45 protein-coding genes and 2 pseudogenes (2 of these 47 cut by a window edge) are annotated in these 57,671 nt (G+C 73.7%); 21 read left to right on the top strand and 26 right to left on the bottom strand.

Annotated elements, in window-relative coordinates:
* The 6 genes and pseudogenes from deoC to TK50_RS16185 form a co-directional block, all read right to left on the bottom strand.
* A protein-coding gene (deoC, locus tag TK50_RS16210; RefSeq protein ID WP_043964721.1) for a deoxyribose-phosphate aldolase crosses the window boundary here: on the bottom strand, positions 1-308 show its 5' end (the start). It extends 400 nt beyond the left edge of the window; only the first 308 of its 708 coding nucleotides appear in the window; the start codon lies at positions 306-308; its stop codon lies off the left edge, out of view.
* A 44-nt stretch (positions 309-352) separates the two neighbouring features.
* Positions 353-808: a D-ribose pyranase gene (gene rbsD / locus TK50_RS16205; RefSeq protein WP_043963491.1), complete on the bottom strand. Its 456-nt coding sequence runs from the start codon at positions 806-808 to the stop codon at positions 353-355.
* On the bottom strand, positions 805-2,349 hold the full coding sequence (locus TK50_RS16200) for a sugar ABC transporter ATP-binding protein (RefSeq protein WP_043963489.1): 1,545 nt from the start codon (positions 2,347-2,349) through the stop codon (positions 805-807). Before TK50_RS16200 ends, rbsD begins: the two co-directional genes overlap by 4 nt.
* A gap of 3 nt (positions 2,350-2,352) precedes the next feature.
* Complete coding sequence (locus TK50_RS16195) at positions 2,353-3,375, bottom strand: substrate-binding domain-containing protein (protein WP_043963488.1); 1,023 nt, start codon at positions 3,373-3,375, stop codon at positions 2,353-2,355.
* A gap of 110 nt (positions 3,376-3,485) precedes the next feature.
* Positions 3,486-4,460, bottom strand: a pseudogene (locus TK50_RS16190) (ABC transporter permease); the annotation flags it as partial.
* 5 nt (positions 4,461-4,465) lie between these two features.
* Positions 4,466-5,380: a ribokinase gene (locus TK50_RS16185; protein ID WP_043963485.1), complete on the bottom strand. Its 915-nt coding sequence runs from the start codon at positions 5,378-5,380 to the stop codon at positions 4,466-4,468.
* A 401-nt stretch (positions 5,381-5,781) separates the two neighbouring features.
* Here TK50_RS16185 and TK50_RS16180 point away from each other — a divergent pair, with 401 nt between their 5' ends.
* A complete protein-coding gene (locus TK50_RS16180; RefSeq protein WP_043963484.1) occupies positions 5,782-7,017 on the top strand; it encodes a S8 family peptidase in 1,236 nt (411 codons plus the stop codon).
* A gap of 68 nt (positions 7,018-7,085) precedes the next feature.
* Complete coding sequence (locus TK50_RS16175) at positions 7,086-8,306, top strand: S8 family peptidase (protein ID WP_043963483.1); 1,221 nt, start codon at positions 7,086-7,088, stop codon at positions 8,304-8,306.
* Between the two features lie 62 nt (positions 8,307-8,368).
* Here TK50_RS16175 and TK50_RS16170 read toward each other — a convergent pair whose 3' ends face one another.
* Positions 8,369-9,328 carry a hypothetical protein gene (locus TK50_RS16170; RefSeq protein WP_052503805.1) on the bottom strand — a complete coding sequence of 320 codons (960 nt, stop codon included), beginning with the start codon at positions 9,326-9,328 and terminating at the stop codon, positions 8,369-8,371.
* A 165-nt stretch (positions 9,329-9,493) separates the two neighbouring features.
* Entirely contained in the window at positions 9,494-10,750 is a 1,257-nt protein-coding gene (locus tag TK50_RS16165; protein ID WP_043963482.1) for a glycoside hydrolase family 16 protein, read from the bottom strand.
* Positions 10,751-10,955: 205 nt separating this feature from the next.
* On the opposite strand from TK50_RS16165, the gene TK50_RS16160 reads away from it, so the two are divergent.
* Positions 10,956-12,041: an SRPBCC family protein gene (locus TK50_RS16160; RefSeq protein ID WP_043963481.1), complete on the top strand. Its 1,086-nt coding sequence runs from the start codon at positions 10,956-10,958 to the stop codon at positions 12,039-12,041.
* Between the two features lie 16 nt (positions 12,042-12,057).
* Here the strand turns inward: TK50_RS16160 and TK50_RS16155 are convergent, their stop codons facing one another.
* The gene (locus tag TK50_RS16155; RefSeq protein ID WP_082106343.1) at positions 12,058-14,487 is read right to left on the bottom strand and encodes a glycogen debranching N-terminal domain-containing protein; all 2,430 of its coding nucleotides are present in this window, start codon (positions 14,485-14,487) and stop codon (positions 12,058-12,060) included.
* A 156-nt stretch (positions 14,488-14,643) separates the two neighbouring features.
* Between TK50_RS16155 and TK50_RS16150 the strand changes: the two genes are divergently transcribed.
* The gene (locus TK50_RS16150) at positions 14,644-15,429 is read left to right on the top strand and encodes an alpha/beta fold hydrolase (protein ID WP_043963480.1); all 786 of its coding nucleotides are present in this window, start codon (positions 14,644-14,646) and stop codon (positions 15,427-15,429) included.
* Positions 15,430-15,459: 30 nt separating this feature from the next.
* On the opposite strand, the gene rpsD is transcribed toward TK50_RS16150, so the two are convergent.
* Positions 15,460-16,068 carry a 30S ribosomal protein S4 gene (gene rpsD / locus TK50_RS16145; RefSeq protein ID WP_052503852.1) on the bottom strand — a complete coding sequence of 203 codons (609 nt, stop codon included), beginning with the start codon at positions 16,066-16,068 and terminating at the stop codon, positions 15,460-15,462.
* Between the two features lie 46 nt (positions 16,069-16,114).
* Between rpsD and TK50_RS16140 the strand changes: the two genes are divergently transcribed.
* The gene (locus TK50_RS16140) at positions 16,115-16,849 is read left to right on the top strand and encodes a DUF2470 domain-containing protein (RefSeq protein WP_043963477.1); all 735 of its coding nucleotides are present in this window, start codon (positions 16,115-16,117) and stop codon (positions 16,847-16,849) included.
* A 47-nt stretch (positions 16,850-16,896) separates the two neighbouring features.
* Entirely contained in the window at positions 16,897-17,277 is a 381-nt protein-coding gene (locus TK50_RS16135) for a YccF domain-containing protein (protein ID WP_043963476.1), read from the top strand.
* 83 nt (positions 17,278-17,360) lie between these two features.
* Here TK50_RS16135 and TK50_RS16130 read toward each other — a convergent pair whose 3' ends face one another.
* The 6 genes from TK50_RS16130 to kdpF form a co-directional block, all read right to left on the bottom strand.
* On the bottom strand, positions 17,361-18,047 hold the full coding sequence (locus TK50_RS16130; protein ID WP_043963474.1) for a response regulator: 687 nt from the start codon (positions 18,045-18,047) through the stop codon (positions 17,361-17,363).
* On the bottom strand, positions 18,044-20,650 hold the full coding sequence (locus TK50_RS16125) for a sensor histidine kinase (RefSeq protein ID WP_043963473.1): 2,607 nt from the start codon (positions 20,648-20,650) through the stop codon (positions 18,044-18,046). The genes TK50_RS16130 and TK50_RS16125 overlap by 4 nt, the downstream gene beginning before the upstream one ends.
* A 92-nt stretch (positions 20,651-20,742) precedes the next feature.
* Positions 20,743-21,624, bottom strand: coding sequence for a potassium-transporting ATPase subunit C (locus tag TK50_RS16120; RefSeq protein ID WP_043963472.1), 882 nt, complete (start codon positions 21,622-21,624; stop codon positions 20,743-20,745).
* Positions 21,624-23,822 (bottom strand): potassium-transporting ATPase subunit KdpB, encoded by a 2,199-nt coding sequence (gene kdpB / locus TK50_RS16115; protein ID WP_043963470.1) that lies wholly within the window; start codon positions 23,820-23,822, stop codon positions 21,624-21,626. Before kdpB ends, TK50_RS16120 begins: the two co-directional genes overlap by 1 nt.
* A 20-nt stretch (positions 23,823-23,842) precedes the next feature.
* Entirely contained in the window at positions 23,843-25,498 is a 1,656-nt protein-coding gene (gene kdpA, locus TK50_RS16110; protein ID WP_043963469.1) for a potassium-transporting ATPase subunit KdpA, read from the bottom strand.
* Positions 25,498-25,587 (bottom strand): K(+)-transporting ATPase subunit F, encoded by a 90-nt coding sequence (gene kdpF, locus TK50_RS16105; protein WP_036343797.1) that lies wholly within the window; start codon positions 25,585-25,587, stop codon positions 25,498-25,500. The genes kdpA and kdpF overlap by 1 nt, the downstream gene beginning before the upstream one ends.
* Before the next feature lie 465 nt (positions 25,588-26,052).
* On the opposite strand from kdpF, the gene TK50_RS16100 reads away from it, so the two are divergent.
* Entirely contained in the window at positions 26,053-27,051 is a 999-nt protein-coding gene (locus tag TK50_RS16100) for a carbohydrate binding domain-containing protein (RefSeq protein WP_241774007.1), read from the top strand.
* Positions 27,052-27,056: 5 nt separating this feature from the next.
* Here the strand turns inward: TK50_RS16100 and TK50_RS16095 are convergent.
* Positions 27,057-28,262, bottom strand: a pseudogene (locus tag TK50_RS16095) (IS256 family transposase).
* A gap of 139 nt (positions 28,263-28,401) precedes the next feature.
* Here TK50_RS16095 and TK50_RS16090 point away from each other — a divergent pair.
* The 3 genes from TK50_RS16090 to TK50_RS16080 all read left to right on the top strand — a co-directional run bounded on the left by TK50_RS16090 (position 28,402) and on the right by TK50_RS16080 (position 31,339).
* The gene (locus tag TK50_RS16090; protein ID WP_082106342.1) at positions 28,402-29,181 is read left to right on the top strand and encodes a transposase family protein; all 780 of its coding nucleotides are present in this window, start codon (positions 28,402-28,404) and stop codon (positions 29,179-29,181) included.
* Positions 29,182-29,396: 215 nt separating this feature from the next.
* Positions 29,397-30,671, top strand: coding sequence for an RNA-guided endonuclease InsQ/TnpB family protein (locus TK50_RS16085; protein ID WP_043963468.1), 1,275 nt, complete (start codon positions 29,397-29,399; stop codon positions 30,669-30,671).
* Positions 30,659-31,339 (top strand): AbfB domain-containing protein, encoded by a 681-nt coding sequence (locus tag TK50_RS16080; protein ID WP_241774006.1) that lies wholly within the window; start codon positions 30,659-30,661, stop codon positions 31,337-31,339. Before TK50_RS16085 ends, TK50_RS16080 begins: the two co-directional genes overlap by 13 nt.
* A gap of 127 nt (positions 31,340-31,466) precedes the next feature.
* Here TK50_RS16080 and TK50_RS16075 read toward each other — a convergent pair whose 3' ends face one another.
* Genes TK50_RS16075 through TK50_RS16060 form a run of 4 tightly spaced genes read right to left on the bottom strand, consistent with a single transcriptional unit; the run spans position 31,467 to position 34,654 of the window.
* Positions 31,467-31,829 carry a hypothetical protein gene (locus TK50_RS16075; RefSeq protein WP_043963467.1) on the bottom strand — a complete coding sequence of 121 codons (363 nt, stop codon included), beginning with the start codon at positions 31,827-31,829 and terminating at the stop codon, positions 31,467-31,469.
* Positions 31,826-32,689: a DODA-type extradiol aromatic ring-opening family dioxygenase gene (locus TK50_RS16070; protein ID WP_043963466.1), complete on the bottom strand. Its 864-nt coding sequence runs from the start codon at positions 32,687-32,689 to the stop codon at positions 31,826-31,828. The genes TK50_RS16075 and TK50_RS16070 overlap by 4 nt, the downstream gene beginning before the upstream one ends.
* Positions 32,690-32,705: 16 nt before the next feature.
* Complete coding sequence (locus TK50_RS16065) at positions 32,706-33,506, bottom strand: citryl-CoA lyase (protein WP_043963465.1); 801 nt, start codon at positions 33,504-33,506, stop codon at positions 32,706-32,708.
* Positions 33,491-34,654 (bottom strand): CaiB/BaiF CoA transferase family protein, encoded by a 1,164-nt coding sequence (locus TK50_RS16060; protein ID WP_241774005.1) that lies wholly within the window; start codon positions 34,652-34,654, stop codon positions 33,491-33,493. The genes TK50_RS16065 and TK50_RS16060 overlap by 16 nt, the downstream gene beginning before the upstream one ends.
* A gap of 252 nt (positions 34,655-34,906) precedes the next feature.
* Here TK50_RS16060 and TK50_RS16055 point away from each other — a divergent pair, with 252 nt between their 5' ends.
* Entirely contained in the window at positions 34,907-36,355 is a 1,449-nt protein-coding gene (locus tag TK50_RS16055; protein WP_043964714.1) for an amidohydrolase family protein, read from the top strand.
* Between the two features lie 53 nt (positions 36,356-36,408).
* Entirely contained in the window at positions 36,409-37,212 is an 804-nt protein-coding gene (locus TK50_RS16050) for an IclR family transcriptional regulator domain-containing protein (RefSeq protein ID WP_043963464.1), read from the top strand.
* 105 nt (positions 37,213-37,317) lie between these two features.
* On the opposite strand, the gene TK50_RS16045 is transcribed toward TK50_RS16050, so the two are convergent.
* The 4 genes from TK50_RS16045 to TK50_RS16030 all read right to left on the bottom strand — a co-directional run bounded on the left by TK50_RS16045 (position 37,318) and on the right by TK50_RS16030 (position 43,609).
* Positions 37,318-39,969: a DUF6493 family protein gene (locus TK50_RS16045; RefSeq protein ID WP_241774004.1), complete on the bottom strand. Its 2,652-nt coding sequence runs from the start codon at positions 39,967-39,969 to the stop codon at positions 37,318-37,320.
* Entirely contained in the window at positions 39,966-41,300 is a 1,335-nt protein-coding gene (locus TK50_RS16040) for an SWIM zinc finger family protein (protein ID WP_043963463.1), read from the bottom strand. The genes TK50_RS16045 and TK50_RS16040 overlap by 4 nt, the downstream gene beginning before the upstream one ends.
* Before the next feature lie 63 nt (positions 41,301-41,363).
* Positions 41,364-42,572 (bottom strand): D-mannonate dehydratase ManD, encoded by a 1,209-nt coding sequence (manD, locus tag TK50_RS16035; protein ID WP_043963462.1) that lies wholly within the window; start codon positions 42,570-42,572, stop codon positions 41,364-41,366.
* Positions 42,569-43,609 (bottom strand): acetylxylan esterase, encoded by a 1,041-nt coding sequence (locus TK50_RS16030; protein WP_043963461.1) that lies wholly within the window; start codon positions 43,607-43,609, stop codon positions 42,569-42,571. Before TK50_RS16030 ends, manD begins: the two co-directional genes overlap by 4 nt.
* A 226-nt stretch (positions 43,610-43,835) precedes the next feature.
* On the opposite strand from TK50_RS16030, the gene TK50_RS16025 reads away from it, so the two are divergent.
* The 9 genes from TK50_RS16025 (at position 43,836) to TK50_RS15985 (ending at position 57,442) form a co-directional block, all read left to right on the top strand.
* On the top strand, positions 43,836-46,238 hold the full coding sequence (locus TK50_RS16025) for a beta-xylosidase/alpha-l-arabinosidase (RefSeq protein WP_043963460.1): 2,403 nt from the start codon (positions 43,836-43,838) through the stop codon (positions 46,236-46,238).
* A 29-nt stretch (positions 46,239-46,267) separates the two neighbouring features.
* Positions 46,268-47,266 (top strand): ABC transporter permease, encoded by a 999-nt coding sequence (locus TK50_RS16020; RefSeq protein ID WP_043963459.1) that lies wholly within the window; start codon positions 46,268-46,270, stop codon positions 47,264-47,266.
* Positions 47,263-48,195 carry a carbohydrate ABC transporter permease gene (locus TK50_RS16015; RefSeq protein ID WP_229406301.1) on the top strand — a complete coding sequence of 311 codons (933 nt, stop codon included), beginning with the start codon at positions 47,263-47,265 and terminating at the stop codon, positions 48,193-48,195. Before TK50_RS16020 ends, TK50_RS16015 begins: the two co-directional genes overlap by 4 nt.
* Positions 48,196-48,244: 49 nt before the next feature.
* Positions 48,245-49,879 (top strand): ABC transporter substrate-binding protein, encoded by a 1,635-nt coding sequence (locus tag TK50_RS16010; protein WP_043963458.1) that lies wholly within the window; start codon positions 48,245-48,247, stop codon positions 49,877-49,879.
* Positions 49,880-49,964: 85 nt separating this feature from the next.
* Complete coding sequence (locus TK50_RS16005) at positions 49,965-51,566, top strand: GH39 family glycosyl hydrolase (protein ID WP_082106341.1); 1,602 nt, start codon at positions 49,965-49,967, stop codon at positions 51,564-51,566.
* Positions 51,563-52,255 carry a hypothetical protein gene (locus TK50_RS16000; RefSeq protein WP_043963457.1) on the top strand — a complete coding sequence of 231 codons (693 nt, stop codon included), beginning with the start codon at positions 51,563-51,565 and terminating at the stop codon, positions 52,253-52,255. The genes TK50_RS16005 and TK50_RS16000 overlap by 4 nt, the downstream gene beginning before the upstream one ends.
* Positions 52,252-54,369, top strand: a complete 2,118-nt coding sequence (locus TK50_RS15995) for an alpha-glucuronidase (protein WP_043963456.1) — start codon at positions 52,252-52,254, stop codon at positions 54,367-54,369. Before TK50_RS16000 ends, TK50_RS15995 begins: the two co-directional genes overlap by 4 nt.
* A 173-nt stretch (positions 54,370-54,542) precedes the next feature.
* Positions 54,543-55,613 (top strand): hypothetical protein, encoded by a 1,071-nt coding sequence (locus tag TK50_RS15990; RefSeq protein ID WP_043963455.1) that lies wholly within the window; start codon positions 54,543-54,545, stop codon positions 55,611-55,613.
* Between the two features lie 254 nt (positions 55,614-55,867).
* Positions 55,868-57,442, top strand: a complete 1,575-nt coding sequence (locus tag TK50_RS15985) for a DHA2 family efflux MFS transporter permease subunit (RefSeq protein WP_043963454.1) — start codon at positions 55,868-55,870, stop codon at positions 57,440-57,442.
* A 112-nt stretch (positions 57,443-57,554) separates the two neighbouring features.
* Here TK50_RS15985 and TK50_RS15980 read toward each other — a convergent pair whose 3' ends face one another.
* A protein-coding gene (locus tag TK50_RS15980; RefSeq protein ID WP_043963453.1) for a glycoside hydrolase family 43 protein crosses the window boundary here: on the bottom strand, positions 57,555-57,671 show its final stretch. Its footprint extends 1,245 nt past the window's final position; the window shows 117 of its 1,362 coding nt (coding positions 1,246-1,362); its start codon lies off the right edge, out of view — the gene reads right to left on this strand; the stop codon is at positions 57,555-57,557.

Raw genomic sequence — 57,671 nt, 5'->3', positions numbered from 1 at the left:
TCGATCTGCGTGGCCCCGGCCCGGACCAGGCTCTCCGCCTCGGCGGCCTTGCCGGCGCTGGTGGTCACGCCGACGGTGGGAAAGTCGAGGGCCGAGGCGACGCCGGCGTCGGTGCCGCGCAGCACCTCGGCCACCTCGGCGACCCAGGAGCCGGGCACCATGGCGGCGTCGAAGCCGTACCGGAGGGTCTCCTCGGCGTGCGCGACCATCCGGTCGCGGGTGACGCCGACGTCGATCAGCGTGTGTTGGATGTAGGGCGCCAGCGCCGCCGGGGTGATCTCGGCGTCGGGCAGGATGGCTGTGCTCACGTTCTTCTCCAAGTCGGTGCGTCGTGGTGCGGGCGGATGCCGGGCTACATGCGGTCCCGGTAGTAGTCGGGGACGACGACGCCGGGCTCGTCGAACCAGCGCGGCACGTCCACGCCGCAGACCAGCCCGACGTTGCCCCACGGGTTGAACGCGCCCGTGCGGACGATCGCCTTGGCCTGGTGGGCCAGCTCGCCGAGCATCTCGGCGTGCGGGCGGGTGGTCAGCGGCGCGCCGGGGAAGCGCTGCCCCAGCCAGTCCGCGAGGGGACGGTTGTGGGTGGTCACGTCCTCGGCCACGACGACGCCCTCGACGATGATCTCGTCGGCGACGAGGTCGAGCACGGTGGTGAGGCCGGGCAGGTCCTCGGCGACGGCGAGGTCGATGCGGTGCGCCGTGCGGGGGATCGGGAACCCGGCGTCGACCACGAGCAGGAGGTCGGTGTGGCCGAGGGTGGCGAGCACCCCGGACAGCTCGGCGTGGAGCAGGCCTGTGCGTTTCATGCGTTCTCCTTCATGGTGTGCGCGCCGGTGGCCAGCGCCATGACCTTCTCCTCGGTGGCCTGCTCCGCCGGGAGCACGCCGACCAGACGCCCGGCGGCCATGACGGCGATCCGGTCGCTGACGGTCAGCAGCTCGGGCAGGTCCGAGGAGGAGACGACGATCGACACGCCGTCGGAGGTCAGGCGGCGGAACAGCCGGTAGATCTCCGCCTTGGCGCCGACGTCGACGCCGCGGGTGGGTTCGTCGAGCAGCATCAGCCGGGGCTCGATGGACAGCCAGCGGGCGAGCAGGGCCTTCTGCTGGTTGCCGCCGGAGAGCTGGGTGATGCCCTGCGCGGTGCCGGACGTCTTCACCGTCAGCTCGCGGGCCCGGGTGTCGGCGTCGCGGCGCAGCGCCCCGCGCCGCAGCAGGCCGAGGCGCTGCCGGCGGCCGAGCGTCAGGACGTTGACGTTGTCGGCGACGCTCATCGTCGGCAGGATGCCCTGCTGCCGGCGTTCCCCGGGCAGGTAGGCGACGCGGGCGCGGATCGCGTCGCGGGGCCTACGCGCGGCGAACGGCTCGCCGTCGAGCCGCAGCTCGCCACCGTGGACCGGGTCGGCGCCGAAGACGCCGCGCAGCAGCTCGACGCGGCCGCTGTCGGGCAGGCCGGCCACGCCGAGCACCTCGCCGGGCGCGACGTCGAGGTCGACGCCGGTGAACCCGGCCCCGGTCACGGCCCGCATCCGCAGCCGTGGGGTGGCCGTCGCCGCGGGAGCGACGGTGTCGTGCCGGGCGAACTCGGCGGCCAGCTCGCGGCCGACCATCGCCGAGACCACCTCGTCGGGGCTGACCCGGGCGGTGGGCCAGTCGGCGACGTGCCGGCCGTCACGCAGCACGTGGATGTGCTGGGACAGCGCGAAGACCTCCGGCATCCGGTGCGAGACGTAGAGCAGGGTGACGCCGTCGGCCTGCAGGGAACGGATCACCTCGAACAGCCGGTCCGACTCGGCCGGGGACAGGATCGACGTCGGCTCGTCGAGGATGACCACCCGCGCCTCGCGGGCCAGGGACCGGGCGACCACCACCAGTTGCTGCGCGGCGGCGTCGAGGTGGCGGACGGTGCGCCGGGGGTCGACCCGCAGGCCGAGCCGGTCCAGCAGCTCGGCCGCGCGCTCGTCCATCCGCCGCCGGTGCGGGAAGGGCCGGGATCCCGGCTCGGCGCCGAGCATGATGTTCTCGGCGACCGTGCGGTCCTGGGCCAGGGCGAGCTCCTGCGGGACCAGGGCGACGCGGTGGCGGCTGAGCAGGGTGGCCGGGTCGAAGCGGCGCACCTCCTCGCCGGCCACCCGGACCGTACCGGTGGTGGGCGTGTCCAGCCCGGCCAGGATCTTCATGAGTGTCGACTTGCCGGCGCCGTTCTCCCCCATCACGGCGGTGAGGCTGCCGGCGGGAACGCTCAGGGTGACGTCCTGCAGGGCGCGGACGACGCCGAAGTGCCTCGACAGGCCGGTCACCTCGACGGCGGCCGTCGGCGGTGCGGCGATCGTGGCCGGGCTGGTCATCGGTCAGCCCTCCACCGGCACGTCGTCGACGGTGGCGGGGGTGACGACGAGGACGCCCGTGTCGACGCCGGCGATCGGGGTGCCGTTCTTGAGGTACTCGGCCAGCAGCTTGACCGCCTGGTAGCCCTGCTCGGCCGGGGCCTGGCTGATGGTCAGGTCGACCACGCCGGCCTTGAGGTACTCGACGGTCTGCGGCTGCACGTCGAAGCCGACCGAGTGGATCTTGCCGACGTTGCCGGACTGCTGGAGCCACTTGGCGCCGGCCGTGAAGCTGCAGCAGTCGAGCGAGACCAGGGCGATGGCGTCCTTCTGCGCGGCCATCGTCGACTCGATGGTGTTGTACGCGGCGCTGGGCTCGTTGCCGGTGTTCACCGGGCCGACGATCTGCAGGCCGGAGTCCTTGACCCCCTCCTGAAAGCCGGAGAACCGGTCGTTGGACCAGCCGGCGCCGGAATCGACCGAGGCGACGACGACCTTGCCGGTCCTGCCCTTGAGCACGCCCAGCAGCTCCTTGGCCAGGGACCGGCCGGAGGCGACGAGGTCCTGGCCGACGAAGCCCATCTGCTTGGACTCGGGGTTGTTGGTGTTGAACGAGATGATCGGGATGCCGGCGTCGTACGCCTGGGCGATGACCGGCTTGAGGGCGTCGTTGCTGGCCGAGGAGACCGCGAGGCCGTGGATCTGCTTCTGGTTGATCAGGGTCTGCAGCTCGGCGACCTGGTCGGCGGGGTTGCCGCCGGACGGGCCGATCATCTGCGCGTCGACGCCGAACTCCTTGGCGCCGCGCTCCATGCCCTGCCGGATCGGGACGGCGAAGGCCAGCGACGGGTCGTGGTAGCTGAGCTTGATCTTGAGGGGTTCGCCCTTCTCGACGGCGTCTTTGATGTAGTCGGCGAGCGTGAACCCGCCGCCGTTCTCGGCGGAGGCGGTGCTGGCCGGGGTGACCGCGCCGCAGGCGGCGTTCGCCAGCAGCGCCAGGCCGAGGGTCGCGACGACCGCGACCCGGCGCCGGAGGGACAGCTTCATCGGGGTGGCTCCTTGGGGTGTGGGGGGAAAGGGGAGAAGGCGCGGGCCGGGGACGGTCACCGACGCCCGGAGCGTCTGCGCAGCCAGGTGTCGGCCGCGACGGCGAGGATGATCACCGCGCCGGTCGCCACGGTCTGCCAGAACGAGGAGATGCCGCGCAGGTTGAGGATGTTCTGCAGGACGCCGATGAACGCGACGCCGATGACGGTGCCGAGCATGGTGCCGGAGCCGCCGAACAGGGCCGCCCCGCCGATGATCACGGCGGAGATCGCGGTCAGCTCCATGCCGGTGCCGGTGACGCCCTGCACGTAGGACAGGAACGACAGGCCGAGCACGCCGGCCAGGCCGGCGAGCGTCCCGGACAGGGTGAACGCGGCGACCTTCACCCGGCCGGTGTCGATGCCGCACAGCCGGGCGGCCTCGGCGCTGCCGCCCACGGCGTAGGTGTTGAAGCCGTAGCGGGAGCGGGACAGCACGATCGTGCCGACGACGGCGACGAGCGCGAACAGCACGAGCTGCATCGGCACGACGCCGAACAGCTTGCCCTGGCCGAGCAGGTTGAACTCGGCCACGGCGGGGTCCTTGGCCGACAGCGAGATCGGCGCGCCGCCGCTGAGCAGCAGCGTCACGCCCCGGTAGACGCTCAGCGTGCCGAGCGTGACGATGAACGACGGGATGCCGAAACCGACCGTCATCAGCCCGTTGAGCAGGCCCGCGGCCGCGCCGGCGGCGATGCCGCCGAGGGCGGCCAGCGGCCAGGCGACGTCGGAGGTCATGAGCAGCCCGCAGACGACGGCGCCGAGGCCGTAGATCGAGCCCACCGAGAGGTCGATCTCGGCGTTGATGATGACGAACGTGACGCCGACGGCCATGATGCCGATCTGCGCGATCTGCTGGCCGACGGTGAGGAAGTTGCCCGTCCCCACGAAGCCCGGGGCGATCAGGGTGCCCAGGGCGAACAGCACCACGAGGGCGAGGAAGGTGCTGGCCTCCCGGGCGTGCAGGAAGCGGCGCAGCGGGGAACGGGCGGGCGGGGCGGCGGGCTTGCCCGCCGCGGGCGCCACGGGGGTGGTGGTCTGGGCCATCGGTCTCATCTCCTCAGCAGGGCCGCGACGTCGTCCGGGTAGGGCAGGGCGGGAATCACCTCGGCGACGCCGACGGTGTGCGCGCCGGCAGCGGCGGCGAAGCGCACCGCGTCGGTGAGGGCGTCGCCACAGGCCAGGGCCACGGCGAGCGCGCCGGTGAAGGCGTCGCCCGCGCCGGTGGTGTCGACGACGCGGGCGACGGTGACCGGGTCGACGCAGGTGCGCCGCCCGTCGTGGTCGACGAGGGCGCCCTCGGCGCCGAGGGTGAGCACGATCGTCCCGGCGTACCGGGTGCGCAGCAGGTCCACCAGCTCGTCGCCGGTGGCCGGGTCCCCGGGGTCGCGACCGGTGAGCACCCGGGCCTCGCTGGCGTTGGGCGTGACCACGTCGATCCAGGCCCACGCCTCGTCGGGCAGCGCGACGGCGGGGGCGGGGTTGAGCAGCGTGCGTACGCCACGCTCGTGGGCGGTGCGCAGCGCGGCGAGGGCCACCGGCAGGGGGATCTCCAGGGAGACCACGACCAGGTCCGCGTCGGCGATGCGCTCGGCGAAGCCCGCGACGTCGGCGGGGGTCAGCTCGTCGAGCGCGCCGGGGGCGATGGCGATGCGGTTCTCGCCGTCGGCGTCGACGAGGATGACGCCGACCATGGTCGCGGACGCGGTGGTGGTGCGCACGCCCGCCGCGTCGACCCCCTCCCGCGCCCAGAGCTCCCGGGCGGCGACGCCGAACTGGTCGGCGCCGACGGCGGTCAGCAGGCTGACCTGCGCGCCGAGCCGGGCGGCGGCGACGGCCTGGTTCGAGCCCTTGCCGCCGTGGCCCGAGGCGAAGCTGCCGCCGGAGAGGGTCTCCCCGGCCACCGGCACCCGGGGCACCCGCATGGTCAGCCCGGCGCCGTAGCTGCCGATCACTGCTATCTTCATCCCGACCCCATGTTCATGGACAACCATGTACAACTCAGGGGACCGTAAGGATCGCCGAAGGGCGGTGTCAAGAGCTGCGACGACATTTCGCGGCAACATTCCCGCAACCTGGAAACCCGCCGACCGGTGCCGAAAGGTGGCTTAGGCCGCCTTCGCGAGGATGATCCCCGTGGCTTTCGTACCACATGGGGCTTTTGTTTCCGTCGGCATCGCCGGGCCGGAACGCCGCGGCCGACCGCGCGGGCGAGCCCGGGATCCGACCCGCCGGCCATAGGGCCACGCTATGAACCGTTCGGTATATATCGATGTTCGCGGATTGACCTTAGGCTCCCCACAACCGCTCGGACCGGCCCTACGGGTTCACGAAGCCCGGGCCGGCCAGAACAAGGGAGGACCGGGAGATGACACTCCCCCGCACGAGCCCCCGCCGGTTGGCCGCCTTCGGCGTCCTCACCACCGCCGCGCTGGCCGCCGCCACGGTCGGTGCGCCGGCCAGCGCGGCACCCGCCACCGGCGAGATCCTGTCCGCCGGCAGCGCCACGGCGGTCAAGGACAGCTACATCGTGGTGCTGAAGGACAGCGCCGTCGGTGGCCGGGCCGGTACCCGGGCCGCCGCCGTCGCGAACTCGGCCGGCACCCTCGCCGGCCGGTACGGCGCCACCGTCGGCCACGTGTACGGCGAGGCGCTCAACGGCTTCGAGGTCCGGCTGTCGGAGCGGGCCGCGAAGCGGCTGGCCGCCGACCCGGCCGTGGCGTACGTCGAGCAGAACCAGACCGTGACGGCCACCACGACCCAGACCAACCCGCCGTGGGGCCTGGACCGGATCGACCAGGCCGCCCTCCCGCTGTCGGGCACCTACAGCTACGTCAGCACCGGCTCGGGCGTCACCGCGTACATCATCGACACCGGCATCCGGACCACCCACAGCCAGTTCGGCGGGCGGGCCGTCGACGGCTACGACGCGGTCGACAACGCCCTGCCGGCCGCAGACTGCAACGGCCACGGCACGCACGTCGCCGGCACCGTCGGCGGGTCGACCTACGGCGTGGCCAAGAGCGTCCGGCTGGTGGCGGTGCGGGTGCTCAACTGCGCCGGCAGCGGCACCACCGCGGGCGTCATCGCCGGGGTCGACTGGGTGACCTCCAACCACCAGGCCGGCCAGCCGGCGGTGGCGAACATGAGCCTCGGCGGCGGCCTCAACACCTCCCTGAACACCGCCGTGGCCAACTCGATCGCCGACGGCGTCACCTACGCGGTGGCCGCCGGCAACTCCAACGCCAACGCCTGCAACACCTCCCCGGCCGCCGTGCCCACGGCCCTCACCGTCGGCGCGACCCAGAGCGACGGCGCCCGCGCGTCGTACTCGAACTACGGTTCCTGCCTGGACATCTTCGCGCCGGGCTCGGCCGTGCTGTCCGCCTGGTACACCAGCGACACGGCCACCAACACCATCAGCGGCACCTCGATGGCCTCGCCGCACGTGGCCGGCGGCGCCGCCCGCGTGCTGCAGAACAACCCGTCGTGGACCCCGGCGCAGGTGGCGTCGTACCTGACCTCCACCGCCAGCACCGGCACGGTGGGCAGCCCCGGCAGCGGCTCGCCGAACCGCCTGCTCTACCTCGCCCCCACCAGCTGACCTGACGACCAGCCGCCGGCCCCGGGGTGACCACCCCGGGGCCGGCGCGTCGGAGGAAAGGACCGGACATGATCGTTCCTGGCACCCGACGCCGGCGGTCGCTGGCGGCCACCCTCGGCGTCGCCCTCGCCCTCGCGCTCGGCGCGGGCCCGGCCGCCGCGTCGCCGGCCGCCGCGGCCACCGGACCCATCCGGCACGCCGGCGGCGCGACCGCCGTGCCCGACAGCTACCTCGTGCTGCTGGACGACCGGGCCACCGCCGGGTCGGCCGCCGCGGTCGCCGCCACCGCCGACCGCCTCGCCGGCAGGTTCGGCGGCGTACGCGGCCACGTCTACCACGCCGCCGTACGCGGCTTCGAGATCCGCCTGCCCGAGCGGGCCGCCCGACGCCTCGCCGCCGACCCGGCCGTGGCGTACGTCGAGCAGAACCACGTGACGGCGCTGGCGGCGGGCGTCCAGCTCAACCCGCCGTCGTGGGGGCTGGACCGCATCGACCAGCGCGCGCTCCCGCTCGACGGCCGGTACGCCTACCCGAACACCGCGCCGAACGTGCACGCCTACGTCCTGGACACCGGCATCCGCGCCAGCCACGTCGACTTCGGCGGCTCCGTCGCCGGCGGGTACGACGCGGTCGACGGGGCCCTGCCGGCCGACGACTGCAACGGCCACGGCACCCACCTCGCCGGCACCGTCGGCGGCCAGTTGCACGGGGTGGCCAAGGACGCCCGGCTGGTGCCGGTGCGGGTGCTCAACTGCACCGGCAGCGGCACCTGGGCCCAGGTCATCGCCGGCATCGACTGGGTCACCCGGTACGCGGTGAAGCCCGCCGTGGCCACCATGGGCCTCGGCGGCAGCGCCAGCAGCGCCGTCGACGCCGCGCTGACGGCCTCCATCAACTCCGGCGTCACGTACGCGGTGCCCTCGGGCAGCTCGTCCAGCGACGCCTGCAACTTCTCGCCCGCGCGGGTACCCACGGCGCTCACCGTCTCCGGCACCCTGGCCACCGACGTGAAGATGGGCTCGGCCAACTACGGCACCTGCGTGGACATCTTCGCCCCCGGCGGCAGCATCACCTCGACCTGGCACACCAGCGACACCGCCACCAACACGGTCAGCGGCAGCCCGATGGCCGCCGCGCACGTCGCCGGCTGCGCCGCCCTCGTGTTGTCCGACCATCCCACCTGGACCCCGGCGCAGGTGGCGGCGCACCTCGCCGCCACCGCCACCGCCGGTGTCGTCGGCAGCCCGGGCGCCGGCTCGCCGAACCGGATGCTCTACTGCGGCCCCTGACGCCCCGGTGACCGCCCCGACCGCGGCCCGCCGGGCGGGGCGGACCGCGGCGGGAGGTCCGGTCAGCGCCGCAGCACGGTGACCGCGTCGGCCCCGCCGACCAGGTCCAGGTCGAGGCGGTCGGTGGCGGCCTCCCAGCCCGGGGTGGTGATCACCGTGCCGCCGGCAACGCCGACGCGGCGGTCGGCGTGCACGGTGACCGAGCCGGCGCCGCGGACGGCCCGCACCCGCACCGGTCGCAGGTCCGGCACGGACACCGTGAGCTGGTTGACCCCGGCGCTCAGCCGCACGGCGAGGCTGCCGTCCCCGGCGGGCAGCCGCAGCTCCGTGCGGTCGGTGCCCCCGGCCAGGTCCACGCCGATCAGCCGGCCGGCGCGCAGGTCGAGCAGCTGGGTGCTCGCGCCGCCGCCCATCACCAGCCGCCAGGCGACCCGCGAGGTGAGCCGGATCTGCACCGCCCCGGGTCCGGCGCGGCCGGTGGGCGTCAGGTGCAGCGCGACGCCCTCGGCGGTACGCACCGGCCGCGGGGCGCTGTCGCCGTCCGCCGGGGTGCTGATCCGGTAGAGGTCCGCGCCGAGGTCGACGAGGCGCAGGTCGACGGCGGTGGTGCCGGTGACCAGCTCGAACGCCGCGCGGGCCCGGCCGCTCAGGGGCGCGGTGACCGTGTGCGGGAGGCCGCCGCCGGCTGCGGGGCCGCCGCCGACCGCCGGTGCCGGCCCGGCCCCGGCCGCGCGCAGGCCGGGCGGCCCCGAGGCGAGGGCCAGCGCGGCGGCGGCGAGCAGGGCCAGGATCACCCCGACCCCGACCAGGCCGACGACGGGCCGCCGGCGGGGCGGCGCGCGGCGCGCGGGTTCGACGTCGATCACCGGGCCGGCGAAGAAACCCGACCCGGCGTACGCCTCGGCCGGGTGCGCGGCGCCGACGCCGACGTGGGGATCGGGCTCCACGACGACCCCGGTGACGACGCGCGGCCGGCGACCGTCGACGTCGGACGGTGCGGGACGCGCCTCGGGTGCGGACATGCGCTGACCTCTCTGTCCGGTGAACGGCACCGGGGAGTACGGATCCGGGGCCGGGATCGATCGACGCTGGGCGCGGCGTTTCCGATCTTCACCGGTCGCCCGGCGCCCGGCGCCGGACGGCCCCGCCGCCGCCGGCGCACCGGCGGCGGCGGGGCGCGGGTCGGGTCAGTAGCGCGCCCACTTCTGGTTGGCCGCGCCCGTGCAGTCCCAGAGCTGGAGCTTGCCGCCGTTGGCCGGGTTCTGGTCGCGGACGTCGACGCAGCGGTTGGCGCTGAGGTTCACCAGGTCGCCGTTGCCGTTGAGGGTGAACCGTTGGACCGGGTTGCCGTTGCAGGTGACGAGGTTGACCTCGGTGCCGTTGGCGGTGCCGGCCCAGGCCGGGTCCATGCACTTGCCCATCGCCCGCACGGTGCCGTCGGAGGCGAACGTCCAGGCCTGGGCGGCGGTGGTGTTGCAGTCCCAGATCTGCAGCTTGGCCCCGTCGACCGGGTCGGCGTTGGGGATGTCGACGCACCGCCCGCTCTGCGCGCCGCGCAGCCGGGTGGTGCCGGCCGGCGGGTTGCCGCCGGAGGTGTACCCGGACACCCGGACGTAGTCGACGAGCATCTGCTGCGGGAACTGCGTGGTGGCGTCGGGGTAGCCCGGCCAGTTGCCGCCGACGGCCACGTTGAGGATCATGAAGAACGGGTGGTCGAACACCCAGCGGTTGCCGCCGAGCCGGCTCGGGTCGACGCGGTGGTACTCGACGCCGTCGAGGTACCACACGATCGAGTTGGGCTCCCAGTCGACCCGGTAGGTGTGGAAGGCGTCGGCCAGCGGGGCGCCGATGGTGCGGCTGTTGGTAATGCCGCCGCCACCGGAGTAGCCCGGGCCGTGGATGGTGCCGTGCACGGTGTTCGGCTCGCGGCCGATGTTCTCCATTATGTCGATCTCGCCCGCGTTCGGCCAGCCGACGCTTCCCATGTCGTTGCCGAGCATCCAGAACGCCGGCCAGATGCCCTGGCCCCGGGGGATCTTGATCCGGGCCTCGAACCGGCCGTACGCCTGGGTGAACGTCGCGGCGGTCAGCAGTCGGGCGGAGGTGTACTCGCACCGGCCGTAGTGGCACTGGTAGTTGGCGGGGTTCTCCTTGCGCGCGGTGATGACCAGGTTGCCCTGGCCGTCGTGCACCGCGTTGCTCGTGCTGTTGGTGTAGTACTGCCGCTCGTTGTTGCCCCAGCCGCTGCCGCCGATGTCGAACCGCCACCGGTTCTGGTCGACGGGCGTGCCGGCCGGCGCGTTGAACTCGTCCTGCCAGGTGATCGAGCCGATGGCCGCCGCGGCGGGCTCGGCGTGGCCGGGCAGGACGAGGGCCACGCTGGAGGCGACGAGCGCGGCGGCGGCGAGGGCGAGCGCCCGGGGGACGGATCGACGTCTGGTCACATTGTCTCCTCGGTGGACGGTCCGGACGGCGACGCGGGGTGCGGCGAGCCGACCGGCGGCGGTGCGCAGAGAGCGCTCTCTCTAGCGAAGTCTGTCGATGCGGCTCCTGTCCGTCAAGACTGTTGCCAGTTCCGTAGGGTCACCGGGGCAACCCGGGGCGTCGCCCCGGCGGACCGGCGACCGCCGGGACCCGTAGAGTCTCGCCGTGATCGAGATCGGCGCCCGGATCGACCTGCCCCATCCCACCGGCCGGGTCTGGCGCGCGTTGACGGACCCGACGCTGCTGGCCCGCTGGTACACCGAGGTCGAGCCCGCCGCCGGCCGGCCGGGCCGGCTGCTGCTCTACACGGCGGGGCTGCCCGGCTTCGACGCCGCCGTCGACGCGGAGGTGACCGAGCGGCGGGAGCCGGACGCGATCGCCCTGCGCTGCCAGGAGGCCGGCCGGCGCACGCTGCTGAGCTGCGCCGTCACCCCCACCGCCGAGGGTTGCCGGCTGACGGTCCACGAAACCCTCGAACACGGTTCCTGGCCCGTCGAGCAACGCGTGCGCCGCGAGCAGTTCTACCAGCAGGCGCTCACCGGCCGGCTGCCCGCCATCCTCGACTGGCTGGCCTTCCAGCAGGTCGACCTGCTCCGCGACCAGGGGCCGCCGACGGCCGAGATGCCGATCGTCGAGACGCCCGGCGACGCGGCCCCGCTGCGGCGTCGCCGCCGCACCGCGCTGGTCGCGGCGCTCGGCGGCGGCGTGCTGGTCACCGGGCTGGCGACGTGGGTGCTGCTGCCGTCGGACCCGGACCGCGCCGCCGCCCCGGAGCCGGCGACCGTCCCGCCCGTCGCGACCACCGCCGCCACCAGCGGTCCGCCCCGGGCCACGCCGACCGCGCGGCCCACCCCCGGCGCCAGCCGGAGCAGCGCCCGCCCGAGCCGCTCCGCCTCGCCGACGCCGTCGCGGACGGCCACCCCGTCCCCGACGCCGCAGGCGCCCCTGGCCGCCAGGTACGAGCTTGTGGCGACCCGCATCTTCGGCTACACCGGCGAGGTGGTGGTCGACAACGCGGCCGGCGCGGCGGCCCGCGACTGGACCGTGGTGCTCACCCTGCCCTCGGGCAGCACGATCGGCGACGTCGAGGGCGGCGAATGGCAGCAGGACGGCCGGTCCGTCACGATCACCGGGCCGGCGGTGCCGGCCGGCGGATCGCAGACCGTCCGGTTCGACGTCCGCGACGCCGACCCGTTCGTCAAGGCGCCCGAGGCGTGCGCGGTGGCCGACACCCCGTGCGCCGGCCTGTGAGGGCCGCCGGGGCGGATCAGCGGAAGGGCCGGCCCCGGCCCAGGGCGTCGGCGTACCCCCAGCGGCCCCGGATGTCGAGCAGCTCGATCTGACCCATCTCCTCCGGCACCCCGGCGTCGATCGCCAGGTGGTCGTCGTGCGGTTCGAGGCCGAGCAGGGCGCGCAGCAGCAGCAGCGGCGCCCCGGCGGAGGGGGCGTACGGGCTGTCGGTGAAGTGGTGCGGCACGGGGACGCGGGTGACGGCCCGGTCGTAGCCGGCGAAGTACGGGGGCAGCGCGCCCTGGAAGTGCTGTCCCGCCTCCAGCAGCGCCAGCGCGATCCGGGCGGCCTCCTGCCGGAAGCCGTAGCGGCGCAGCCCCCAGACGATGAGGGAGTTGTCCGCCGGCCAGATCGCGCCGGTGTGGTGACCCAGCGGGTTGAACTGCTCCTCGGTGCTGGCCAGGGTCCGCACCCCCCAGCCGGAGAACAGCGCCGGCCCGAGCAGATGGTCCACCAGGCGCTCGGCGCGTTCGGGCGGGACGATCCCGCTCCACAGCAGGTGCCCGACGTTGGACGCCAGCGCGTCGGCCCGCTGGCCGTCGGCCTGCAACGCCAGCGCGTAGCAGCCCCGCTCGGGCAGCCAGAAGTCCCGGTCGAACCGCTCCCGCAACGCGGCGGCGTCCCGTTCGAGCCGGTCGGCGTAGGCCGGGTCGTTCCAGAACAGCCGGGCCATCCGGGCCGCCCTCAGCCGGGCATCGTAGGCGTACCCCTGGATCTCGCAGATCGCCTGCGGGAAGGTGGCGAGCCGGCCGTCGCGGAAGCAGACGGCCTGCACCGAGTTGCGCCAGCTCTCGTTGACCGGCCCGGCCCGGCGCTGCCGGCGGGTGGACCAGACGTAGCCGTCGCCGGCCACGTCGGCGTAGTCGTCGAGCCAGGCGATGGCGGCGCGGACCTCGAACTCGTAGCGGCGGACCAGCTCGGCGTCGCCGGTCCAGCGTTCGTACTCGTCGAGCAGGATGACGAACAGCGGAGTGGTGTCGGCGGCGGAGAAGTCGGTCGCGTCGGGGGTGTCGGCGAAGGCGGCCGACTCGCCGTACCGGCTCTCCTGGACGATCCGGCCCGGCTGCTCGCCGCGGAACGGGTCGATCCGGGCACCCTGGCTCAGCGCCAGGATCCGCAGCGTGCTGACGGCCCGGTGCGGCAGGAACGGCAGCACCTGGAGGCTGCTGACCAGGCTCTCCCGGCCGAGCAGGGTCATCGACCAGGGCAGCCCGGTGGCGGGCAGCCGGTCGCGGTAGTTGAGGCCCTGGTAGTACAGGGCGGCGAGGTCGAGCACGCTGCGCCGGTACGCCTCGGCCAGCGGCCCGTGGTCGGCGCGCAGCTCGGGCACCTCGGCGACGATGTCGTCGATCTCCCGGCCGGCCTCGGCGCGGGACCGGTGGGTGGAGCTGCGCAGCCGTTCCCGCAGGTCGCGCCGGTGCAGGTCCCGCACGAGGGTCAGCACGCGCAGCCGGACCGTCCAGGTGTCGTGCGGGTCGACGGAGACGGTGAAGGTGAATCCGCGCTCGTCGACGTGGGCGGGTGCGCTGGCGCAGACGACCGTCTCCCGGTGCAGGGTGTGTCTGCGGTAGTGCAGCCGCAGCGAGCTGTCGTCGACCGTGGTGGTCACCTCGCGCTCCCGCCGCAGGCCGTCGCGGATGTCCTGCACCTCCGCGAAGTCCGCCCCGACGTCTAGGCGGACGGTGTACCGCACGGGCTCCGCCCCGTAGTTGAACAGGGTGACCTCCTCCTCGAAGGTCTCCCCCAGCGAGCGGTGCCGCAGGATCGACGTGGTGGCGTTGACGTAGTGCGTGGGCTGGCCGGGCACCAGGGCGAACTTCGACTCGAAGGAGCGCACGTCGTCGATCGACAGTTCGGTGAGTTGTTCGCCGTCGAGGCTCAGCCGCCAGGTCGACAGGAAGCGGGTGTCGAAGAAGAAGAGGCCGAGCGGGGTGACCGGTTCGGTCGCGACGTCGCCGTTGCGAGAGCTGATCATGAACATGTTGCCGTAGAAGATGCTGGTCGTGTCGTGCGACCCGACGCCGTCGTGCTCGACGCCGGGCCGGACGTCGGCGATCGGTTCGGTGGCGCCGCTGTCGGCGTGGATCGGCAGCAGCCGGCGGAACACCAGGAACAACGGCAGGTCGCCCTCGACGGACACCACGCCGCGAAAGAGCATCGCCACGCTGTGGTCGGCGCCGGCGACCAGCCGTTCGAACGTCTCCGGCCGCATCTCCACCAGGCAGTCCGGGTCGTGGCCGCGGCGGTCCACCCGCGCCCGCCCGCCGTCGAGGGTGACGAACCAGGTGCTGGCCGGCCCGTCGTCGGTGACGAAGCGGAAGGCGATGAGCCCGGCGGGCGTGGTGGGCAGTCGGCCCCGAGATGCCTCCGGGAGGCCGGCGAAGAACCGGTCGATCTCCGCGCTCACAGGGTGCTCCTGTCGCCACGCACCCGCACACCCCTTTCGCTATAGCCGACGAAACGGATGTAATGACACGAAGGCCACAGTACGCTATGGCGGCCCGCGACGGCCGCGCTTCAGTGGAACGAGAACCCTCCACCCACCCACCGCCCGGGAGGGCCGATGACAGACCGACACACCGCCGCCGGCATGCGCTACTGGACGTACGGGCGCGGCCGGCGCGACACGTTCCTGCTGGTGCACGGCTGGTGCTGCGACCACCGGTTCATGGAGCCGATCGCCCGACACCTGGCCGGCCGACCCGCCCGGGTGATCGCGGTCGACATGCCGGGGCACGGGCAGAGCCCGCCACCGCCCGAGGGCTACGGCGTGGAGCAGCTCGCCGCCCGGCTCCGGGCCCTGGTCGCCGAGCTCGACCTGCGGCGGGTCGTCGTGATCGGGCACAGCCTGGGCGGGGTCTGGTCGCTCGCCGCCGCCGCCGGTGACCGGGACCGCTTCGCCGGCCTGGTCATGCTCGACTCCGCGGTGGCCGGGCCGCCGGGCGCCGCCGCCGCGATCGAGGAGGTCGCCCGGTCGCTGCGCGACGACACCTCCGGCGCGGCCCGGGAGTCGATCGTCCGGTCGTACTTCCTGCCGCAGTCCGACCCCCGGCTGGTGGAGTGGGTGGTCTCGGCCATGGCGCGCCCCTCCACCGAGGTCGCGTACGCGCCGATCGCCGCCCTGGCCGCGTACGTCGGCTCCGGCGGCGACGAGGCGGCCCTGACCCGGTGGGACCGCCCGCTGCTCCTGGTCGGCAGCAACGCGCCGTTCGCCGACTACGCCCGGCTCGCCCGGCTGGCCCCGCAGGCGAACATCGGCCAGGCCGCCGGCTCGGGCCACTTCGTGCAGCTCGAGGTGCCGGACCAGGTCAACGCGATGATCGACCGGCACCTGGAGCTCACCGGCTGACCAACCCACCGGCGGGCCGGCACGCCCCGGTCAGCGGGAGTAGTGCTCGACGACGAGCTGCTCGTCGCAGATCACCGGCACCTCGGCCCGCCGGGGCAGCCGGGTGAGCCGGGCGGCGAGCCCCGCCAGGTCGACGTCGAGGTACGGCACGGGCCGGTGCGGGGCGTGCGCTCCTGCGGCGGCGAGCAGGAACGGCGTCTTGCCCCGGCTTCGTGCGGCCACCGCGATCTCGTCGCCGGGGCGCAACCGCGCCGACGGGCGGTCCGCCCGCCGGCCGTTGACGGTCAGGTGCTGGTGGGTGACGAGCTGCCGCGCCTGGTAGATGGTGCGGGCGAACCCCGCGCGCAGCACGAGGGCGTCGAGCCGGGTCTCCAGGTCGACCACGAGCTCCTCACCGGTCTTGCCCGGCCGGCGCGCCGCCCGGTCGAACGCGCGCCGCAGCTGCCCCTCCCGCAGGTCGTACTGCGCCTTGAGACGCTGCTTCTCCAGCAGCCGGACCTTGTAGTCGCTGTCCTTGGTCCGGGCCCGGCCGTGGTCTCCGGGCGGGAACGGGCGGCGCTCGACGTACCGCACGCACTTGGGGGTCAGGGCGATGCCGAGTCGACGCGACCGCTTGGCCTTGGGGCGGGACTGATTCATCATCTGCCTCTCAGGTAAGGTAAGGCTAACCTAATAGGAGGTGCAGATGTCGGGCAACATCCCCCCGGTCGCCGTCGCGGTGGCCGCCGGCACACCGGCAGAGCGGCTGCGTACCCTGCTCATGGCCGCCGACTCGGTGACGCTGCTGACCCCGACGCACCGGGCCGAGCTCACCGGCCGGCACCGCGTCGGCCCCGACGGCCGGCTCCGCGTCGAGGTGCCGGCCGACTCCGGCGCGGCCCACGAGCTGGCGCGGGAGGGGGACGTGCCCGTCGTCGTCCACGTGACGGACCTCGCCCCGATCCCGATGCCCGACCGGGTACGCGGCCGGGCGACCCTCACCGGCTGGCTGACCGTCGAGGGGCTGCGCGGCCGACGGCCCGACCTCGTCGCGGTGCTGCACCTCGCCACAGCCGGGATCACCGACACCGGCGGGACCGCCCCCGTCGACCCGGACGCGTTCGCCACGGCCCGGCCCGACCCGCTCGCCCCGGCCGAGGCGGAGCTGCTGCGCCGCCTCGACGCCGACACCCCCACCGTGGAACAGCTCACCGGGCTCGTCCCCGCGCGGCTGCGGCGGGAGGACGCCCGCGTGCGCCTGCTGCGGCTGGACCGCGCCGGCATCGTCCTGCGGGTGCAGTCCCCCGCCGGGTCCGCCGCGCGTCCGCACGACGTACGGCTGCCCTTCGCCCGGCCGCTGCGCGACCCGGACCAGCTCGGCGCGCGCCTCGACGCGCTGCTCGGCCGGCCCCCGCGCCGCGTGTCCCGCGCCGGGCGCTGAGGGCGACGCCCGACCGGCCGGTGGCGGGCGTCGGTCATGCTCGAAGGGTGATTCGCTTTCTGCTGAACGTGTTGTGGCTCGTCTTCGGTGGCGGGATCGTGCTGGCCGTCGGATACGGGATCGCGGCGCTGATCTGCTTCGTGCTGGTCGTCACGATCCCGTTCGGCGTCGCGTCGCTGCGCCTGGCCAGCTACTCGCTGTGGCCCTTCGGCCGGACGGTGGTGCCCAAGCCGGGCGCGGGCGTCGGCTCCGGGCTGGCCAACGTGCTGTGGGTGGTGCTGGCCGGCTGGTGGCTGGCCCTGTCCCACATCGTCGCCGGCGTCGCCCTCTGCGTCACGATCATCGGCATCCCGTTCGGGATCGCCAACTTCAAGCTCGTCCCCGCCGCGTTCTGGCCCCTGGGGCGGGAGGTCGTCGACGCGCCGTAGCCGCCGGTCGCCGGCCTGCCCCGGGGGAACGCGACGCCGCCATGCCGCGGTTCGGGGATGACCTGTGGCGGCGGGGCCGCGGATCAGGGGCGGTAGCGGTAGCCCATGCCCGGCTCGGTGATCAGGTGCCGGGGGCGGGCCGGGTCGTCCTCCAGCTTGCGCCGCAGTTGGGCCATGTACTGGCGCAGGTAGTTGGTCTCGTTCTGGTATTCCGGGCCCCACACGTCGTGCAGCAGCTGGCGCTGGCTGACCAGCTTGCCGGGGTGGCGCAGCAGCTTGTCGAGCACGGCCCACTGGGTGGGGGTGAGCCGCACCGGCGCGCCGTCGTCGCGGGTGACGGTGCGGTCGACCAGGTCCACCGTGTGCCGCCCCACCCGGGGGGCCGGGGTCGCGCCGTCCGCCGACGGCGCGGCGAGACGGCGGGTGACGGCGCGGATGCGGGCGAGCAGTTCGTCGACGCCGAAGGGTTTGGTGACGTAGTCGTCGGCGCCCGCGTCGAGGGCGGCGACCTTGTCCTCGCTGCCGGCCCGGCCCGACAGCACGATGATCGGCACGCTCGTCCACCCGCGCAGGCCCCGGATCACCTCCACGCCGTCGAGGTCGGGCAGCCCGAGGTCGAGCACCACCAGGTCCGGCGGGTGGGCGGCGGCGGCCTTCAACGCGGCCGTGCCGGTCTCGGCGACCCGCACGTCGTAGCCGCGGGCGCGCAGGTTGATGCGCAGGGCGCGCAGGATCTGGGGTTCGTCGTCGACGACGAGGATGCGGCTCATTCCTGCGGCCCCTCCGGCTCCCGCTGCGCTTGCGGCCCGTGCCGATCCTCCGCCTCCGGCGGACCGGGGTGGCCCGGTGGACCGGCGGCGGGCAGGCGCAGCACCATGGTCAGCCCTCCGCCGGGGGTGGTCTCGGGGGTGATGGTGCCACCCATGGCCTCGACGAGGCCGCGGGACAGGGCGAGACCGAGGCCCACCCCGGTCTGGTTGTCCCGGTCGCCGAGGCGCTGGAACGGCAGGAAGACGTGCTCCCACTGGTCGGCCGGGATGCCGGGGCCGGTGTCGACCACCCGCAGCTCGACCTGGCCGGCGTGGGCGCTGGCGGCGACGGTGGGCGGCCGACCGGGCGGGCTGTGCCGCAGGGCGTTGGCGACGACGTTGACCAGCACGCGTTCCAGCAGCCCGGGGTCGGCCAGCGCGGCGGGCAGGTCCGCGGGGAGGTCGGTGCCGACGTCGGCGGCGGCCGGGCCGAGCTCGTCCAGCGCCCGGGGCACCACGTCCTCCAGCCCGATCGCGGTGGCGGTGACGCCGAGCGCTCCGGCCTGCAACCGGCTCATGTCCAGCAGGTTCGCCACCAGCCGACCCAGCTGGTCGAGGGACTCGTCGGCGGTGGCGAGCAGCTCCTCGCGGTCGTCGGCGTCGAATTCGACGTCGGGGCTGCGCAGGCTGCTCACCGCCGCCTTCGCCGACGCCAGGGGCGTACGCAGGTCGTGGCTGACGGCGGCGAGCAGCGCGGTGCGCATCCGGTCGGCCGCCGCGAGGGGCCCGGCGGCGGCGGCCTGAACGGCGAGGCGTTCCTGCCGCAGCGCGACGGCGGCCTGGGCGGCGAACGCCTCGACGACGCGCCGGTCGGCGGCCTCCAGCCGCCGGCCGGACAGCACGACGGTGAGCGTGTCGTCGACGGGCACGGCCGTCTCCCCGGCGTCGGGGCTGCCGGCCGGGGCGTCCCCGACGCTGGCCACCACCCGCCAGGCGGCCCGGTCGCGGGCCCGGTCGGGGCGGCCCCGCGCCTCGTCGACCAGCTCCAGGACGCTGACCGCGCGCAGCGCGAACGTCTCCCGCAGCCGGTCCAGCAGGGCCGGCAGCGGGCGCTCGCCGCGCAGCACGCCGCCGGCCACGGTGGCGAGGGTCTGCGCGTCGGCGGAGGCCCGGGCGGCCTCCCGGGTACGCCGGGCGGCGACGTCGACGACCCAGCTCACGGCGACGGCGACGCCGACGAAGACGCCCAGCGCCAGCAGGTTGTCGGCCTCGGCGATGGTCAGCGTGCGGTACGGCGGGGTGAAGAACCAGTTGAGCAGCAGCGATCCGCCGAGGGCGGCGACCAGCGCCGGCCAGAGGCCCCCGACGAGGGCCACCCCCACGACCCCGGCGAGGAACAACAGGATGTCGTTGGTGAGGGTGAGGTCCGGCAGGGTGCGCAGCGCCAGGGTGAGCGCCGGCATGCCGAGCGCCGCGAGGGCGAAGCCGAGCAGCCTGCGCCGCCGCGACAGGGCGGCCGGTGTGGTGGCGGCCCGCCGGCCGCGCCCGGCCTCGGGGTGGGTGACCAGGTGCACGTCGATCGGCCCGGACAGGGCGGTGGTGGTGACGCCGACCCCCCGGGAGAACAGCTGGGCGAAGCGGCCCCGCCGGCTCGCGCCGAGCACGAGCTGGGTGGCGTTGACACCCCGGGCGAAGTCGAGCAGCGCGGCCGGGACGTCCGCGCCGAGCACCTGGTGGTAGGTACCACCGAGGCCTTCGACGAGGACCCGCTGGCGGGCCAGCCGGGCGGGGTCGGCGCCGGCCAGGCCGTCGCTGCGGGCGACGTGCACGGCCAGCAGGTCCGCGCCCCGGCCCCGGGCGGCGATCCGGGCGGCGCGGCGGATCAGCGTGTCCCCCTCCGGCCCGCCGGTCAGCGCGACGACGACGCGTTCGCGGGCCTCCCAGGTGTCGGAGATGCCCTGCTGGGCGCGGTACGCGCCGAGCTGGTCGTCGACGGTGTCGGCGAGCCAGAGCAGGGCCAGCTCGCGCAGCGCGGTCAGGTTGCCGACCCGGAAGTAGTTGCCGAGGGCGGCGTCGATCCGGTCGGGACCGTAGATGTTGCCGTGGGCCATCCTCCGGCGCAGCGCCTCCGGGGTCATGTCGACGAGTTCGACCTGCTCGGCGGCGCGGACCACGGCGTCGGGGACGGTCTCGCGCTGGGTGGCGCCGGTGATCCGGGCGACGACGTCGTTGAGCGACTCGAGGTGCTGGACGTTGACGGTGGTCAGCACGGTGATGCCGGCGTCGAGCAGTTCCCGCACGTCCTGCCAGCGCTTGTCGTGGCGGGAGCCGGGCACGTTGGTGTGGGCCAGCTCGTCGACGACGACGACCTCGGGGCGGCGGGCCAGCACGCCGTCGAGGTCCAGCTCGGTGAGCTGCACGCCCCGGTGGGTGAGGACGCGCCGGGGCACCTGTTCGAGGTCGCCGACCATGGCGGCGGTGTGCGGGCGGCCGTGCGTCTCGACCAGCCCGATCACCACGTCGGTGCCGCGCGCGGCCCGCCGCTGGGCCTCTTCGAGCATCGCGTACGTCTTGCCGACGCCGGGCGCAGCCCCGAGGTAGACGCGCAGCTCTCCGGTGGGCACGGTGGTTCCTCCTTTCGTGGGTCGACGTCGTCCGGGCGGGCATCGGCGGGCCGGGCCGGGGCGGGCCAGCGGTGGTCCGCCCCGGCGAGGGTTCAACGAGCGGGGAACCGCCGGTCGAGGGCGAGGTTCAGCTCCAGCACGTTAACGCCGGACTCGCCCAGGAAGCCCAGCGCCCGCCCGGTGGTGTGCGCGGCGACCAGCCGCCGCACCGCCGCCGGGTCCGCGCCGCGCTCGCGGGCCACGCGGGCGACCTGGAGTTCGGCGTACGCGGGGCTGATGTGCGGGTCGAGGCCGCTGCCGCTGGCGGTCACCGCGTCGGCGGGCACAGCCGGGTCGGCCGGGGCGTCGCCGCGCACCGGGACGATCACCGCCCCGGCCGCGACGTAGTCCTCGCCGGGCCGCGCCAGCTCCACCGCGACGCCCTGCCAGGTAGCCACGAACGGGGTGGCGGGGGCGGTCTGGTTGACGCTGACGACGCGGGTGACCGGGCCGGTGAACCCGTCGCGGTGGAACACGCCGAGGACGGCGCCGACCCCGTCGGCGGTGCAGTACGGCCGCCGCCCGTCCACCCCGTTGAGCGCGCCGACGGCCCGGCTGCGGGCGCAGACCTGGGTGAGCAGGCTCGGCGCCGATCCGGCGGGGTCGGCGGTGCGGGCGTCGACGACGCTCTCCGGGCCGAGGTTGCTCGCCGCCGTGGCGGTGGGATCGTAGCCGTCGCCGGCCGCCGAGGGGCGGGACTGGAAGTAGCGCGGGACGGGGTTGCCGTCGGCGTCGGTGAACGCCTGGCCGATGAACGCGCTGCCGACGGTCCGGCCGCCGGCGGTGACGAGCGATCCGTCGGCGCGGGCGTCGAGGCCGGGCAGCCGGCCGGCGGCGACCAGGGCGAGCGGGTACGCGAGGCCGAGCAGGGCGGTGAGCACGAGCAGGGCGCGCAGGGCGGCCAGGTGTTGGGCGAGCCAGGTGGGTGGGCGCATCACGAGATCCCCGGGACGAACTGGACGAGCAGGTCGATGAGCTTGATGCCGACGAACGGCACGACGATGCCGCCGAGGCCGTAGACCAGCAGGTTGCGGCGCAGCAGCGTCGCCGCCGCCGCCGGCCGGTACCGCACGCCCCGCAGGGCCAGCGGGATGAGCGCGACGATGACGATCGCGTTGAAGACGACGGCCGCGAGGATCGCGGACTCCGGGCTGGCCAGCCGCATGACGTTCAGCGTGTCCAGGCCCGGGTAGATGCCGGCGAACATGGCCGGGATGATCGCGAAGTACTTCGCGACGTCGTTGGCGATGGAGAAGGTCGTCAGGGCGCCCCGGGTGATGAGGAGCTGCTTGCCGATCTCGACGATCTCGATGAGCTTGGTCGGGTCGGAGTCGAGGTCGACCATGTTGCCGGCCTCCTTCGCCGCCGACGTGCCGGTGTTCATGGCCACCCCGACGTCGGCCTGGGCCAGCGCCGGGGCGTCGTTGGTGCCGTCACCGGTCATCGCGACCAGCCGGCCGCCCTCCTGCTCGCGCTTGATCAGGTCGAGCTTGTCCTCCGGCGTGGCCTCGGCGAGGAAGTCGTCCACCCCGGCCTCCTCGGCGATCGCCCGCGCGGTGCGCGGATTGTCGCCCGTGATCATGACGGTACGGATGCCCATCCGGCGCATCTCGTCGAAGCGCGCCCGCATGCCCGACTTGACCACGTCCTTGAGGTGGATCACGCCGAGCGCCCGCGCCGGTTCGCCCCGGACGTGCTCGGCCACCACGAGCGGGGTGCCACCGAGCCCGCTGATCTCGTCGACCACCTGGCCGACCTGCTCGGTGGGGTGGCCGCCGTGCTCACGGACCCACTTCGTCACGGCTGCCGCCGCGCCCTTGCGGACCCGCCGGGTGGGGCCGGTGGCGTCGCCGTCCGGGGTGAGGTCGACGCCGCTCATCCGGGTCTGGGCGGTGAACGGCACGAACGTGGCGTGCGGCACGAGGCCCGGTTCCCGCTCCCGCAGCCCGAAGTCGTTCTTGGCGAGGACGACCACGGATCGGCCCTCGGGGGTCTCGTCGGCGAGGCTGGACAGTTGGGCCGCGTCGGCCAGCTCGGCGGCGGTGACCCCGTCGACGGGCCGGAACTCGGCCGCCTGCCGGTTGCCGAGGGTGATGGTGCCGGTCTTGTCCAGCAGCAGGGTGTTCACGTCACCGGCGGCCTCGACGGCCCGGCCGCTCATGGCCAGCACGTTGCGCTGCACCAGGCGGTCCATTCCGGCGATGCCGATCGCCGAGAGCAACGCGCCGATGGTGGTGGGAATGAGGCAGACCAGCAGCGACACCAGAACCACGCCGCTGACGCCGGCGTCGGTGATCGCGCCGGTGTCCGGCGCCGCGCCCTGGTAGCCCTTCGAGAAGATGGCGAGGGGCTGGAGCGTGACCACGGCCAGCAGGAAGATGACGGTGAGCGCGGCGAGCAGGATGTTGAGCGCGATCTCGTTCGGCGTCTTCTGCCGGTTCGCGCCCTCGACCAGGGCGATCATCCGGTCGACGAAGCTCTCCCCCGGCCGCTGGGTGATCCGCACGACGATCCGGTCGGAGAGCACCCTCGTGCCGCCGGTGACGGCGCTGCGGTCGCCGCCCGACTCCCGGATGACGGGGGCGGACTCGCCGGTGATGGCCGACTCGTCGACGCTGGCGATGCCCTCGACGACGTCGCCGTCACCGGGGATGATGCCGCCGGCGCAGACGAGCACGACGTCGCCCTGCCGCAGCTCGGCGGCGGGCACCGCCTCGTCCCGGTAGGCGTTGGCGGGCGCGCCCGCAGACCAGCCGACCAGCCGGGTGGCGATGGTCTCCTGCTTGGCCCGGCGCAGGGTGGCGGCCTGGGCCTTGCCGCGCCCCTCGGCGACGGCCTCGGCGAGGTTGGCGAAGACGACGGTGAGCCAGAGCCAGCCGGTGATGGCCCAGGCGAAGACCGAGGGGTCGGTCACGGCGAGAACGGTGGTGAAGGCCGCGCCGATCTCCACGATCAGCATCACCGGGTTGCGCCACAGGGTGCGCGGGTCGAGCTTGCGCAGCGCGTCCGGCAGGGCGGCCAGGAGCTGCCCCGGGTCGAGCAGGCCGCCGCCGGCCGGGTTGCCCCGGATGGCGGGCGTGCCGGCGGCCGACGCGTCGGCGGTGCCGTGCGGTGCCGGCGTGGACGTGGTCATGTCCTTCTCTCTCATGGTGGTCACAGCCCCTCTGCGAGGGGGCCGAGCGCGAGCGCGGGCAGGAAGGTCAGCGCCACCAGGAGCACCGTGACGCCGACGACCATCCCGACGAACAGCGGCCGGTGGGTCGGCAGGGTGCCCCCGGTGGCGGGGGTGGGCGCCTGGCGGGCCAGGGAGCCGGCCAGGGCGAGCACGAAGATGACCGGCAGGAACCGGCCCAGCAGCATGCACAGGCCCAGGGCGGTGTTCCACCACGGGGTGCCGACCGTGATGCCGGCGAACGCGGAGCCGTTGTTGTTGCTCGCCGAGGTGAACGCGTACAGCACCTCGGACAGGCCGTGCGGGCCGGTGTTCATGGCCGTCGAGTCGTTGCCGGTGGCGAAGGCCGCCGCCGTCCCGGCCAGCACCAGCGCCGGGGTGACCAGGAAGTACAGCGACGCGAGCTTGATCTCCCGGGCGCCGATCTTCTTGCCCACGTACTCCGGGGTCCGGCCGACCATCAGGCCGGCCACGAAGACGGTGATCACCGCGAGGACCAGCATGCCGTAGAGGCCGGCGCCGACCCCGCCGGGCGCCACCTCGCCGAGCATCATGTTGACCAGCGGCATCATCCCGCCCAGGGCCGTGTACGAGTCGTGGAACGAGTTCACCGCGCCGGTGGAGGTGAGCGTCGTCGCCGCGGCGAAGGTCGCCGAGCCCGAGACCCCGAAGCGCACCTCCTTGCCCTCCAGCGCCGCCCCGACCGCCTGCGGCACCGTGCCGTGGCCGGCGAGTTCGAAGACGTTGGTCAGGGCGACGCTCGCCACCGCCAGGATCGCCATGACCGCGGCGATGGCGTACCCCTGCCGGTTCTGGCCGACCATCCGGCCGAACACCCGGGGCAGGCTGAACGGGATCACCAGGATGAGGAAGATCTCCAGCCAGTTCGTCCAGGCCGTCGGGTTCTCGAACGGATGGGCGCTGTTGGCGTTGTAGAAGCCGCCGCCGTTGGTGCCCAACTCCTTGATCACTTCCTGGCTGGCCACGGGCCCGCCGGTGATCGTCTGGGTCCCGCCGGTGAGCGTGGTGACGTCGGTGCCGGCGGACAGGTTCTGCACCACGCCGCCGAGCATCAGCACGAGCGCCCCGAGCACCGCCACGGGCAGCAGGACCCGCAGCACGATCCGGGTCAGGTCGACCCAGAAGTTGCCCAGCTCACCCGTGCGGCCCCGGGCGAACCCGCGGACCAGGGCGACCGCGACGGCGATGCCGACGGCGGCGGAGACGAAGTTCTGCACCGCCAGCCCGGCCATCTGCACCAGGTGGCCCATGGTCGACTCGCCCGAGTACCACTGCCAGTTCGTGTTGGTCACGAACGACACGGCGGTGTTCCACGCCCCGTGCGGCACCACCGGGGCGAAGCCCAGGGACAGCCACAGGTGGTTCTGCACGCGCTGGAACGCGTACAGGAACAGGATCGACACCGCGGAGAAGGCCAGCACCGCGCGGGCGTACACGCCCCAGGTCTGCCCGGCGGCCGGGTCGACCCCGACCAGGCGGTACACGACCCGCTCGACGCGGGCGTGCCGGGTGCCCGCCACCACGCGGTACAGGTGGTCGCCGAACGGTTTGTAGGCGGCGGCCAGGGCCGCCACGAGCGAGAGCGCGAACAGCACGCCTGCTGTCGTCGTGGTCATCAGAACCGCTCCGGGAACAGCAGGGCGACCACCAGGAACACGCCTAGGCCGATCGCCAGCACCAGGCCGACGGCGTTGACGGCGCTCACAGCTTCTCCACGCCCCTCACCACGAGGGCGAGCGCCGCGAACAGCGCCACCGTCACCAGCACGTACCCCAGGTCGGACACGGTCGTTTCCTCCTACCGGACACGGTTGTCGCGACCGCCTTCCGGTCGCGCCGGGCAAACACAACCCCCCTCGGCGGCGCCCGGCCAGGGGTCATAACGCGACCATGACGGCGAGGGGCCGTTTCTTGACGCCGCTTTCACGCGGCGCACCACTTTCGTGATCGCGGTCACCGGAGGCGCCGCGGGAGGACACCACCGGGGGCGGCCCGCTCCGGGCGACCGGACGCCGCGGGCGATTCCTCGTAACCCGGCTATTGACCGGTTTTCATCCGCCGGCAATACTCGCCCGTGTTAGCGCTCACATGCAGGGCGGTCCGACCGGGGCGCGGCGCGTCGGGCCCCGACCACGGCACGCCGGGGCGGTGCCGATGTCCAGGAGGCACACATGTTCCGACCACACCCACTGCTCGGCCTCGCGGCGGCCGCGCTGGTGGCCACCACCGTCGCCACCGCCGCGCCCGGCCTGGCCAGGACGCCGGCCCCCGAGCCCGAATACACCATCACCGTCGACCCGGCCGCCGCCGGCACCCCGATCAGCGACTCCATGTACGGGGTGTTCTTCGAGGACATCAACTTCGCCGCCGACGGCGGGCTCTACGCCGAACTGGTCCGCAACCGTTCCTTCGAGTTCGGCCCGGCCGACAACCGGTCCTACACGCCGCTGACCGGCTGGACGCCCACCGCCGACGCCGGCGGCGCGGGCACCGCGTCCACGGCGGACGACGCCGCCCGGCTGCACGAGCGCAACCGCACCTACCTGCGCCTCGACCTCGCCAGCACCGGCGACGGCCGGTACGGCGTGACGAACGCCGGCTTCAACAACGGGATCGCGTTGCGCGCCGGCGGTGCGTACGACTTCTCGGTCTGGGCCCGCACCGACGCCGCCGCCGGGACCCCCCTGACCGTCACCCTGCACGACGCCGCAGGCCAGCCGCTCGCCGCGCCCCTGAGGCGTGCCGTGCGCGGCGACGGCTGGACGAAGTACACCGGGACGCTGAAGGCGACCCGCACCACCGACGCGGGCCGGCTGTCCGTGCGCGCGGGCGGCACCGGCGTCCTGCGGCTGGACATGGTCTCGCTGTTCCCCCGCGACACCTTCCGCACGCGCCCGAACGGCCTGCGCCGCGACCTCGCCGAGAAGATCGCGGCGCTGAAGCCCGGCTTCGTCCGCTTCCCCGGCGGCTGCCTGGTCAACACCGGCAGCATGTCCGGCTACGACGCCGCCTCGAACTGGCCCCGGGCCCGCTCCTACCAGTGGAAGGACACCGTCGGCCCGGTCGAGACCCGCGCCACCAACGCCAACTTCTGGGGCTACAACCAGTCCTACGGCCTGGGCTACCGTGTGCGGGGGTCTGTCAAGTTAACGGCTGATCTTGGTTGTTGAGGTGGTCAGTTGTTGGCCGGGGTGAGCCGGCCCTCGAAGGCGATCTGGAAGGCGTTCAAGGGTGCCTTCCAGCGCATGGTCCACCGCCGGCGTCCGGTGCCGGTGGGGTCGAGGCTCATCAACGCCATGTAGACGCACTTGAGTGCTGCGGCCTCGTTCGGGAAGTGACCGCGGGCGCGGACGGCCTTGCGGATGCGAGCGTTCACGCTCTCGATCGCGTTGGTGGAGCAGATGACCTTGCGGATCTCCACGTCGAAGGCGAGGAAGGGCACGAACTCGGCCCAGGCGTTCTCCCACAGCTTCACGATCGCCGGGTACTTGCGTCCCCAGGTCTCGGCGAACTCGAGGAACCGTTCGGTCGCGGCGTCCTCGGTCGCCGCGGTGTAGACCGGCTTGAGCGCTTTCGCGATCTTGTCCCAGTCCTGGCGAGCCGCGTAACGGAACGAGTTGCGCAACAGATGCACCACACACGTCTGCACGATCGTGCGCGGCCACACCGTCGCGACAGCGTCCGGCAGGCCCTTGAGCCCGTCACAGACCAGCATCAACACGTCGGCGACGCCGCGGTTCTTCAGCTCGGTGAGCACATGCAGCCAGTGCTTCGCGCCCTCACCGCCGTCACCAGCCCAGATCCCGAGGATGTCGCGATGCCCGTCGACCGTGACCGCCATAACGACGTAGATCGGCCGGTTAGCGACCTGACCATCGCGGATCTTCACGTTGATGGCGTCGATGAACACGACCGGATACACCCTGTCGAGGGGCCGGTTCTGCCACTCCGCCATCCCGTCCATGACCTTGTCGGTGATGGTGGAGATCGTCTACTTCGACACCTCGGCGCCGTACACCTCGGCCAGGTGCGCGGCGATCTCCCCATGAGTGAGGCCCTTGGCCGACAGCGACAGCACCATGTCGTCGACCCCGGTCAGGCGCCGCTGGCGCTTGCGCACGATCTGCGGCTCGAACGTCCCGGCCGCATCGCGTGGAACCCGGACCTCGACCGGGCCGACGTCGGTGAGCACCGTCTTGGTCCGGCTGCCGTTGCGGGTGTTCCCGCTGCCCCGACCGGCCGGGTCGTGCTTGTCGTAGCCGACATGGTCGGTGATCTCTCCCTCGAGGGCGGACTCGAGGACCCGCTTGGTCAACTGCTGCAACAGCCCGCCCTCACCGGTCAGCTTCAACCCGTCACCACGAGCCCGATCGACCAGCATCGCGATCAACTGCTCATCCGTGACCGCACCCACCGGCCCGGCGGCCGGCTCTCCCACGGTGGTCTCGGTCGTCATCTGGCGTCTCTCCCTTAGGGATGTCTCGTAACTCGGCGGTGGGTCCATGGTGGATCATGTTCTGGTGCAGGTGATCACGGCGGCTCGCCCGGAGTGGATCTTCCCGTTCACCGGGCTGCAGCCCGCCCAGTTCCGCAGGCTGGTCAGGCTGGTCGCCGAACGTGGCGGGGACGCCATCGCCGACGGGCGGCCGGGCCGGCAGTGGTCCCTCGACCTCGCCGACCGGGTGCTGCTGGTCGCCGCCTACTGGCGCACGAACCTGACCATGCGGCAGATCGGCCCGCTGTTCGGGGTGTCGCACTCCGCCGCCCACCGGGTCATCGACACCCTCGGCCCCCTGCTCGCCCTGGCCCCGGTCCGCCGACGCCGGATCGAACAGATCGCCATCGTCGACGGCACCCTGGTCCCGACCCGGGACCACCGGCTGGCCGCCCCGAGCAAGAACTACCGCTACTCGACGAACCTGCAGGTCGCCATCGACGCCCACACCCGCCTGGTCGTCGCGTTGGGTGACCCGCAGCCGGGCAACCGTAACGACACCATCGCCTACCGCACCTCCGGCATCGACCAGAAACTGGCCGGACGGCCCGTCATGGCCGACGGCGCCTACCGCGGCAACCCCGAGGTGATCATCCCGTACCGCAAACCCACCGACGGCACCGAACTACCCGACTGGAAGAAGGACCTGAACAAGCACCACCGCACGATCCGGGCGCAGGTCGAACACGCCCTGGCCCGCATGAAGACCTTCAAGATCCTCCGGGACTACCGACGCGCCGCCAGCACATTGACCGACACCGCTTCCGGCATCGCCCACCTCCACAACATCATCCTGCTCGGATGACACCGACACCGTTGACCGGCAACGCCATCACCGAGTTACGAGACATCCCTTTGATCGGTCGATCAGCCGCTATTTGTACAGTCCCACAGGTGCGGTCGCCGAACACCTTGTGCCGGAACCTCGTTACGAAGACCAAGTGGATGTGCATGACGAAAGCGCAGTGCCTGCCAGTGCGGATGCCTTCGGGATCGGCCATAAGCCAATAAGATACATTCGTGGTCGTGCAGCTCCGGTACAACTTCCGCGTTTACCCGACGGCCGGCCAGCAGACGGAGCTGTCGAAGGCGTTCGGGTGTGCGCGGGTGGTGTTCAACGACGGGCTGCGCCTGCGCCAGCAGGCACGGGAGGCGGGGCTTGCGTACGTGCCTGACGGGGAGTTGTCGCGCCGTGTGATCACCGAGGCGAAGCTGACGCCGCAGCGGGCCTGGCTGGGCGAGGTGTCGGCGGTGGTGTTGCAACAAGCGTTGGCGGACCTGAACACCGCATACCGCAACTTCTTCAACTCGTTGTCGGGCAGGCGTAAGGGCCGCATGGTCGCCCCGCCGAGGTTCCGGTCGCGCAAGGACAACCGGCAGGCGATCCGGTTCACAAGGAACGCCAGGTTCAAGGTCCTCGACAACGGCCGTCTGCGCCTGCCGAAGATCGGGGACGTGGAGGTGCGCTGGTCCCGGACGCTGCCGCCGGAGGCGTCCAGCGTGACCGTCATCAAGGACGCCGCCGGCCGGTACTTCGCCTCGTTCGTCGTGACCACGGCCGAGGACGAGACGTTGCCGCCGGTCGAGTCCAAGGTGGGTATCGACCTCGGGCTGACCCACTTCGCTGTCCTGTCGGACGGCACGAAGGTGGCCGCGCCGAAGTTCCTGCGCCGCGCGGCGCGCAAGCTCAAGCGGCGGCAGCAGGCGCTGTCGCGCAAGCAGAAGGGCTCGGCCAACCGCGAGAAGGCCGTCGTGAAGGTCGCTCGCGCTCACGCGCGGGTGGCCGACACCCGGCGGGACTGGCAACACAAGCTGTCCACGGCGATCATCCGCGACAACCAAGCGGTGTACGTCGAGGACCTGTGCGTTGCCGGTCTCGGCCGGACCCGGCTCGCCAAGTCCGTCCACGACGCCGGATGGGCCGCCTTCACCGGCATGCTGGAGTACAAGGCCGCCCGGTACGGACGAACGTTCGCCCGGGTCGACCGGTTCTTCCCCTCCACCCGCATGTGCTCGCAGTGCGGCCGGACCACCGAGAAGATGACGCTGAACGTCCGGTCGTGGGACTGCCCCTGCGGAGCAACCCACGACCGGGACGTCAACGCCGCCATCAACGTGTTGGCCGCCGGACAGGCGGACAACTCAAACGACCGTGGAGCGCGGGTAAGACCAGGGCTCGTCCCGGCACCGCGCGGCGAAGCGGTAACCCACCCAGACGCCGCGCGTTCCACACGCAGCGTGGAGGGAACCTCCGTCCTTCAGGACGGAGAGGATGTCAATGCATGGGCCTGCTGACCGCCGACGCGGGCGCGAACCTGCTGGACAACCGGTCGTGGGTGAAGACCCCCGACCCGGTCTTCGCCACCTGGGAGCAGACCCGGCGGTACGGCCCGGGGCACAACTCGTTCACCGTCGCCGAGGACGGGGTGACCGACGTGCTCGTCTACCATGCCCGCGACTACCGCGACATCACCGGCGACCCGCTCTACGACCCCAACCGGCACACCCGGGTGCAGCGGCTGTACTGGCACGGCGACGGCTCGCCGCTGTTCGGGGTGCCCGTGGGCGAGGGCGGCCCGATCGTGCGCCTGTCCCCCGCCGACGCCCGCACCGCGTACGTGCGGCACTGGGAGTACGTGCTGCGGGTCGACAAGGCCGTGCGCGAGCTGGCCGACACCCAGTTCCGGTTCGTGCCGGGGCTGGCCGGCGCGGGCACCGAGTCGCTGCGGTCGGTCAACTTCCCCGACCGGTACGTCCGGGTCGTCGACGGGACCGTCCAGATCGTCCCGGTGGCGGCCGGCAGCCCCGAGGCGACCTCGGCGAGCTTCCGCCGGGTCCCCCGCGACGGTGGCGGGATCTCCCTCCAGCTCGCTGGCGACGCCACCGCGTACCTGCGGCACGACCGGGGCCGGCTGATCGTCGGGCCGGCGGCCGGGGACCGGACGACGTTCCTGCTGAGCTGAGCCGGCGTCGTGGCGGTGGCCCGGCCGGGCCACCGCCACGACGCGCCACTGATCGACGTACACAGATTGGCGAAGCCGGCCGGTGTGAGCGCGCACATGGTGCTTTCCCGCCGCCGCGCCCGCCCGGTCAGGTCGCGATGTCCGGGTACGGCAGGTCGAAGTGGGCCAACCGGGCGGCGTACGCCTTCTGGTACTCCAGCGGCTCGGTGTTGTCCCGCTCGAACATGGCGATGAACAGCGTCAGGGTGAGGAACGGGTGGGCGCCCAGCTGGAACAGCGCGACGTGGTCGTGGGCGATCAGGGCGGCCCGCTCGGCCGGGGTGAACCGCAGCCAGGTGCTGGCCTCGGCGGTGTGGCAGTTGAGCACGGTGTTGGCCCGCTCGGCCTCCCACCACCGCACCAGCCCCTGCGGGTCGGCCCGGTAGCGCTCCACCAGCTCCGGGTCCCGGTCGACGGTGTAGAGGAACTTGTCCAGCAGGTATTTGCTCATGCCGGCGCTCCGTTCGGGTACCAGGTGAAGTAGGCCTCCATGGTGTGGAACAGGTCGAGGGTGTCGACGTGGTCGGCCTTCGCGCCCGCGCCCGCGACGCCCATCATGAGCATGAAGTCCATGAAGCCGTGGGTGGCGTTGCCGGGGGCGTGCAGGCTGTCCAGGGTCACCTCCGACAGGCAGCCGTCGAGGTCGCCGTTGGCGATCCACTCCACGGCCCGGCGGTCGAACTCGGGGTCGGGGCCGTGCGGGCCGAACTGGCGGGGCCCGCCGAGCTCCAGCGACAGGTGGCCGGTGCCGATGATCGCCACCCGCAGGTGCGACGGCCACGACTCGACGATCTCGCGGATGGCCTGGCCGAGCTGGACGAAGCGCTTCGGCTGCGGCAGCGGCGGGGCGAAGATGTTGGTGTAGATCGGCACGATCGGCAGGTCGGCCTCGGGGCGCAGCGTGACGATCGGGCAGGTGATGCTGTGGTCGATGCGCAGCTCGTTGCTGAACGCCAGGTCGAAGCCGGCGTCCAGGCCGGCGCGCAGGATGTGCCCGGACAGGTCCTCCTGGCCGGTGAGCAGCATCCGCGGCAGCCCGAACTCGCGTTCCTCGTTGTACCAGTTCGCGTCGTAGAACGGCGCCTTGCCGACGAGGAACTGCGGCATGTTGTCGAGCCAGAGCTGGTGGAAGTGGTCGGAGCCGACCATCACCAGCACGTCCGGCTTCGCCCTGGTCAGGGTCTCCCGGAAGGCGAGGATCTTGCTGACCCACTCGTCGGCGAAGGGGGGACGGTCCGCGCCGGTGGCGGTGCTGGCCCGGTAGTAGAACGGGTGGTGGGTGGAGGCGATCACCGCGACGACGGTGGCCATGGCGGCTCCTTGACGGTCAGCTCTCGGGTGGTTGGTAGACGGCGTTGCGGTCGACGGCGAGGTAGACGTCCATGCCGATCGGGTTGCGGCGCTCCTCGGCGAGGTGGCCGAGCAGCCCGGCGGCGCGGGCGAGCAGGGCGAAGCCGCGCAGCAGCTCGACGGGCAGGCCCAGGTCGGCCAACGCCGCGCCGCACACGCCGGCCCCGTTGAGCGGCAGGGTACGCCCCAGCACCTGGGGGTGGACCCTGCCGATGGCCTCGAACAGGCGCAGGTGCGGCCCGCGCAGGCCCTCCTCGTCGGCGATGCGGATCAGCACCGGCGTACGCGGGTCCCGCTCCTTGTGCACCGGGTGGCCGAGCCCGGGGACGAGGCGCCTGTCGGCGCGGGCGCGGCGCACCGCGTCGAGGGCGATGGCGTCCCAGTCGCCGGTCTCGGCGGCGGTGGCCGCGGCGTCCCCGGCGGCGGCGATGGTGTCGGCGAGGAACCGCCCGCAGTCCTCGGTGACGCCGAGGAAGCGGGAGCCGCCGCCGAGCAGGCCGGCGGCGAGCGCGCCCTGGAGGGACTCGGGGGCGCTGAGGTACGTCAGCCGGGCGGCGATCGCGGTCGGGGTGAAGCCGTGGTCGGCGAGCGCCACCAGCACGGCCTCGAAGACGCGCACCTCGCCCGGGGTGGGGCGGCGGCCGGCGACCAGCCAGTAGGCCAGCTCGCCGAAGCCGACCGAGCCCATCAGGTCGGCGGCGAGGTCGTGGCCGAGCAGCCGGATCGTGGTCGGGTCGGAGGTGCCGAGGGAGGTGGGGAAGCTCAGCTCGTCAGCCATGCGCGGATCTCCTCGCCGTGCTCGTCGAGACCCGGCGGCGGCAGCTCGTACCGGGCCGGGGTGTCGGAGAAGGTGATCGGGTTGCGGACGCCGGGCACGTCGCCGACGGTGACCACGGGGTCGAGGCCGAGCTCCTCGGCCAGGGCGACCCCGCCGTCGATGGTGTTGATCGGGGCGCAGGGCACCCCGGCGGCGAGCAGGTCGCGGAACCACTCGTCCTTGGTGCGCCGGGCCAGCCGCTCGACGAGGATCGGGCGCAGGGCCTCGCGGTGGGCGGTGCGGTCCTGGTTGCGGCCGAAGCGGGGGTCGTCGGGCAGGTCGGGCAGGTCGAGCACCTGGCACAGCTTGCGGAACTGCCCGTCGTTGCCGGCGATGACGATGAGCTCGCCGTCGGCGGTGGGCAGCGGCTCGTAGGGGAACAGGCTGGGGTGGGCGTTGCCCATCCGGAACGGCACGGTGCCGCCGGCGACGTACCCGCTGCTGTGGTTGACCAGGCCGGACAGGGCCGAGGAGAGCAGGTTGACCTCGACGTGCTGGCCGGTGCCGGTGCGGTCGCGGTGGTGCAGGGCGGCGAGGATGCCGATGCTGGCGTGCAGGCCGGCCATCACGTCGAACACGGAGATCCCGGCCCGGTAGGGCGGGCCGTCGGGGTCGCCGGTGAGGCTCATCAGGCCGGAGATCGCCTGGACCATCAGGTCGTAGCCGGGATAGTTGGCGCCCGCGCCGGTGCCGAAGCCGCTGATGGAGGCGTAGACGACGCGGGAGTTGCCGGCGGCGACGGTGGCGTAGTCCAGGCCGAAGCGGGTCAGGCCGCCGGGCCGGAAGTTCTCGATCATGACGTCGGCGCGGGCGGCGAGCCGCCGGGCGACGTCGAGGTCGGCGGGGTCCTTCAGGTCCAGGGCGATCGAGCGCTTGTTGCGGTTGATGCCCAGGTAGTAGGTCGAGACCTCGTCGCGCACCGGCGGCATCCAGGTGCGGGTGTCGTCGCCGGCCGGGCCCTCCACCTTGATCACCTGTGCGCCGAGATCGGCCAGGAGCATCGTCGCGTACGGCCCAGCGAGGATCCGCGAGAAGTCCGCGACGAGGAGCCCGTCCAGTGGCCCCGAGCGTTGCTCCCCCATGACCCGACCACCCTCCTCGACCGCCATGCGGACAACCGTCCGCCGTGCCGCCAGTCTTGCCGGCGGCCGGGCCGCTGTCAACGGTCGCACGCTGGCAACACCCTGGAGGCGAGGTCTGACCGAGATACACGTTAAGAACTATTATGACCGGTACCGAAACACGTTCTTGACATGCCCGGTGGCCCGGAACACACTTGCGCCAATCGGCCCGCCGACCGCTGGACGGACATCCGTCCGCAAGCCCGGCGGGCCCCGACCCGGGAAGGGGTGGTGGCCGCGATGAGCGCAGGCGACCCGGTGGCGGACGGCCGGCCGGTGGTGTTCCGCAACGGGCTGGTGCTGACCATGGACGACCGGCACACGGTGCTGCCGGACGCCGACGTCCTCGTCGTCGGCGACCGCATCGCGGCCGTCGGCGTCGGCCTCGACGCGCCCGCCGACGCGGTCGAGATCGACGCCACCGGCGGGATCCTCATGCCCGGCATGATCGACACGCACCGGCACATGTGGCAGACGGCCATGCGCGGCTACGGCGCCGACTGGACCCTCACCCAGTACTTCGTCTGGTACTACCTCGACCACGGCCGGCTGTTCCGCCCCGAGGACGTGCACGCCGGCAACGTGCTCGCCGCCCTGGAGGCGATCGACGCCGGGGTGACCACCACCGTCGACTGGTCGCACGGCCTGCGCACCGTCGAGCACGCCGACGCGGCGGCCGACGCCCTCGAATCCGTGCCCGGCCGGTTCGTCCTCGCCTACGGCAACATCCAGCAGGGCCCCTGGGAGTGGGCCACCAGCCCCGAGTTCCGCGACTTCCACCGCCGCCGCATCGACGGGGGCCGCCTCGGCTTCCAGCTCGCCTTCGACGTCACCGGCGACCCGTCGTTCCCCGAGAAGGCCGCCTTCGAGGTCGCCCGGGAACTGGACGTGCCGGTGACCACCCACGCCGGGGTCTGGGGCGCCACCAACGACGACGGCATCCGGCTCATGCACGAGCACGGCTTCATGACCCCGTCCACGGTCTACGTGCACGCCGCCACGCTCAACCCCGACTCGTACCACCGCATCGCCGCCACCGGCGGCTCCGTGTCGGTGTCCACCGAGAGCGAGCAGAGCGCCGGCCAGGGCTACCCGCCCACCTGGGCGCTGCGCCGGCACGACATCGGCGTCTCGCTGTCGATGGACACCAGCGTCTGGTGGAGCGGCGACCTCTTCTCGGCCATGCGCGCCACCCTCGGCGCGGACCGCGCCCGGGAGCACCTCGACGCGCACGCCCGCCAGGAGACCGTCACCCACGCCCACCTGCGCGCCGAGCACGTCGTCGACTGGGCCACCCGGGGCGGCAGCCGCGCCCTCGGCATGGACTCGCAGGTGGGCAGCCTCCAGGCCGGCCGCAAGGCCGACGTGGTGCTGCTCAGGAACGACGCCTCGCCGGTGATGTTCCCGCTGCTCAACCCGTACGGGCACGTGGCCTTCCAGGCGCAGCGCGGCGACGTGCACACCGTGCTGGTCGACGGCCGGGTGGTCAAGCACGAGCACCGGCTGGTCGGGGTGGACCTGGCCGCCGCGCGGCGCGGGGTCGAGGCGACGGTGTCGTACCTGATGGACGCCATGGGCGAGGAGGCCTGGCGCAGGGGCATGAACCCCGACATCCCGGCCACGGCGGTGCTCGACAACCCGTACACGTACACCGAGTGGGACGCCGGCTCGGCCCAGTGGAAGCATTAGCCTGCCGCCCGGGCGCTCCGGGCGGCCGGTCGAGCACGGACGGAGGGAGCCCGATGGCACGCGAGGCGGGACCGGACTTCATCGAGGCCCTGGCCCGCGGGCTCGACGTGCTGCGCTGCTTCCGGCCGGGCCAGGCGGTGATGACGCTCAGCGAGGTCGCGGGCGTCACCGGCCTGGCCCGGCCCACCGTCCGCCGCATCCTGCTCACCCTGGAGGAGCTCGGCTACGTCCGGGTCGCCGACCGGGGGTACGCGCTCACCCCCCGGGTGCTGGAGCTCGGCATGTCCTACATCAACTCGCTGACCATGTGGGACGTCGCCCGGCCGCACATGCAGCGGCTCGTCGGGCAGACCGGCGAGTCCACCTCGATGGCCCAGCTCGACGGCGGCGACATCGTCTACGTCGCGCGGGTCGCCGTACCGAAGATCGTCACCCTGGCGGTGACCATCGGCACCCGCTTCCCCGCCCCCGCCACGTCGATGGGCAAGGTCCTGCTCGCCGCGCTCGACCCCGCCGGCCTCGACCGGGCGCTGGCCGAGCCGAGCCGCTCCGGGGTCGTCTCCCGGTGGCAGCCGGACCGCGCCGAGCTGGACCGGGCGCTGCGCGACGTGCGGGCCAAGGGCTGGGCGCTCGCCGACCAGGACCTCGCCCCCGGCATCCGCTCCGTGGCCACCGGCGTGCGCAACGGCGACGGTCGCATCGTCGCCGCGCTGAACGTGACCGTGCACGCGGCCGACACCAGCGTGGAGACCCTGGTCGACGACCACCTGCCGCGCCTGCTGCGCACCGCCGCCGACATCAGCCGCGACTGGGCGCTGCGCGACAGCGTCCCGCTGGCCGCGCCCGCCACCGGCTGACCGCCCCGGGGCCCGGCCCGGCACGGCCGCCGGGGCGAACCGCCCCCGCCGCGCCCGGCGACCGGCCGCGCCGGGCCGGCGCGGCAGCCGGCCCGGGGCCGCCGGTCAGCCGGCGGTGAGCGCCCGGTGCAGGCGGCGCGCCTCGGTCACCACCCGGCTCGTCCCGCCCCGGCCGGCCACCTCGGCCAGCCCCGGCACCTCGACGCGCGCCCCGGTGGCCGTGGCCGTCTCGGCGGCCAGGGTCAGCAGGTCGGGCAGGCCCCGGGGCGGGGTCGCCGCGGCGAGCAGCGGGGGCAGCGCCGCGGCCGTCAGCCGCCACACGCTCAGTGGCGCGCCCGCCCCGGCCGCGTCGCGCAGCGGCTCGACGGCGCGGGTCAGCTTCACCAGGTTGCCCGCGACCAGGTCGCCGAGCCGCGCGCCCACCCCGGCGGCGTCGAGCCGGCCGGTGGCGGCCAGGCCGAGCAGGGCGTCGAGCGCGGCGACCCGGTCGGCGCCGTGGCGCGCGCCGAGCCCGTAGGCCAGGGCCACGTCGACGGCGGGCCCGCCGGCACCGCCGCACTCGGCGAGCAGGGGCAGCACCAGCGCGCCGTCGCGCCGGTCCAGGTCCGCGGCGGCGGTCACCTGCGGCAGCACGTACGCGGCGACGACGCCGAGGTGGTGCGGCAGCACCGACGGCCACATCCGCGCCCAGGTGGCGTGGTCCGTCTCCATCGGCGGCGGGTCGACGGTCAGCAGCCCGTACGGGTCGGGGTAGCCGGCCGGCGGGCGCAGCTCGACCGCGATCCGCCGGGGCGGGAGCTGGTCGTGCTGCCAGTCGTAGCCGACCTTGCGGGGGCGGCGGGCGAGCGGGACGACCCGGGCGACCGGGTCGGGCAGCCCGCCGGCGCGCAGCCAGGCGGCGAGCCGGTCGCCGGCCGGGGTGCGCAGCGCCTCCGCCTTGCCGGCGAGGGTGTCGTCGACGCCGGGGGGCAGCCGCAGCAGCGCCTGGGTGAGGTCCCACCGCCAGGGCTGGCGCTCGCCGAGCGCCGTGAGCCGCTCCAGCAGGGCCAGCGGGTCGAGCGCGCCGTTGGCCGAGGTGGGGGCGGCGAGCAGGCCGGCGTGGCCGGGCTCGCCGAGGTGGTGGCCGACCTCGGCGAGACGGGCGCGCAGCAGCGCGTGCGGCGCGGGCACCCGGGGATCGGTGACGACCAGCTCGCGCGGCGGCCCCTGCGGGCCGGTGCGTCGCACGGCGGCGAGCAGCGCGGCCCACCGACCGCGCTGCGGGACGGCCGGGCGGGGCTCGCCGGCGGTCTCCAGCAGGTCGCTGACGAGGCCGCACAGGCAGCACGGGTCCCATTGGTGCTCGGCGGCCCAGGCCCAGTGCCGGCGGGCGAGGACCGGGTCGAGCGCGGCGCGCAGCCGCGGGCCGTCGGTCGGGGCGAGACGGACCAGCCCGTCGAGGATCCGGTCGAAGGGCTCGCCGCGGTGTTCGGTGCCGACGAGCGCGGCGACCTCCTCGGTGAGTTCGTCGAGGTCGGTGATCGGGGCCGGGGCGGGCGCGGGCGGGCCGGGGTGGGGCAGGTCGTCGCCGCGCGCGACGGCGACCGCCGGCGCGGTGTCGCCGCCGGCCGGGACGGGACCGGCGACCGCCGGGGCGGGGCCGTGCCGGGCCGTCAGGGCCGCCGCCCGGTCGCGCACGTCGACGGCGGGGTGTCCGGCGGCGACCGCGATCACCTCGGCGATCTGGGCCACCCGGTCCGGGTGCCGGCGGGCGAGCCGGTCGAGCCAGGCGAGCTGGCCGCGCACCAGCGCCTTGTCGGGGCGCAGCAGGACCTCGCGGGAGGCCGCGAGCACGGCCTCCGGCTCCGGGTCGGGCAGGGCGCGCAGGGCCTTCTGCGCCATGACGGCGACCGGGGCCGGGGCGTCGGCGAGCAGGCGCAGGTAGCCGGTGGCGCGGGCCGCGACCTCCTGCGCGCTGGGCGCAAGCTCGTGCAGCAGGACGGTGAACGCGCGCAGCGCGGCCGGGCGGTCGCCGCGCAGCAGCCGGCCGACAGCACCGTCGAGCAGGGCCGCCCGGTCGACGACCCCGTCGGCGGCGAGCCGCGCGAGCGCGGTGGGCAGGACGTGGCGGTGCCGGCTCTCCCAGTCGGTGTGGACCTCGTCGAACATCATGGGCGCGCCGATGCCGTCGATCTCGAACAGCCGGGGCAGCAGCGCGGCCAGCAGCGGGTCGTTCCGTAGCCGGTCGAGCAACGGCACGGGCGCGCCGCGGCGGCGGTCGGGGCTGGCCAACGACTGCACCCACAGCTCGACGAAGCGCTCCCCCGTCGGCGGCGCGGCGTCGGCGGGCAGCAGCGCGGCGACGAACCGCCAGTGCCCGATCCAGGCGTCGCGGGCCAGCTTGTCGGCCAGCCGGCGGGCCAGCTCGGGCAGCCAGTCGATGCCCCGCTCGGCGGCGACGACGCGGACGAGCCGGGCCGCCCGGTCGCCGTCGACGGTGACGGTGCGGCGGGTGAGGATCGCGGCGGCCTGGGCGGCGGTGGGCAGGCAGCCGACCACGGCGACGGCCAGGGCGGTGCCCCTGCCGCTGCCCCAGAAGGTGGACCGGCGCGTCTTGAACCACTCGGTGAGCTCGCCGCCGACGGCGCGGCGGCGCTGCTCGGGCAGCCCGGTCAGGGCGGCGGCGACGAGGTCGGCCGACCCGGCGTCGACGAGGTCGAACAGGTCGCTGCTGCCGCCGGCCGCCAGCTCCCACCGACGCCGGACCGTGGACTTCACACCGCCTCCCGCGCGACGGAGCCGGCCATCCGGGTGGCCAGCGCGTGCTTGCACGGCCCGCGCTGGCCGCGGTGCTTGGCCCACCAGGGGCAGGTGCAGGTGTACGCGTCGTCGGCGAGCCGCCGCACCCGGTAGACCTGGTCTGCGCTGCGGACGGTGGCCCCGGCGTCGTCGGGGTCGACGGCGCCGGACTCGACCAGCGCCCGCGCGCCCACCAGGCGGGGGTTGTCGCGCTCGGCCCGGCCCGCGTCGTAGGGCATGACGCGGTGGAAGTACGCCGCCTCGGCGACGTCGTAGCCGACCCGTCCGGCGGTGCCGAGCTGGGCGAGGGCGCCCCGCACCCGGGCGGCGTCGAGGCCGGCGGAGGTCGCCAGGGCGTCCACGTCGATCGTCGGGTCCCAGGCCAACAGCGCCGAGACCAGCTCGGCGTCGTCGGCGACGTCGTCGCCGGCCAGGGCGGCCAGCGCGGCGCCCTCGCCGGAGAAGCCCCGGTAGGGCTCCGGCGACAGGGTCAGCGACAGCCGCAGCGCCCCGGTGTCCAGCTCCCAGGTGCTGGGCAGCGCCCCGGCGCCAGGCGCGACGGTCGGACCGTAGACGGTCAGGGTGCGCGCGTGGCGCAGCAGGCCGCGCAGGGCGGCGAGCCGGCCCGCGCCGGCCAGGCAGACCGCGCCGGCCACGGGCCGGGAGGTCAGCCGCAGGCTCCGCCCGGCGGGCACGGCCCAGAGCACCGACCGGTCCCCGGCGGTCGGCAGCCGGCGCAGGAACGTCGCCGCCTCGGCCGCCGGGAGCTGCGCGCGCGGCTCGAACCCGGCGGCGAGCACCTGCACCTCGGCGAAGCCGCGCAGCCACCGCTGCGGCAGGGGCACCTTCTTCTCCACGACCGCGCCGTCCATCGTCTCCACGGTGAGGTCGTCGGGGCCGACGGACAGGCGCAGCGGGTCGAGGCCGCCGACGCGCGACAGCGCCTCGCGCAGCGGGTTGTTGACGTCCACGTTGGTGGTGCCGTGCTCCAGCACGTCGCCGTCGAGCCCTTCGGGCAGGGCGTCCAGGCGGGCGTAGACGCCGCAGCAGCCGGAGAACGATTCGAAGCGCAGCCGGTCGCGGCTGCCGGTGACCACCGGGTCGAGGCTGGCCGGGCTCACCGGCCGGAAGTAGCGGGTGCGGGCGACCTCGGCGACCGCGAGCAGCCCGACGGCGGCGGCCTGCGGCGTGGTGAGGAAGCCGCTGAAGAAGCGGGGGTTCGGGGCGGGCCCGCCGCTGGTGGACAGGGCGAGGCCGGACCGGCTCAGGGCGGAGGATCCGAGGTACCTGTACGTCTGTTGGGCGCTCACGGGCCCGGACGGTACAAGATCCCCCCGACACCGCGCCCCGGCCGGGCCTCGCGCGCCCTTGGGTCACCAGGGGTGCAGGGTGCCGTCCTCCAGCCGGTTGACCGGCAGGTACGCCGGCGAGTAGGGGTAGCGGGCGGCGGCCTCCTCGTCGATGTCCACCCCGAGCCCCGGCGTCTCGGCGGGGTGCAGGTAGCCGTCGGCGAAGTGGTAGCCGTGCGGGAACACCGCATCGGTCTCCTCGGTGTGCCGCATGTACTCCTGCAGGCCGAAGTTCGGGATCGCGAGGTCCAGGTGCAGCGCGGCGGCCAGGCAGACCGGCGACAGGTCGGTGGCGCCGTGGGAGCCGCTGCGCACGTGGTGCAGCGCGGCGTAGTCGAAGATGCGCCGCAGGTGGGTGATGCCGCCGGCCCGGACCACGGTCGTGCGGACGTAGTCGATGAGCTGCTCGCGGATGAGCGTGGTGGCGTCCCAGACGGAGTTGAACACCTCGCCGGTGGCGATCGGCGTGGTGGTGTGCTGCCGGATGAGCCGGAAGCCCTCCTGGAACTCGGCGGGGACCGGGTCCTCCAGCCAGGTCAGCGCGTACGGCTCCAGGCTGCGGCCGAGCCGGGCCGCCTCGATGGGGGTGAGCCGGTGGTGCACGTCGTGCAGCAGCCGCAGCGTCGGGCCGAACTCCTCGCGGACCCGGGCGAACACGCCAGGGGTGTGGGCCAGGTAGCGGGCCGTCGACCAGACCGTCTCGGTGGGCAGCGCCGCGTCGGCCGGCTCGTAGAACATCTTGTCGGCGCTCACGCCGTACGTCTTGGCCAGGCCCGGCACGCCGCACTGCACCCGCACCGCCCGGTAGCCGAGGTCGACGAAGCGGGCCACCTCGGCCAGCACCTCGTCCACGGTCTCGCCGTTGGCGTGGCCGTAGACGGTGACGCCCTCGCGGGACCGGCCGCCGAGCAGCTGGTAGACCGGCAGGCCGGCGACCTTGCCCAAGATGTCCCACAGCGCGGTGTCCACCGCCGCGACGGCGCTCATGGTGACCGGGCCGCGCCGCCAGTACGCCCCCTGGTAGAGGTACTGCCAGGTGTCCTCGATCCGGGCCGGGTCGCGCCCGATCAGCAGCGGCACGACGTGCTCGCGCAGGTACGCCTCGACGGCCAGCTCGCGGCCGTTGAGGGTGGCGTCGCCGACCCCGGTGACGCCCTCGTCGGTGATGATCTTCAGGGTGACGAAGTTGCGGCCCGGGCAGGTGACGATGACCCGGGCGTCGACGATCCTCACGCGCTCTCCTCCGTCGTGTCGGTGGCGGGGCCGGCGACGTCGCCCGGCGCGGCGAGCACCCCGGCGAGCCACGCGAGCTGCCGGCGGACCTGCACCGCCTCCCCTCCCTCGTGGCCGTTGAACGGGTAGACGTGCATCGCCCGCCGCGGCGGCTCCGGCCGGCCGTTGGCGGCGCCGTACTGGTTGTGGGCGGCGAACACGGTGCTCGGCGGGCACACGGTGTCGCGCAGGCCGACGCCGAAGTGCGCGGGCGCGACCGCCCGGCGGGCGAAGGTGACGCCGTCGACGTAGGACAGGGTGCGCCGCACCGCGTCCTCGGCCGTCCGGTCGGCGGCGAGGTAGCGGGCGATCTCGCCGTACGGCTCGGCGTCGGTGATCTCGATGGCCCGCTGGACGTGGCACAGGAAGGGCGCGGTGGTGATCAGGGCCGCCAGGTCGTCGACGAGGCCCGCCACCGCGAGGGCGATCCCCCCGCCCTGGCTGTTGCCGGCGGCCACGACCCGGCCGGGGTCGACGCCCGGCAGCGCACGGGCCGCCTGCACGGCCCGCACGGCGTCGGTGATCAGCCGCCGGTAGTAGTAGTCCTCGGGCGCGAGGATGCCCCAGGTCACCGGCCAGGGGCCGCCCGGGGCGCCGGCGCGGGGGTCGGGGGTGTCGCCGGCCGCGTGGTGGCCGGACTGGCCCCGGGCGTCCATCAGCAGGTGCGCGTAGCCGGCCACCGGCCAGGTGAGGCGCTCGTGCGGGAGGCCCCGGCCGCGCCCGTAGCCGACGTACTCCACGACGACGGGCAGCGGCCCGTCCGCCCCGGCCGGACGGGTGTACCAGGCCCGCACCGGGTCACCGCCGTAGCCGGCGAACGTGACGTCCCAGGTATCGACGAGTCGCAGGTGGGTCGGCTCGGGCCGGACGTCGACGAGCACGGGGTGCTCGGCCGCCGCCGCGAGGGTGGCCCGCCAGAACGCGTCGAAGTCGGCGGGCTCGGCCACGGTGGGGGCGTACTGCCGGAGCTGGTCGAGGGGCAGGTCGAAGTGGGGCATGGAACCTCTCCGAAATTTTCGAGGACTGTAACACGCGCGATGCCCGGGTACGATGACCACCGTCGATCCGCTTCGGGCGGGACGAGCCTTGACATGCCCATTTAAGGCCCTTAAGTTGCCCGAAATAGGTCACGCGGGGATTTCCGAAAATTTCGGGCCGGGCTCGCCGTCGCCAGTCGTCGCGGGCCGCCGGGGAGCCTCCCGGGCCCGGCTGAAGGGGTGTGGCATGAACAGTCAGCTGCCCGTCCACGACGCGGAGGCGTCCCCGGACGCCGCGCGGTGGCGCGACCCGCGGCTGAGTCCGACCGAGCGCGCCGACGCCCTGCTGCCGCTGATGTCGCTTCAGGAGAAGGTCGCCCAGCTCGTCGGGGTGTGGGTCGGCGCCGACGCCTCCGGCGAGGGGGTCGCGCCGCACCAGGCCGACATGGTCGACGGCGAGCTGCGGTGGAGCGACGTCATCCGGCACGGGCTGGGGCAGCTGACCCGGCCGTTCGGCACCGCGCCGGTCGACCCCGTGGCCGGCGCGCGCTCGCTGGCCGCGTCCCAGGCCGAGATCGCGGCGGCGAGCCGGTTCGGCATCCCGGCGCAGGTGCACGAGGAGTGCCTCACCGGCTTCGCCGCCTGGCGCGCGACGGTCTACCCGACGCCGCTGAGCTGGGGCGCGTCCTTCGACCCCGAGCTGGTCGAGCAGATGGCCGGCCAGATCGGCCGGTCCATGCGGGCGGCCGGGGTCCACCAGGGCCTGGCACCGGTGCTCGACGTGACCCGCGACTACCGGTGGGGCCGCACCGAGGAGACCATCGGCGAGGACCCGTACCTCGTCGGGACGACCGGCGCGGCGTACGTGCGGGGCCTGGAGGCCGCCGGCATCGTCGCCACCCTCAAGCACTTCGCGGGCTACTCGGCCTCGCGCGGCGGACGCAACCTGGCCCCGGTGTCGATGGGCCGCCGGGAGCTGGCCGACGTCATCCTGCCGCCGTTCGAGATGGCGCTGCGCCTCGGCGGCGCCCGGTCGGTGATGCACTCCTACGCCGAGATCGACGGCCTGCCCGTGGCCGCCGACGAGGGACTGCTGACCCGGCTGCTGCGCGACGAGTGGGGCTTCACCGGCACCGTGGTCGCCGACTACTTCGCGGTGCGCTTCCTCCAGACGCTGCACGCGGTCGCCGCCGACGGCGTCGAGGCGGCCCGGCTCGCCCTGCGCGCCGGGATCGACGTGGAGCTGCCCACCGTCGACGCGTTCGGTCCCCCGCTGGTCGAGGCGGTCCGCGCCGGCGAGGTCGACGAGGCGCTGATCGACCGCGCGCTGCGCCGGGTGCTGGCGCAGAAGGCCGAGCTGGGCCTGCTCGACCAGGGCTGGCAGCCGCTGCCCGACGGCGTCGACGGGCTGCGCCTCGACGACCCCGCCGCGCAGGAGGTGGCCCTGCGCCTGGCCCGCGAGTCCGTGGTCCTGCTGCGCAACGACGGCGGGCTGCTGCCCCTGGACGCCGGCCGCCGCGTCGCCCTCGTCGGCCCGGTCGCCGACGACCCGATGGCGATGCTCGGCTGCTACACGTTCCCCTCCCACGTGGGGGTGCGCCACCCCGAGCACGGGCTCGGCGTGGAGCTGTCCTCCCTGCGCGAGGCCCTCGGCCGCCTGCTGCCGGGGCTCACCCACGCCCCCGGGTGCGCGGTCACCGGCGACGACACCTCCGGCTTCGCCGCGGCCGTCGCGGCGGCCGCCGAGGCCGACGTGTGCGTGCTCGCCGTCGGCGACCGTTCCGGCATGTTCGGCCGCGGCACGTCCGGCGAGGGCTGCGACGCCACCGACCTGCGGCTGCCCGGGGTCCAGCCCGACCTGGTCCGGGCGGTGCTCGCCACCGGCACGCCCGTGGTGCTGGTGCTGCTGGCCGGGCGGCCGTACGCGCTCGGGCCCGAGGTCGACTCCGCCGCGGCCGTGGTGCAGGCGTTCTTCCCCGGCCAGCGCGGCGGGCAGGCCCTCGCCGAGGTGCTCACCGGCGCGGTGAACCCGTCCGGGCGGCTGCCCGTCGGCGTTCCCCGGGACGCCGGCGCCCTGCCGTCGACCTACCTCAACCCGGCGCTGGGCCGCCGGTCGGAGGTGTCGTCGGTCGACCCCACCCCGGCGTTCCCGTTCGGCCACGGGCTGAGCTACACGACGTTCGAGTGGGACGACGCGGGCGTACGCGGGGTCGACGAGGCCCCCGCCGTCGCCACCGGCGGCGACCGCCTCGACTGGGCGGTCGACGGCGAGGTCGAGGTCGACGTGACGATCCGCAACACCGGCGACCGGGCCGGCACCGAGGTCGTCCAGCTCTACCTGCACGACCCGGTCGCGCAGACCACCCGGCCGGTGGTCCGCCTGGTCGGCTACGCCCGCGTCCCGCTCGCGCCGGGCGAGAGCGCGCGGGTGACGTTCGGAGTGCCCGCCGACGTCACGTCCTTCACCGGCGTGCACGGCCGGCGCGTCGTCGAGCCGGGCGACGTGGAGCTGCGGCTCGGCCGGTCCAGCGGCGAGTTCGCCGCCACCCTCCCGCTGCGCCTCGTCGGCGCCGAACGCACCGTCGGCCACCAGCGTCGGCTGGTGTCGACCGCACGGGTCGCCCCCGCCGCCGTCCCGCAGTCCGCCTAGGCACCTCCGCCCCGTCCTGGAGGCCGTCGATGACCACCCCCGACACCCTCACCCCGCCGCCGGTGCCCCCGGCGCGGGACGCCGCCCGGCCGGCGGGCCGCCCCGCACGGCGCCGCCGGGGGCGGCGCCGCACCTGGCGGCAGGCGCTGCGCAAGGACTGGCAGCTCTATTCGCTCGCCGTGGCACCGCTGGTGTTCTTCCTGGTCTTCCGCTACCTGCCGATGGCCGGCAACGTGATCGCCTTCCGGCGGTTCTCCCCCGGTGGCAGCCTGTTCGGCGAGACCTGGGTGGGCCTGCGCTACATACGACTGTTCCTGGCCGACCCGACGTTCTGGGAGGTGTTCACCAACACCCTCGTGCTCGGGACGCTGACCCTGCTGTTCTGCTTCCCCCTGCCGATCGTACTGGCGCTGCTGCTCAACGAGGTCCGCGCCCGCCGGCTCAAGCGGTTCGTGCAGTCGGTGTCCTACCTGCCGCACTTCCTGTCCATCGTGATCGTGGCCGCCATGGTCATGCAGTTGACGTCGATGGACGGGACGGTCAACCAGATCGTGCGCGGCCTCGGCGGCGAGGCCGTGCCGTTCCTGCAACGGCCGGAGTGGTTCCGCACGATCTACGTCTCCTCCGAGGTCTGGCAGACCGTCGGCTGGGGCACGATCCTCTACCTCGCCGCGCTGACCACCATCGACGAGAACCTCTACGAGGCGGCCCGCATCGACGGGGCGAACCGGTGGCGGCAGACCTGGCACGTGACGCTGCCCGGCATCCGGCCCACGATGGTGACGCTGCTGATCCTCAACATCGGCACGTTCATGGCGGTCGGGTTCGAGAAGATCCTGCTGCTGTACAACCCGCTGACCTATCCGACCGCCGACGTGATCTCCACATACCTCTACCGGATGGGCTTCGAGTCCAGCAACTTCAGCTACGCCGCCGCGATCGGCCTGTTCGAGGCCGTGATCGGGCTGACCCTGGTCCTGACGGCGAACGCCATCTCCAAGCGCACGGTGGGGACGAGCCTGTGGTGACCGTGGAAGCCGCCGAGACCGGCGAGACCCGGCGGGTGGCCCGCCGGCCGAAGGGGATCCGCCCGACCCGGGGCTACCGGGTCTTCCAGGCGGTCAACGCCGTCATCCTCACCGGCGTCGTGATCGTCACGCTGTACCCGTTCGTCAACATCGTGGCCCGCTCGCTCAGCGACGAGGCGTACATCATCGCCGGGCGGGTCAACCTCGTCCCGCGCGGGTTCAACCTGACGACGTACAAGCTGGTGATGTCCGACGCGCTGTTCTGGACCAACTACCGCAACACGGTGGTGTACACGGTGGTCGCCACGGTCATCTCCATCGTGCTGACCACCTGCTACGCGTACGTGCTGTCGAAGCCGCGGCTCAAGGGGCGCGGGGCGCTGGTCGGCATCGCCGTGTTCACCATGTTCTTCTCCGGCGGGCTGATCCCCAACTACGTGCTGATCACCAGCCTGGGCATGAAGAACACCATCTGGGCGGTCGTCGTGCCCAACGCCATCAACGTGTTCAACCTGCTGGTGATGAAGGCGTTCTTCGAGAGCCTGCCGGAGGAGCTGGAGGAGGCCGCCGCCGTCGACGGGCTGAACACGTACGGGACGCTGCTGCGGATCGTGCTGCCGCTGTCCAAGGCCATCATCGCCACGATGGTGCTGTTCTACGCCGTGTCGTTCTGGAACTCGTGGTTCACCGCGTTCCTCTACCTGGACCAGCAGGAGATGTTCCCGGTGACCGTCTACCTGCGCAACCTCATCGCGGGGGCCACCGGCGCCCAGTCGGCCGGCGGGGTCGCCGAGTCCGACGCAGTCCAGGCCGCCGCGACCCTGCAGGCGGTGACCATCGTGCTCACCACCCTGCCCATCCTGGCGGTCTACCCCTTCATCCAGCGCTACTTCGTGTCGGGCGTGATGCTCGGCGCGGTCAAGGGGTAGCCCGGCAAGGTTCCCCCACCACCCCACCACCGTTCGGAAAGGACGAGCCGTGCTCCACAGAACGTGGCGGCGCGCGGCCATAGCCGCGGCCAGCCTGCTCACCCTCACCCTCGTCGCCTGCTCCGAGGAGGCCGGCGACGCCAAGGACCTGTCCGGCAACCGGGCCGGCGCCATGGCGGACTACGCCGTCGGCACCCAGTTCACGGCGACGGAGCCGCTCTCCTTCTCCATCCTCTACAACAACCACCCGAACTATCCGCTGAAGAACGAGTGGCTGTTCTGGTCGGAGCTGACCAAGCGGACCAACGTCAAGCTCGAACCGGTCGCCGTGCCGCTGAGCGACTACGAGCAGAAGCGCAGCCTGCTCGTCGGCGCCGGCGACGCCCCGCTGATCATCCCGAAGACCTACCACCCGGCGGAGAACCAGTTCGTCTCTTCCGGGGCGATCCTGCCGGTGAGCGACTACCTGGACCTCATGCCGAACTTCAAAGAGAAGATCGACAAGTGGGGGCTGAAGCCGGAGATCGACACCCTGCGCCAGTCCGACGGCAAGTTCTACCTGCTGCCGGGCCTGCACGAGAAGCCCTGGCAGGAATACACGGTGGCGGTCCGCACCGACATCCTCGACGAGCTCAAGCAGCCCGTCCCGAAGACGTGGGACGAGTTCTACACGGTGCTCAAGGCGATGAAGGCGAAGTACCCGGACTCATACCCGTACTCGGACCGGTGGAGCAAGCCCACCCCCGGCGGCGCGCTGCTGCGGATCGCCGGCAGCTCCTTCGGCACCCAGGCCGGCTGGTCCTTCCAGCACAGCACCTGGGACCCGGCCGCCGGCAAGTTCGTCTACACCGGGGCCACCGAGCAGTACAAGCAGATGATCCAGTACCTCAACAAGCTGGTCACCGAGGGGCTGCTCGACCCGGAGAGCTTCACCCAGAGCGACGAGGCCGCCCGCCAGAAGCTCGCCAACGGCAAGTCGTTCGTCATCACCAGCAACGCCCAGACCCTGGTCAACGACTACCGGCCGGACCTGGCCAAGACCATCCCCGGCGCGAAGCTGGTCAACATCCCGTTGCCGGTCGGCCCGGCCGGCGAGATCAACCCCGCCTCCCGGCTGGAGAACGGCGTCATGATCTCCAAGAAGGCCCGGGACAGCAAGAACTTCGTGGCGATGATGCAGTTCATCGACTGGCTCTACTACTCCGACGCCGGCCAGGAGTTCGCGAAGTGGGGCATCGAGGGCACCACGTTCGTCAAGGACGCCGCCGGCAAGCGGATGCCCGCCCCCGACGTCGACATGATCGGGCTCAACCCCAAGGGCACCAAGCACCTGCAGAAGGACTTCGGCTTCGCCAACGGGGTCTTCGCCTACGGCGGCAAGCTGGACCTGATGCAGTCCTTCTTCTCCCCGGAGGAGCTGGAGTTCCAGAAGGTGATGAACACGCGCAAGCCGATCGAGGTGCCGCCGCCGGCCCCGCTCACCGACGCCGAGCGCGAGCAGGTGTCGCTGTGGGAGACGCCGCTGAAGGACTACGTCACCCAGAACACGCTCAAGTTCATCCTGGGCCAGCGCCCGCTGACCGAGTGGGACGCCTACGTCGGCGAGCTGAAGGCCAAGAACGCCGACCAGTACATCGAGGTGGTCAACAAGGCGTACGAGCGGTTCAAGAAGGACAACGGCTGACCGTCCGGTCCCGGCCGGCCCCCACCACCGGGGTCGGCCGGGACCGGCGGGCCCGGCCGGCACGACGAGCAGGACAAGGACGACGATGCGGATCCACGTTCCAGACCGGCCCACGGGCCGGCTGACCGACGCCTGGCGGGCCTGCGTCGGCACCGGCCGGTTCGAGCTGGCGCTGCGGCGCGACTACCAGGACTCGCTGGCGCTCGTCCAGCGGGACATCGGCTTCCGGCACATCCGGGGGCACGGCCTGCTCAGCGACGGCGTCGGCGTGCACCGCCCCTACGAGTACGCGGGGTCGCGGCGCGTGCGGCACTCGTTCACGTACGTCGACCAGGTCGTCGATGCATATCTGGAGCTGGGGATCCGGCCCTTCGTGGAGCTGGGCTTCATGCCCTCGGGCCTGGCCTCCGGCGACCAGACGGTGTTCTGGTGGCAGGGCAACGTCACCCCGCCGCGGTCCTGGACCGAGTGGGCGGACCTGGTCCGGGCCACGGTCGCGCACCTGGTCGACCGGTACGGTCTCGACGAGGTGCGCGGCTGGCCCATCGAGGTGTGGAACGAGCCGAACCTGACGGCCTTCTGGCAGGACGCGGACCGCGACGCCTACCACCGGCTGTACGAGGTGTCGGCGCACGCCGTGAAGGAGGTCGACGCGTCCCTGCAGGTCGGCGGCCCGGCCATCTCCCCCGGCTCCGACGAGTGGCTGGTGCCCTTCGCCGAGTTCGTCGCCGCGCGGGACGTGCCGTGCGACTTCGTCAGCCGGCACGCCTACACCTCCGGCCCGGCGCAGCACGTGCCGTTCGGCACCCACCAGACCCTGGCCCCGGCGGAACACCTGCTGGAGCAGTTCGCCGCGCCGCGCCGGCTGCTGGCCGGCACCGCCCTGGCGGAGCTGCCCGTGCACATCACCGAGTTCAACTCCTCCTACCGGCCCGACAACCCGATCCACGACACCGCGTTCCACGCCGCGTACCTCGCCCCCGTGGTGGCCGCCGGCGGCGACCTGGTCGACTCCTTCTCGTACTGGACGTTCAGCGACATGTTCGAGGAGGTGGGGATACCGACGGCGCTGTTGCACGGCGGCTTCGGCCTGCTCACCCACCGGCAGCTCAAGAAGCCCACCTACCACCTGTACGCGTTCCTGGCCCGGATGGGCGACCAGGTCCTCGCCCGCGGCGCGGACCACCTGGTCACCCGCGACGCCGACGGCCGGGTCACCGTGCTGGCGTGGGCACCGGTGGACGTCACCGGCCGCGAGCCGGTGCCGGAGCGGCACACCCTGGCGCTGTCGGTGCCACTGGACGCGCCCGGGGCGACGTCGGCGTACCTGGCGCGCTCGTCGGTGAGCGAGGAGGCCGGCAACGTCTACGCGGCCTGGGCGGAGATGGGCCGGCCCCGGTCCCCGCTGCCGCGCCAGCTCGACGCGCTGCGGGAGGCCGCCGAGCCGGCCCGCGCCCACCGCAGCCTGCCGGTGACGGGCGGCCGGGTGGAGGTCGACCTCACCCTCGCCCGGCACGAGGTGACCCTGGTGGAGATCGACGCGGTGCGCGACGAGACCCCGCCGTGGTGGGACGCCGACCGGCTGCTCGGCCTGCCCGGCCGCGACGGGACCGGCCACGGCGGCGACGGGCGAGCCGACGGGGGGCGACGCGACGGCGACCCGGCCGGCGGGGGCGAGCGCCCGTGAGCGGCGACGCCGCGCGCGCCTCCCGGCAGTTCGGCGAGGGCCCGCTGTCGCGGTCCGCCGCGCGGGTCTACACCCTGCTCGTCGTCGAACTGCTCCTGCTGCTGGCCTGCCTGCCCGGCCTGGTGCCGCTGGTCCTGCTCGAATCCGACGCGAGCAACATCCCGCTCTACGCCGCCTGCGCGCTGCCGCTGGGCCCGGCGCTGTCGGCCGCGCTGTACGCGCTGCACCACCAGCGCCCCGACCTGACCGACCTGCGGCCCGCCGCCGCGTTCCGGCGCGGCTACCGGGCCAACCTGGCGGGGGTCCTGTGGATCTGGGTGCCGCTGCTGGCGTTGCTCACCGTCGTCGCGGTGAACCTCGCCCACCTGGACGTCGCGGGCGTGCCCCGGTGGTGGGCGGTGCCGCTGGTCGGCGTCGCCGCGCTGGCGGCCCTCGTCGGGGCGAACGCGCTGGTGATCACCTCCCTGTTCGCGTTCCGGGCCCGCGACGTGGCCCGCCTCGCCCTGCACTTCGCGGTCCGCGCCCCCGGGGTGGGCATCGGCACGGCTCTGGTGCTGGTGGCGGGTGCCGCCGTCACGGCGGTCACCTCGGAGGCGGTGCTCGCGCTGGCGGGCTCGGTGTGCGCCCTCTCGCTGCTGCGCGTCGCCGCCCCGATGGTCGACACGATCCGCAAGGAGTTCACCGCATGAGCCTGCCCCCCGCCACGACCGGCCCCGCCACCGCCGGCCACGACACGACGGGCCACGGCGGGGGCGTGCACGCCGCCTGGCTGCCGCCGGAGGCGTTCGCCCCGCTCGGCTCGCGTCGCGTCCTCGTGCGCGGCGACGGGATGCTCGTCGACACCGTCTTCGACGAGGTCGAGCGGGCCTGCGCCGGGCACGGCGGGCGGGCGGACCGGACCGCCGGGGACCGGGAGGTGGACCTGGTGCTCGCGCTGCGCGACGCCGGGCCCCTGCCCGCGCCGGCGGCGGCGCTGGCCCGGGCGGCCGGCGCCGGCGGGCCGCTCGGCGCGGAGGGGTTCGCGCTGGCCCGCGCCGAGGGCGTCACGGTGGTGCTGGCCGACGCGCCGGCCGGCCTGCTCTACGGGCTGTTCCACGTGGTGCGCCTCGGCGCGGCGGCGTTCGAGGGGGACCATCCGGCGCGGCGGCACGCGCCGGCGATGGCGCGGCGCATGCTCGACCACTGGGACAACGTCGACGTGCACCCGGTGATGGGGCAGGTCGAGCGGGGCTACGCGGGCGGGTCGATCTTCTGGCGGGCCGGGGCGGCGCGCCGCGACCTCGACCGGGTCCGCGCGTACGGGCGGCTGCTGGCCGCCTGCGGCGTCAACGCGATCTCGGTGAACAACGTCAACGTCCACGCGACCGAGGCGCGGCTGCTCACCGGCCGCCTCGGCGACGTCGCCGAGCTGGCCGACGCGCTGCGCCCCTACGGCGTGCGGGTGCACCTGTCGGTCACCTTCGCCGCGCCCGTCGTCCTCGGCGGCCTGCCGACCGCAGACCCGCTCGACCCGGCGGTGCGCGCGTGGTGGGCCGCCGCGACCCGCCAGGTGTACGAGCGCATCCCCGACTTCGGCGGCTACGTGGTGAAGGCCGACTCGGAGGGGCAGCCGGGCCCGTTCACGTACGGACGCGACCACGCCGACGGCGCGAACCTGCTCGCGGAGGCCCTCGCGCCGTTCGGGGGCGTGGTGCACTGGCGGGCGTTCGTCTACAACCACCGGCAGGACTGGCGGGACCGCTCGACCGACCGGGCGCGGGCCGCGTACGACCACTTCGCCCCGCTCGACGGCCGGTTCCGCGACAACGTGGTGGTGCAGGCGAAGTTCGGCCCGATCGACTTCCAGCCCCGGGAGCCGGTGTCGCCGGTGCTGGCCGCGATGCCGGCGACCCGGCTGGCGGTGGAGTTCCAGGTCACCCAGGAGTACACGGGCCAGCAGCAGCACGTGTGCTATCTCGCGCCCTGCTGGAGCGAGGTGCTGACGTTTGCGCCGTGGGGGCCCGGCGGGCCGACGGTCGCCGACGTGGCCGCCGGCTCGGGGCCGGGTCCGGCGACCGGCGGCGGCCTGGCCGCCGTGGCCAACGTCGGCGACGACCCGTTCTGGACCGGGCACCCCCTCGCCCAGGCCAACCTGTACGCCTACGGCCGGCTCGCCTGGGACCCCGGCCTCGACCCGATCGCGGTCCTCGACGAGTGGATCGACCTCACCTTCCCCGCGTCGACGGTCGGCGACCCGGCGCTGGTGCGCGAGACGCTGCACGCCGTCATGGACGACTCGTGGCGCACCTACGAGCGGTACACCGCTCCGCTGGGCGTCGGCTTCATGGTCAGCCCGGCCCGCCACCACTACGGCCCCGACGTCGACGGGTACGAGTACTCGCGGTGGGGCACCTACCACTTCGCCGACCGCGACGGGGTGGGCGTGGACCGCACCCGCGCCACGGGCACCGGCTTCACGGGCCAGTATCCGCAGCCGTGGTCGCAGGTGTACGAGTCGCTGTCCGACTGCCCCGACGAGCTGCTGCTGTTCTTCCACCACGTCCCGTACGGGCACGTGCTGCGCAGCGGGTCGACCGTCATCCAGCACATCTACGACACCCACTTCGCCGGGGTGCAGCAGGTGGCGCAGATGCGGCAGCGGTGGCGACGCCTCGCCGGGGTGATCGACCCGGCGGTGCACGCCCGGGTGGCCGAACGCCTCGACGAGCAGCTGCGCTGCGCCATCGAGTGGCGCGACCAGGTCAACACGTACTTCTTCCGCAAGTCCGGGGTGCCGGACGTGCGCGGGCGGGCGATCCACTGAGTGCAGGCGGCGGGCGGGCTGTCAATCATGTGACAGCTTTCCGGCCACCGCCCCGCGCCAGCCCGGGTTCCCGCAGGTCGGAAGGCGGAGCGTCGGCGGCGGGCCCGGGGCGGCGCTGGCGGGCGGCCCGGACGGCGTTCCCACGACGCGGCCCGCCTGCCTAGGCTCGCACGGTGATCGAACCCGCTGGTCCGGACCCGCTGCCGGCCGCGCCGGAGGACGACGGCCGGGGCGCGGGCGACCGGTCGCGCGTCCTGCTCGTCGTGCTCGTCGCAGCCCTCGTCTTCCTGGTGCCGGTGACCATCGTCTTCCTCGCGACCGAGGGGATCGACAGGGCGGACAAGTACGCGAGCGTGTTCGGGCTGTTCGCGGGGATCTCCAGCGTGCTCGTCGGCCTCGTGTCGCTGCTTCCGCGCCGGCGGGACCGGCAGGCGGGTCCCGGCGGCAACGGGAACCCGGAGAACGGCGGCCCGGGAGGCGGTGGTCGCGAGTCCAGCGGCCCCCGCTCGCAGCAGCGCAGCCGAACGTTCGGGTTCACCGCCGGCGTGGTGGGGACCACGATCCTCTCGTGCACCGTGGCGACGACCACGCAGTCGAGCCTGAACGCGCCGCCCCCCGTCGACGAGCCGCCGCCGTTCGCGGTCGTCGCCGCCGTCGACTGGCCGTGGTGCGACGGCGCGGTGCTCGCCGCGGCGGCGCCCGCCCGACTCCCGGCCCTGCCGCAGCGGTACACGCCCGGGGGCTGGGCCGACTGGTTCACCCGGCTCGGGGGCACCCGGACCGGCGCCGCCTGGGTGACGCTGACCATGCGGTCCCGCTCGGATGCCACCGTCACCGTCACGGACATCCGTGCCACGGTGGCCCGGCGGAGTGAGCCGCCCGAGGTCTCGACCACCGTCGGCCTCGTCTGCGGGGGGCCCGGCGACGACGAGCCCGTGGGCGACGCGCTCCGGTTCGACCTCGACGTCGAACCCGCCCGCTCGACCGGGGGCGTCCGGTTCCCGCTCGCCGTCACCCGGTCCGCGTCGGTGCTGCCCGTGCGGGCGCAGTCCGGCCAGCGACAGGTCCTCTCCTGGCGGCTGGAGATCGACTGGGCGTCGCAGGGCCGGCGGGGGACCCTCACCGTGGACGAACTGGACGGGCTTCCGCTGCTCACCGGCGGCGAGGGGCGTTCACGCTGCTTTTACGCGCAAACCGGCACGATCATCGAGGGCCTCTCCGGCGAGGAATGCCCGACCCGCTGACCGCCCCGGCTGCCGTGATCGTAACCACAGTTCACGCGGCCGAATTGGGCGCGTGAAACCGTGGACCGCCTTGTTACCGTTTCGCGGTGCGTTCGCGTGGCCGCGCGTCCACCAGGAGGGCGGTTGCAGCCAACCGGGCGCACGGGGCCGCCGTGTGTGACAGCCCCGCCCGACAGGTAACCCACAACGCGCTGCCGCCCGAGGTGCGGCACGCGGCCGATCGGCGGCACCCGCCGGCTTCATCAGGAGATTCTGTGAGCAGTCAACCCGCGGCGCCGGCCAAGCTCGACGCCGCCGTACTGAAGATCGCCGGGGTCGTGGTCCTCGGTGCGATCATGTCGATCCTCGACGTGACCGTGGTCAGCGTGGCGCTGCCCACGTTCCAGACCGAGTTCGACGCCTCCTACGCCCGGGTCGCCTGGACGATGACCGGCTACACGCTCGCGCTGGCCACGGTGATCCCGCTGACCGGCTGGGCCGCCGACCGGTTCGGCACGAAGCGGCTCTACATGGCGGCGCTCGTGCTGTTCACGCTCGGCTCGGGCCTGTGCGCCACCGCCGACTCCATCGGCCAACTCATCGGCTTCCGGGTGTTGCAGGGCCTCGGCGGCGGCATGCTGATGCCGCTCGGCATGACGATCATGACGCGGGCGGCCGGGCCGGAGCGGATCGGCCGGCTGATGGCGGTGCTGGGCATCCCGATGCTGCTCGGCCCGATCGGCGGCCCGATCCTGGGCGGCTGGCTGATCGACGTGGCGAGCTGGCACTGGATCTTCCTGATCAACCTGCCGATCGGCGTCGTCGCGCTGGCCTACGCGCAGTGGGCGCTGCCGAAGGACGCCCCGGAGCCGTCGGAGTCGTTCGACTTCGTCGGCATGCTGATGCTCTCGCCGGGCCTGGCCCTCTTCCTCTACGGGGTGTCGTCGCTGCCCGAGACCGGCACGTTCGCCGACCGCAAGGTGTGGCTGCCGATGCTCGTCGGCGGGCTGCTGGTCGTCGCGTTCGTCGTCTACTCGTTCAAGCCGAAGCACCCGCTGCTCGACCTGCGGCTGCTGCGCGACCGCAACCTCACCGTCGCGTCCGTCACGATGGCCGTGTTCATGGTCGCGTTCATGGGCGCCGGGCTGCTGTTCCCGAGCTACTTCCTGCAGGTGCGCGGCGAGTCGACGCTCGACGCCGGCCTGCTGATGGCGCCGCAGGGCATCGGGGCGATGGTCACCATGCCGATCGCCGGCATGCTGGCCGACAAGATCCCGGTGGGCCGGACGGTGCCGTTCGCGCTGGTGCTGATCGCGGCGGGCTTCTTCGCGTTCACCCAGGTCGACACCGACACGTCCTACCTGCTGCTGTGCGGCTCGCTGTTCGTCATGGGCCTGGGCATGGGCGGCACGATGATGCCGATCATGACCTCGGCGCTGAAGACGCTGACCAACCACGAGGTGGCCCGGGGTTCCACGCTGCTGAACATCCTCCAGCAGATCGCCGGGTCGGTGGGTTCGGCGATCATGTCGGTGATCCTGACCAGCAAGCTGAACGACGCGCCGGTCATCCCGGGGGTGGTCGACCCGAACACGGGCGCGCCGGTCACCGAGGCCGGGCTGGCCATCGCCGTCAAGCAGAACCCGGACCTGGCCCAGCAGTTCCCGGTCGACCCGGGGCTGCTCCAGCGCGGCCTGGAGTTCGTCGCCGACTCGTTCGCCACGACGTTCTGGGTGGGCTTCGCCCTGGTGCTGGTGACGTTCGTGCCGGCGTTCTTCCTGCCGCGCCGGCGGCAGGTGTCCCACCTGCTCGACGACGAGCAGGCGCCGGCCCCGGTGCTGATCCACTGATCCACTGATCCACTGAACCGCTGATCCGCCGATCCACCCGTCGCGGCGTGGGGCGTCCTGCCCCACGCCGCGACGGCGTCCCGGCCTCGCCCACCCCGGTGGGGCCGGGCGCTCAGGCCAGCGGGGCCACCGGACGGAAGGAGCTGTCCGCCCGGAAGACGGCGGTGTCCTGGTACAGGTCGATCCGCAGCGCGTAGTCGTAGTGACGCAGGTACCGGCCGGGGTAGTT

The organism is Micromonospora haikouensis (assembly GCF_000876225.1).
Lineage (GTDB): Bacteria > Actinomycetota > Actinomycetes > Mycobacteriales > Micromonosporaceae > Micromonospora > Micromonospora haikouensis.
This window is presented reverse-complemented; position numbering and strand designations above follow the sequence as displayed.

What these genes read in the sequence shown, in the direction of transcription:
- rbsD (WP_043963491.1), bottom strand. Translation starts at nt 808, where the DNA reads ATGAAACGCACAGGCCTGCTCCACGCCGAGCTGTCCGGGGTGCTCGCC.
- TK50_RS16200 (WP_043963489.1), bottom strand. Translation starts at nt 2,349, where the DNA reads ATGACCAGCCCGGCCACGATCGCCGCACCGCCGACGGCCGCCGTCGAG.
- TK50_RS16195 (WP_043963488.1), bottom strand. Translation starts at nt 3,375, where the DNA reads ATGAAGCTGTCCCTCCGGCGCCGGGTCGCGGTCGTCGCGACCCTCGGC.
- TK50_RS16185 (WP_043963485.1), bottom strand. Translation starts at nt 5,380, where the DNA reads ATGAAGATAGCAGTGATCGGCAGCTACGGCGCCGGGCTGACCATGCGG.
- TK50_RS16180 (WP_043963484.1), top strand. Translation starts at nt 5,782, where the DNA reads ATGACACTCCCCCGCACGAGCCCCCGCCGGTTGGCCGCCTTCGGCGTC.
- TK50_RS16175 (WP_043963483.1), top strand. Translation starts at nt 7,086, where the DNA reads ATGATCGTTCCTGGCACCCGACGCCGGCGGTCGCTGGCGGCCACCCTC.
- TK50_RS16170 (WP_052503805.1), bottom strand. Translation starts at nt 9,328, where the DNA reads ATGTCCGCACCCGAGGCGCGTCCCGCACCGTCCGACGTCGACGGTCGC.
- TK50_RS16150 (WP_043963480.1), top strand. Translation starts at nt 14,644, where the DNA reads ATGACAGACCGACACACCGCCGCCGGCATGCGCTACTGGACGTACGGG.
- rpsD (WP_052503852.1), bottom strand. Translation starts at nt 16,068, where the DNA reads ATGAATCAGTCCCGCCCCAAGGCCAAGCGGTCGCGTCGACTCGGCATC.
- TK50_RS16140 (WP_043963477.1), top strand. Translation starts at nt 16,115, where the DNA reads ATGTCGGGCAACATCCCCCCGGTCGCCGTCGCGGTGGCCGCCGGCACA.
- TK50_RS16130 (WP_043963474.1), bottom strand. Translation starts at nt 18,047, where the DNA reads ATGAGCCGCATCCTCGTCGTCGACGACGAACCCCAGATCCTGCGCGCC.
- TK50_RS16120 (WP_043963472.1), bottom strand. Translation starts at nt 21,624, where the DNA reads ATGCGCCCACCCACCTGGCTCGCCCAACACCTGGCCGCCCTGCGCGCC.
- kdpB (WP_043963470.1), bottom strand. Translation starts at nt 23,822, where the DNA reads ATGACCACGTCCACGCCGGCACCGCACGGCACCGCCGACGCGTCGGCC.
- kdpA (WP_043963469.1), bottom strand. Translation starts at nt 25,498, where the DNA reads ATGACCACGACGACAGCAGGCGTGCTGTTCGCGCTCTCGCTCGTGGCG.
- TK50_RS16100 (WP_241774007.1), top strand. Translation starts at nt 26,053, where the DNA reads ATGTTCCGACCACACCCACTGCTCGGCCTCGCGGCGGCCGCGCTGGTG.
- TK50_RS16080 (WP_241774006.1), top strand. Translation starts at nt 30,659, where the DNA reads ATGGGCCTGCTGACCGCCGACGCGGGCGCGAACCTGCTGGACAACCGG.
- TK50_RS16075 (WP_043963467.1), bottom strand. Translation starts at nt 31,829, where the DNA reads ATGAGCAAATACCTGCTGGACAAGTTCCTCTACACCGTCGACCGGGAC.
- TK50_RS16070 (WP_043963466.1), bottom strand. Translation starts at nt 32,689, where the DNA reads ATGGCCACCGTCGTCGCGGTGATCGCCTCCACCCACCACCCGTTCTAC.
- TK50_RS16065 (WP_043963465.1), bottom strand. Translation starts at nt 33,506, where the DNA reads ATGGCTGACGAGCTGAGCTTCCCCACCTCCCTCGGCACCTCCGACCCG.
- TK50_RS16060 (WP_241774005.1), bottom strand. Translation starts at nt 34,654, where the DNA reads ATGGCGGTCGAGGAGGGTGGTCGGGTCATGGGGGAGCAACGCTCGGGG.
- TK50_RS16055 (WP_043964714.1), top strand. Translation starts at nt 34,907, where the DNA reads ATGAGCGCAGGCGACCCGGTGGCGGACGGCCGGCCGGTGGTGTTCCGC.
- TK50_RS16050 (WP_043963464.1), top strand. Translation starts at nt 36,409, where the DNA reads ATGGCACGCGAGGCGGGACCGGACTTCATCGAGGCCCTGGCCCGCGGG.
- TK50_RS16030 (WP_043963461.1), bottom strand. Translation starts at nt 43,609, where the DNA reads ATGCCCCACTTCGACCTGCCCCTCGACCAGCTCCGGCAGTACGCCCCC.
- TK50_RS16025 (WP_043963460.1), top strand. Translation starts at nt 43,836, where the DNA reads ATGAACAGTCAGCTGCCCGTCCACGACGCGGAGGCGTCCCCGGACGCC.
- TK50_RS16020 (WP_043963459.1), top strand. Translation starts at nt 46,268, where the DNA reads ATGACCACCCCCGACACCCTCACCCCGCCGCCGGTGCCCCCGGCGCGG.
- TK50_RS16005 (WP_082106341.1), top strand. Translation starts at nt 49,965, where the DNA reads ATGCGGATCCACGTTCCAGACCGGCCCACGGGCCGGCTGACCGACGCC.
- TK50_RS15995 (WP_043963456.1), top strand. Translation starts at nt 52,252, where the DNA reads ATGAGCCTGCCCCCCGCCACGACCGGCCCCGCCACCGCCGGCCACGAC.